This window comes from Flavobacterium sp. (assembly GCF_031409475.1).
Classification (GTDB): domain Bacteria; phylum Bacteroidota; class Bacteroidia; order Flavobacteriales; family Flavobacteriaceae; genus Flavobacterium.
In genome coordinates this window covers 1-57,671 of the sequence record NZ_JANNXH010000072.1, presented here as the reverse complement: position 1 = coordinate 57,671, position 57,671 = coordinate 1, and the positions used below count along the sequence as shown (strand labels likewise).

The following is a 57,671-nucleotide window of genomic DNA, read 5'->3' as shown; positions in this document are numbered from 1 at the left end:
TCAATTCTATCAATTTCTTGTTTGGTATGCGTTCTCCAAAAATAATCTAAAACATATTTTTCATTATAATCAAGCATTTTTATTCGTTCTGAATTCAAATAATTCTCCCACAATTTACCAACATCTTCTCTCATATTTAGCGGATTGAATGAATTGATTATTGCGTTTCGAATACCATTATCGACAAAATACCATTTTTTCATTTTCGTTATTTCGTTATCTCGATTTCTGCTCAATCCAGAAACGCTATAAATAATAAAGACTTTGCTAAATAAATCTAAATATTTTTCTACCGTGTTTTTACTGATTTGCAATTCTCTACCAATACTTTCTAATGAAATTTCACTTCCTGCTCTAAAAGCTATAATTTGAAGCAAAGCTATAATTTTGTCTCTTTTTTTAATACCTTCAAAAGCCAGAATATCTCTTAATAAATGATTATTTACAATTTCTTTGAGATACCTTATTTTGTCTTCCCGATTAGTAAACTTTGTCAATTCTGGGTAACTCCCAAAAATTAATCTTTCTTCTAGATTGTTTTTAGTGTCTAAATAACTTTCTTGTTTAGAAAACTCTAACTGTGCAATTGGGTAAAGATTCAGCGTTTTCATTCTGCCTACAAGTGGCTCTCCAATTTGATTGTTAATTTCAAACGCAGAAGAACCAGTAATTAAAACCTTCAAATCTGGAATGGTGTCAACCATCAGTTTTAGTTTTTTTCCAATATTTGGAACCTCTTGCGCTTCATCTATTACCAAGAGTTTTATGTCTCCTAAAACTCTTCTAAAATTTGCTGTGCTTTGAATTTCTAATAAATTATGGGTTTCTATATCGTCACCATTTAAAAAAAGAACTTTTTCATTGGCGTTTTTTATAATATTTTTAATCAATTGTGTTTTTCCAACACGTCTTGCGCCTAGCAAAACTAATACTTTATTAGGCTGTAGTTTTGCAGGAATTAGGTTTTCGTATATTCTATTTACTTCCATAACACATTTTATTAGAAGACAAATATACTGAATTATATTAATTACCGTCATTTAATTGACGGAAATCAATTAAATACCGTCAATAAAAAGACTGTATCTATGTATTAGAGATAAAAAAAACGGTTGCAAAATAATGAAATTTCACCATTTGCAGCCGCTCAATTTATATTAGAAAAGTATTTTAAAAGGTAAAATTACTACCCTAATTTTTCACTTTGTACCTACTTTCATTGAAATAAAAATCATAAAAATATTTAATTAAAAATAACCCTAAAAAAATTCTAGCTATTTTTCCTAAAACATAGCCACAATTATAGGCAAAATTAGTTTCAAAAATTGATATTAAATATAAAGAATAAATTCCATAGAAACTCTCTAAAATCCAATTTATTCCAATAATTAAAACAAAAAAATAATACACTTTTTTCATAAAATATAATTCTACTATTTACTCTTTTTCGTAACGTTCCATTTCTCTGTCGTAGAAATCATTAGCAAGAACAATAAGTCCTTCCATTTCGGCATTGAGTTCGCCTTCATCAAGATCTTCGGCTTCTTCCATAAACTCAACTTCATCGTCTTTGAGATTGATAATAAAACGGGGATAATCCAAGTGAACGATAAAAATATCTTCAGGAAAATCAGTATTGTCACCTAGTAAAAATTTTGGTAATTCCATGTTTGTTGTTGATTTGATTATTCGTTGTTTTGTTTATTTGAAATACGAATTAACGAATAACCAAATCAACTTTTAATAAAATTATTTATCAGACAAAATTATTGGCGCACTACCTTTTCCCATAAAAATAATTTTGGTGTTGGGCGATGTTGCTATTTCTTTTTGTGCTTTTATTTGCTCGTATTGCAGTTGTTTATCGGTTAGTCCTGACGAAATAATTCGCTGATAATCAGCAATACCTTGTGCTTCTACTCTTTTTCGTTCTGCTTCTTGCTTTTCTTTTTGCAAAACAAAAGTCATTTTTTGAGCATCTTGTTCGGCATTAATTTTACTTTCTATTGTTCTTTTTACTGATGAAGGTAAATTAATATTTCGAATTAATAATTGCTCCAAAACCAAACCTCTAGTTTTAAAATCAGCCTCGATACTTTTGAAAATTCGTTGTTGAAATTCCCCTCTTTTGGTAGAGTACAAAGCAACTGCATCATAATAAACAGCGTTGTCTCGAATGCGCGTTCTGGTTACAGGACGCACAATTTTATCGGTGTAATTTACTCCAATTCCTTTGAAAATTTTTGGAGCATCAACCGGTGAAATTCGATATAAAACCGTTAAGTCAATAACAACTTCCAATCCATCATTAGACAAAACACGAATAGCATCATCACCTTCTTGTGCACCTTCGCCATGAATGGCTGACATGGTGTAGTTTTGCGTTTGAATATCATAATTTGTAATGTCTAAAAGCGGGTTAATTATATGTAAACCACTCTCAAGAATATCTGGTTTCACGCTACCATAAAGCGATTGTACTCCTACTTTTCCAGCATCAATTTGTTTAAACATTGACGAAAAAATCCCCAAAGCTATTACTAATAGTCCTATGATTTTTAGTGTACCAGAAAATTTTGACAACGGGTTGTTTATATTGGTCTTTAATCCAAAACTCACAATGAGTAAAATAACTCCGATAATAATAAATAGTATCATTTTTTTGAAAATTAAATTGTTCGATTATTATACGAGAAAATAGATTGGAAGTTACAATTTTTTAAGAAAAACTTTATAATTCTGTGTTTTCCAAAAGTAATTTTCTGGTCATTCTTGCAAAACGAATATACAAAAATAATGCGGCTGCAGACAAACCAGCTAATAAACCAATCCAAACACCTACTGCTTTTAACTCGGTGTACTTTCCTAAATAAAACGAAGTGGGAAAACCTATAACCCAATAGGCAACGAAAGTAATATACATAGGGATTTTTACGTCTTGCAAACCGCGCAAAGCCCCAAGAACTACCACTTGGATTCCGTCCGAAATTTGAAAAACAGCTGCAACCAAAAGTAATTTGGCTGCAATTATTATTATTTCCTTGTTGTCTAAAGCTTGACTCGCATCAGACATATTCAAAAACAAATGCGGCAAATAATTATGCAATATTATGAATACAAGCGCAAAAATGGTTTCTAAAATTACGGTTAGTAAAAAAATGGAACGCGCTATAATTATCAATTGTGTAAAATCTTTAATCCCTTTGGCGTGACTCACTCTTATCATTGCTGCCACACTAATTCCCATAGCAATCATAAATGTTGAAGAGGACAGTGTTAATGCAATTTGATTTGCTGCTTGACTATTTTTTCCAAGAGTTCCTGACAACCATATTGCCGCTGTGAACAATGCTACTTCAAATAACATTTGCATAGCCGAAGGAAAACCCAGATTAATAATTCTTTTTAAGATTGATTTTCTTATTTCATCAAAACTAAAATTCTTAAAATAACACTGCAAAGCTTCCTGTTTTTGCAAAATATAATGCAGGAAAATCACCATCATTATTCTCGAAATCACCGTTCCTAATGCTGCACCAACAATTCCTAATTTAGGAAAACCCCAAACTCCATAAATCAAAACATAATTAAAAAAAATGTGAACCACATTAGCTAAATATATGGCGTACATGGAGTATTTTGTATGTGACAATCCATCAGCAAACTGTTTATATCCTTGAAAAATAATAACCGGAATTAGCGAAAAAGCAACCCAATCAATATAAGGCCCAGCTAATTCAACAACGGCTGTTGGCTGATTCATCAACCGCATTATGGGTTTTGATAAAATAATTAAAAGGCAAACAATTATGCCTAAAATGGTACAAAGTAACAAGCCATGATGAAATAGAGTTCGAATTTTATTTTCATCTTTCTCGGCATCAGCTTCTGCAACTAATGGAGTAATAGCAGTTGAAAATCCAATTCCTAATGACATTCCTATAAATATAAAACTATTACCTAGAGATACTGCTGCCAACTCGGTTGACCCAAGATTTCCAACCATGAAATTATCTACAATTCCTATTAAAGTATGACCAAGCATTCCTAAAATTACAGGATAAGCTAGCTTTAAATTATAGGAAAACTCTTTTGTATATATTGAAAAATTCAATTTCTAGTATTTTAAGATTGCAAATGTAATTAAAAATAACCCTTTCAGGGTTTAAAACCCTGAAAGGGTTAAGAATAAAATACACCAAAAATAGAATGAAATTTATCCTTCCAATTCCTTTCGATAAACATCAAAATTATCTTTTACCTTCTGGTCCAATTCTGGCTCTTTTATATCCGTAAGTTTTTGCATTTCTGCCCAAATAATTTCAGCAACAATATAACGAGCCATCTCTTTATCATCTGCTGGAATGATATACCATGGTGCAATTGCGGTCGAAGTTTTATTAATAGCATCCTGATAATAGTTCATATAATCATCCCAATAAGCACGTTCTTTTAAATCTCCAGGCGAAAACTTCCAATGATGCTCTTCATTTTCAAGTCGTCGCAACAAACGGATTCGCTGTTCCTCTTTGCTCATGTGAAAATAAAATTTAAGAACAATTGTGCCATTTTGTGAAATATGCTTCTCAAAATTATTGATTTGTTCCATTCTATTTTCCCAAAATTCAGGTGTAATATCCTCAACTTTTTCAATTCCAGGTAAATTTTCATTCAATATATATTCAGGATGCACTCGAGTAACCAGCACATTTTCATAATGCGTTCTATTAAAAACTGCAAATTTCCCTTTCTCCGGCAAAGCCAAATAATGCCGCCACAAATAATCGTGTTCCAGTTCCGTCGAATTGGGCGTTTTAAAACTATGAACCACCACACCGCGCGGATTAAATTCCTTAAAAACTTCGCGAATCAAACTGTCTTTCCCAGACGTATCCATGCCTTGTAAACAAATCAAAACGCCATATTTATTATGCGCATACATCACATCTTGCAACTCACTCAACTTGGCTTGTACTTTGTCTAATTTGGCCTCTTTTTCCTCCTCATCAGAGGCATTAAACAAATTCGTTGGTATTTTAGACAACTCCATTTTGCCTACCACTTTAAAATCATCAGGGTTTATAGATTTCATAAGAAATAATTTATATTTACAACTTCAAATATAACAAAAATTAGGAGCTTTTTCCTGCTATCGCCTTTATCTCGTTCCGTTTTACTCCACGAGGATATCGGCTCTATCAGGGCTAGGTAATTGGTTTACGAAACACATATATGCAAAATTTTACACTCGACACATTTTGTCAAATCTCCGGAATAGGCGCTGCCTCTGGACTTATTTTCAATTACGACAAGCTGTTTATCATTTCCGACAACAGTACATTTCTGTACCAATACGAGCTGTTGGATCAAAAACTAACTAAAATAAAACTACTTGAAAACAGTCAAGATAATATTCTCAAAAAAAACAAACCCGATTTCGAATCCATCACTCTCAAAGATAACAAACTCTATCTTTTTGGTTCCGGTTCAACGTCCAAAAGAGAAAAACGCCTCTCTTACAATCGAGAAACCAAAGAGATTAAAGAAAAAAGTCTCGAAAAAATATATCAAAAACTAAAAACCACAACGGCTATTTCTGATGAAGAGTTGAATATTGAAGGTGCTTTTTACAGCAACCAAAAATGGTTTTTTTTTCAACGAGGCAATGGTTCCGAATCTAAAAACGGGGTTTTTACTGTTGATGCTCAAAAAAATGCAACCTTCATTTCCATTCGGTTACCAAAAATCGATACTATCGAAGCCACATTTACAGATGCTATTTTAGTCGAAGATAAAATTTACTTCTTGGCAGCAGCCGAAAACACAACCTCAACTTATGACGATGGTGAAATTCTGGGAAGCATTATTGGTCAATTAAACATAACAACAATGGAGGTTAATTTTACACAAATAATATCTACAAAACATAAGTTCGAAGGATTAACTTTGTATAAAAAAACCCAAGACAAAATCGAATTTTTACTTTGCGAAGACAATGATACTCAGGTTTTAGAAACTATAATTTACAAACTCACATTAAACACTAACCATTAATAATTCACAATGAACCCAATATTAAATAAAAATATTTTTCTTATAAAAGAGCAAATCGGAATTTTCAAAGCCTCAAATAATTATGACGTTTATGATCCTCAAAACAATCAAATAATTCTAAATTGTAGAGAAATAAATCTTGGCTTTTTCGCTAAAATATTTCGTTTTACAGATTATAAACGCAGACACCTTTTGATATCGAAATCAAAACACCAAATGGCGAAAAAATACTTAGTGTAAAACGGGGCGTAACTTTTTTCCGTTCGGATGTAGAAGTATTCGATGAAAAGGATAGACTTATTGGACTTTTTAAACAAAAATTTTGGTCTTTTGGTGGCAAATTCGAAATCGACGACAAAAACGGAAACTCAATTTGCACCCTACAAGGCAAGTGGACTGGGTGGGATTTTAAATTCATGAAAGCCGAAAAAGAAATCGCGCATGTAAGTAAAAAATGGACTGGAATTGGCAAAGAATTTTTTACCAGCGCAGACAATTATGTACTTGAAATTGACAACAGCGTTCCTCAAGATGATGTGGTTAGACCACTCATTATGGCAGCCATAATGTGTATCGACATGGTTTTGAAAGAATAAAAACGGACAAAATTTTCAGATTTACTAAAGCTTCCAGCCTTTAAAAGGCTGTAAGCTTTAAAGACTGGAAACTTTAGTTTTTATAAAGATTCTTTTACACTTCAACATTCAAACCCGAGACCGCAGGTCGAACAGACGAAGTAAACTCCAGTCTCACGCTTCCTTCTTCATCAATTTTAGTCAAATTGATTTCTTGTAAAGTATTTGCTAATTCTGGATTCCAAGGTGTTTTTACTCGAACGTAATTCTCTGTAAAACCGTGAATGTAACCTTCTTTATTTTCAGTTTCAAACAAAACGGTTCTGTTAGTTCCAATCTGGCTTTCATAAAAAGCACGGCGTTTTTTTACAGATAATCCACGCAACATTTTGCTTCTTTTCGCTCGAACATTTGCAGGAACAACACCGTCCATTTTGGCAGCTTGGGTATTATCACGTTCTGAATAGGTAAAAACATGCAAATACGAAATGTCCATTTCATTAATAAAATTGTAGGTGTCGAGGAAATACGCATCGGTTTCTCCAGGGAAACCTACAATCACATCCACGCCAATACAAGCGTGTGGCATGACTTCTCGGATTTTATTTACTCGTTCGGTATAGACTTCACGTTGATAACGACGTTTCATTAACTTCAGGATTTCGTTACTTCCAGATTGTAACGGAATATGAAAATGGGGCACAAAAGTGCGACTTTGAGACACAAATTCAATAGTCTCATTTTTTAACAAATTAGGCTCGATAGATGAAATACGCAAACGTTCAATTCCTTCCACTTTGTCTAGTTCTTGAACTAATTCAAGAAAAGTATGCTCGTGTTTTTTATTTCCAAATTCCCCTTTTCCGTAATCACCAATATTCACTCCAGTAAGCACAATTTCTTTAATGCCTTGTTCCGAAATTTCTTTGGCATTTTTCAACACATTTTCTAATTCGTCACTTCTAGAAATCCCTCTTGCTAACGGAATGGTGCAATAGGTACATTTATAATCACAACCGTCTTGAACTTTCAAAAACGCTCGTGTTCTGTCTCCAATAGAATAACTTCCCACATAAAAATCAGCTTCTTCAATCTCGCAGGAATGTATTTCTCCAAAATCATTTTTGGATAAATCATTAATATAATCGGTGATTTTAAATTTTTCAGTAGCACCAAGAACTAAATCTACACCATCAACTGCAGCCAATTCTTCTGGTTTTAATTGGGCATAACAACCAACAGCAGCAACAAAAGCTTTGTCGTTGAGTTTCATCGCTTTTCGCACGACTTGCTTGAATTGTTTGTCGGCATTTTCAGTAACTGAACAGGTGTTGATGACGTAAATATCAGCTACTTCTTCAAAATCTACGCGGTCAAAACCTTCATTTGTAAAGGTTCTCGCAATGGTCGAAGTTTCGGAGAAGTTGAGTTTGCATCCTAAAGTGTAAAATGCTACTTTCTTTATATTTTCCATAAAATAGCTCGATTAAGAAACCTGCCTGCCGGCAGACAGGACATTGTCAAAGAATTGAGTGTGCAAATTTACATATAAATTGCAAGATTTAAAAATGGGTAAATTAGATAATTTTCATTTCAAAAATTCGTTCTTTAAAACATCAAATCCATCTTTTTCCACCACCAAAATTCCAAAGGAAAATCGAGATAATTTTGTGTAAATTTGTTATATTTATTGGTTTTTACTTCTTGTTCACTAAATTTTACTTCGACTGCAAAACCCTTTAAATAAGACGTTTCAATTACAAAATCAACTTCATTTCCATCAGCTGTTCGCCAATATTTAATTTGATCTTGGTCAAACCGTTCTGTAAGCAATCTAAATGCTAAATTTTCTAAAACCATTCCTTTATCAGCTCTTTGCTCGAGAGGCGAAAAATAATTAATCAATACGTTTCGCAATCCCAAATCGTTAATATAAACCTTCGGCATTTTGGTCAATTCCTTTCGCAAATTATTATAAAATGGTTTTACCAAAGTGATATGAAAACATTTCTGGAGCACATATAAATAATTTTCTGCCGTGGCATTAGTAATTCTTAAGGTATTCGAAATTTCGTTTACATTCAATAAATTACCAGATTGACTGGCGAGAAGCATCAACATTCTATAAAATTTAGTTTCATCCGTAATTCCAGATTCTAGAATGTCACGTTTAATAAATGAATCCCGAATGTCCTTGAGCAGCTCTATTTTTTGGGATATGTCATTTTCTAAAACCACCGCAGGATAACCGCCATAATTTACAAATTCGTCCATATATCCCCAAAGCACATTTTCATGAATAGATTTTGTTTTTTTCTTGTTTTTGAGTTTTAAAACCTCATCTACTAAATCATTTCTTCCTTTAAATAGTAAAAACTCTTCAAAATCAAGCGTTCCCATAAGGAATATTTTCTTTCTTCCTACAAGTGAATCATTAAACTGCTTGTCGATATAAAAAGCAGAACTTCCTGTGGCAACAATCTTCAATCGATCTGAATATTCATCGAAAAGTAATTTTATAAAAGTAGTCGCGTCGTTGAGATATTGAATTTCATCAATAAAAACAATAATTTTTTTATCCTGTTGCAACGGACAAATTTTGAACAAATTTTCGGGACTTTCATTGAGTTCGCCTAAAATTTCTTTCCGGTCTAAATTTAAGAAATAGACAGTTTCTCCCTTCTGATTCAAATCTTCAAACAATTGTTTCAAGAGCGTTGACTTCCCTATTTGCCTAGCACCAATAAGGATTGTAAACTCTTTTTTTGAAAGATGTTTGGCAATTATAGACTGTTTTTTTCGCTGTATCATCTTGCAAAGATACTAAAAATTATAAAATATCGAATATTTTTAAAATATTTTTTAAAAAAATCCGATATTTTATATTATGTAGTATTTAAAATATACGATAATTTACATTGTAGTATATGTAAAATATCAGATATTAATTTTAATTACCACTAAATATAGGCATTTAAGATTTATTCTTTTCGCCACTTTTTAGTCAACTCAAAAACATGTTCTAAAATTCTAGCTTCGGTTTCATCGAAATCAACATTCCTGCGACTCATTACCAATCGAGCGGTCTCAAAAGCCTTGGAAGTTAAATAGGTAGTAAAACCAGAATTTCCTCCCCAAGAAAAACTAGGAACAAAATTGCGAGGAAAACCACTTCCGAAAATATTAGCACTCACTCCTACTACTGTTCCGGTATTGAACATCGTGTTGATTCCGCATTTACTGTGATCACCCATCATTAATCCGCAAAATTGCAATCCTGTTTTGGCAAAACCTTCGGTTTCATAACTCCATAATTTTACTTCGTCATAATTATTTTTAAGGTTAGAAGTATTCGTGTCCGCACCAATATTACACCATTCGCCCAGAACTGAATTCCCTAAAAACCCGTCGTGTCCTTTGTTTGAATAACCAAATAATACGGCATTGTTCACTTCTCCACCAATTACAGAATGTGGTCCAACTGTAGTTGCACCGTATACTTTAGAAGCTAGTTTAACTCTACCCGATTCGCACAAAGCAAACGGTCCACGAATCACAGTGCCTTCCATTATTTCAGAATTTTTTCCAATGTAAATCGGTCCAGTTGAAGCATTAAGCGTCACAAAATTGAGCGTTGCGCCTTCTTCAATAAAAATATTTTGGGGTGAAATTACATTGACACTTTTAGGAATAGGTTGCGATTTTCTGTCTTCGGTTATCAATTCAAAATCTTCTCGAATTGCAGCGTCGTTATTAGCAAAAATATCCCAAGTGTGCTCAACTCTTAAACATTCCCCTTCAAATTCTATGATTTCATAGGTTTCAAAATCTACTTCTTCCTGATTTTCTTGAGTATAAAACCCGATAACATCGTCTCCTTTGAAAATAGCTTGATTCTTTTGAAGATTACCAATCCTTTCAGCCAAAATAGCATTAGGAAGAAATGAAGCATTTATCATTACGTTTTCTTCCATCTCCACCATAGGGAATTTCTCTGACAAATAATCCTCCGTTACCGTTGTGGTAGTAGAACCCAATCGCATTTCCCATTTTTCACGAATGGTTAAAATCCCGATTCGAATATCTGCAACAGGTCGTGTGAATGTAAATGGTAATAACGCAATTCTTGCTGGACCGTCGAAAAGTATGTAGTTCATTTTGATTTTATTTATTTTGTTAGAGACGTTGCAATGCAACGTCAGTACTTTAGAAATTCAAAGTTACAAAGTTTTGAACGCAATAAAAATAAAAAAAGCCCCACAAAATGTGAGGCTTCCTATATTATTAAACTGATAAATATTATTTACCGTGTTTAGCGTATTTCGTTTTAAATTTATCGATACGACCCGCAGTATCAATAAGTTTAGATTTACCTGTGTAAAAAGGGTGAGAAGTTCTGGAAATCTCCATTTTTACAACTGGATATTCAACACCGTCAACTGTTATTGTTTCTCTTGTATCTGCTGTAGATTTAGTAATAAAAACATCTTCGTTTGACATGTCTTTAAAGGCAACTAATCTGTAATTTTCTGGGTGAATTCCTGTTTTCATCTTTATTTTATTTATTTTTTTGAGTGTTTTGATTTTGAAGCTTCCTCTTTTTGAGAAAGGTATAAATGCAACTACTCTTTTTGTTAATTACTCTTTAATTATTTAGAGTGTGCAAATTTACACTTATTTTTTAATAATCAAATCTTTGTGTGGCTTTTTTTATATAATCGTAAAAACTGATTTTTGTCCCTGAATATATTGGGAATTGTTATATTTGTAGATTAATATTAAAACTAACTTACAATGATCAATGAAATTATAAAAAGAAACGCAGTTACATTTGGAGTTATAACAGGGATAGTTTCCTCATTAATCACGGCAACAATTTATGCAATTGATTTAAGTTTATTTACGGAATGGTGGGTTGGAATACTGAGCATTTCAGCTTATCTTGCTATTGGGATAATTCTACTTTCAAAAACAAAAAAAGAATTACAAGGTGTTTTCCCATTTAAGGATGCATTTACAACTTACTTTATTTCGGCAGTAATCGGAATATTAATTTCAGTAGTTTTTAACATTATTTTATTCAATTTTATTGATCCCGCTGCTAAAGAAACTTTAAAAGAATTAACTATTAAGTATACCGTTGGAATGATGGAAAAATTTGGCGCACCTGCCAGTGGTATAAATGAAGCTATAGCAAAACTGAAAGAAAACGATCCATATTCCATAATTGAATTACTAAAAGGTTCTGCTTTTAGTATAGTGTTTAGTAGTGTTTTTGGTTTAATTATGGCGGCATTTTTCAAAAGTAAAACTACCCAAGAATAAATAATTTAATGAATTTATCCCTACTTATCCCGCTTCTTAACGAAGAGGAATCACTGAAAGAACTTTATACTTGGATTATTTCAGTAATGAAATCCAACAATTATTCCTATGAAATCATATTTCTGGATGATGGCAGCACGGATCAGTCGTGGGCTATCATTGAAGGCTTTGCTACAGGAAATTCAAATGTGAAAGGGATTCGCTTTATGAAAAATTTTGGTAAATCTCAAGCTTTACATGCTGGTTTTGCTAAAGCTCAAGGTGATGTTATTATCACTATGGATGCCGATTTACAAGACAGTCCAGAAGAGATTCCTGGTTTGTACGAAATGATTACGAGTCAAAATTTTGATTTGGTTTCTGGTTGGAAAAAGAAACGTTACGATTCTGTAGTTTCGAAAAACTTACCTTCTAAGCTATTTAATTGGGCAGCCCGAAAAACATCTGGTGTTACGCTGAATGATTTTAATTGCGGACTCAAAGCATACAAAAATGTAGTTGTAAAAAACATAGAAGTTTCGGGCGAAATGCATCGATACATTCCTGTTCTTGCAAAAAATGCAGGTTTCAATAAAATTGGAGAAAGAATTGTACAACACCAAGCTCGTAAATATGGCGAAACTAAATTTGGAATGGAACGATTTATCAATGGTTTCTTAGATTTAATCACCATTTGGTTTCTTTCCCGTTTTGGAAAAAGACCCATGCACTTGTTTGGCGCACTTGGTTCAATGATGTTTATAATTGGATTTATTTCGGCAGGATTTATTGGGATTTCAAAACTTTATAATCTATACAGTGATTTACCTTATACTTTGGTCACTAACAATCCTTGGTTTTATATTGCGCTAACCACAATGGTATTGGGAACACAATTGTTTCTTGCTGGATTTCTAGGAGAGATTATTTTGAGATCCAAAAACAACGAAGAACGTTATAAAGTTTCAAGTGAGGTAAATTTTTAATATATTTATTGTTAGCATCACAAATTGTGATCTCAAAGTAGATTAAACTCATTAAACACATAAATTTCTAAAAACATATAAAAATGGAAATCAAACCAAACATTTTAGACGCCCTGAACGAATGGCTAACTCCTACTTTTGACAACCAAACGCAAGAAGCAGTCAAAGCTATGATGACAACTTCGCCAAAAGATCTTGAAGAAAGTTTTTATAAAAATTTAGAATTTGGAACTGGCGGAATGCGTGGAATTATGGGTGCAGGAAACAATCGCATCAACAAATATACCCTTGGAAAAAGCACACAAGGACTTTCTGACTATATGCACAGTTCATTTCCAAACCAGCAATTAAAAGCAGTTATTGCTTATGATTGTCGAAAAAACAGTGACACTTTAGCAAAAACAGTTGCAAATGTTTTCTCTGCGAATGGAATTCAAGTGTATTTATTTTCGGATTTACGACCAACGCCAGAATTGTCATTTGCGCTCAAATATTTGGGTTGCCAATGCGGAATAGTACTTACCGCATCTCACAATCCACCAGAATATAATGGTTATAAAGTGTACTGGGAAGATGGTGGACAAATTGTGCCTCCGCAAGATGAAGGAATTATCAACACGATTGAAAATTTAAACTACAACCAAATCAAGTTTGACGCAAACGAAGATTTGATTCATTATATCGACACCGAAATTGACCAAGCTTTTATAAAATCGACTATCGAGAATGCTAGTTTTGGAACTTCGGCTGAAGCCAAAAAAAATCTAAATGTTGTTTTCACCTCTTTGCACGGAACTTCAATTACATTAGTTCCTGATACTTTTGCGCAAGCAGGTTACACAAATGTGCATATTGTTGAGGAGCAAAGAGTTCCAAACGGAGATTTCCCAACGGTAAAATCTCCAAATCCCGAAGAACCAGAAGCCTTAACTATGGCACTAGAATTAGCAGATAAAACGAAATCGGATATAGTTATTGGGACTGATCCTGATTGCGATCGCCTTGGCGTTGCAGTTCGAAATAATGAAGGCAATATGACGCTGCTCAACGGAAACCAAACTATGATTTTGATGACCGCATTTTTATTGGAACAATGGAAAAAAGCTGGGAAAATCAATGGAAACCAATTTGTAGGTTCAACCATAGTTTCGACTCCTATGATGATGGAACTCGCCACAAATTATGGAGTGGAATGCAAAATTGGACTAACCGGTTTTAAATGGATTGCCAAAATGATCAAGGATTTCCCAGAATTAGAATTCATAGGTGGTGGAGAAGAAAGTTTTGGATTTATGGTGGGCGATGCGGTTCGTGATAAGGATGCCGTTGCTGCAACATTGTTAGTTTGTGAATTAGCGGCACAAGCCAAAGCGCAAGGAAGTACAGTTTACAAAAAATTATTACAATTGTATGTAGAAAACGGATTTTACAAAGAGCATCTTATTTCTTTAACCAAAAAAGGAATGGATGGTTTACAAGAAATAAACCAAATGATGATCGATATGCGAGAAAATCCTTTGAAAGAAATCAACGGGCAACGTGTGATTTTGCGAGAGGATTACCAATCATCGATAGCCAAAAATTTACTCTCAGGAGAAGAAACCGTGATGAATATTCCAAAATCGAATGTGCTTATTTATTATACCGAAGACGGTTCTAAAATTTGTGCCAGACCAAGTGGAACCGAACCAAAAATTAAATTTTACATCAGCGTAAATACTGAATTGGAAAGCGTAGAAAATTTCACGAAAGTAGAAGCTGTGCTTAATGACAAAATTAAAAATATAATTATTGCAATGCGATTGAACTAATGGACAAAAATTTATTAAAACTAATTCCTTATACAAAACCATATAAATCTCACATCATTTGGAATGTGACCTACAACATCTTGTACGCCTTATTTAGTACCATTTCTATGTTAACCCTGCTTCCGGTTTTGCAAGTACTTTTTGGTAAAGTCAAAACAATTGAAAAAGCCCCGTTGTATAGTGGAATTGGGAATATAAAAGATTTTGCTACTGATTTTTTATATTATAAAATTTCAGAATTAACAAAAGAAAGTGGCCCTCAATTTGCACTTTTATTGGTAGTTTCTTTGGTTATTACCACTTTTTTGTTCAAAAATTTATTTAATTATTTGGCATCTCATCATATTATGCACCTCAAAAATGGCGTTTTACGAGATTTACGAAAATCGATGTATGATAAAATCGTTGAATTACCCATTTCTTTTTATTCCGAAAAAAGAAAAGGTGACATTATGGCTCGAATGCTTGGTGATGTCAACGAAGTTCAAAATTCCTTTTTTTCGGTGTTGGAACTTGTGGTCAAAGAACCTTTAACGATTGTTTTTGCAATTGTTACAATGTTTTTCATAAGTGTGAAACTGACGCTTTTCGTTTTAATTTTCATTCCTCTATCGGGTTTAATTATTTCAAAAATCGCCAAAAATTTGAGAGCACAATCACTACAAGCACAAAAGGAAAGCGGTTTCCTTATTTCTATAGTAGATGAAAGTTTAGGTGGTTTAAAAGTGATTAAAAGTTATAATGCCGAAGCTAATTTCAAAAGTAGATTTAACGATTCCGTAACTCGATTATTAAATTTATCAAACAGTATTGGAGACAAAAATAATTTGGCAACACCATTGAGTGAATTTTTAGGAATAACAACAATAGCGGCATTGCTCTGGTATGGTGGGAATTTAGTTTTAATAGACAAAACCCTTGATGGTGCTGCTTTCATTGTTTATCTCACTTTGGCCTTCAATATTTTGACACCTGCAAAAGCCATTTCAAAAGCATCCTACGCCGTAAAAAATGGGTTGGCTGCTGCAGAACGGGTTTTTGAAGTTCTCGAAGTCGAAAACGAAATCACTTCTAAAGAAAATGCTGTTGATAAAAACACTTTTGAAAACACAATAATTCTAAAAAATATTAACTTTAGTTACGAAGAAGAAATCGTTTTAAAAGACTTTTCACTCGAAGTTAAAAAAGGACAAACCGTTGCACTCGTTGGTCAATCTGGAAGCGGAAAAAGCACCATTGCCAATTTACTGACTCGTTTTTATGATGTAAACGAAGGAACAATTGAAATTGATTCAGTCAATATTAAAGATATAAATTTGCAATCGCTGCGGGGTTTGATGGGATTAGTAACACAAGATAGTATTTTGTTTAATGACACTATAAAAGCCAATATTGCACTTGGAAAATTGGACGCTACTGATGATGAAATTATTGAAGCCTTGAAAATAGCTAATGCGTTTGAATTCGTTTCTGAATTACCAAATGGAATATACACCAACATTGGGGACAGTGGCAACAAACTTTCTGGTGGACAAAAACAACGGTTATCCATTGCTCGTGCGGTTCTCAAAAATCCACCAATTATGATTCTAGACGAAGCTACATCAGCATTGGATACCGAAAGCGAAAAATTTGTGCAAGTTGCCTTAGAAAATATGATGCAAAATAGAACTTCGATTGTTATTGCGCACCGACTTTCGACTATTCAAAAAGCAGATAAGATTGTGGTGATGCAAAAAGGAGAAATCGTTGAGCAAGGAACCCACGAAGAACTAATTACAATGAATGGAACGTATAACAAATTGGTAACGATGCAATCGTTTGAATAATATAGTAATCAATTGGTACACGGATAAAACGGATTTGCTAAAGCAAAAACACGGATTTTTAATTTAAAAAAAATGTACCTCAACAATCCCAATATAAAGCTTCCAGAAGATCCAGACACTATTGTTTGGAAATATCTTGATTTATCAAAATTTCTTGATTTGTTGATGTCACAGAAGTTATTTATGTCGCGTTCGGATAAATTCGAGGATCAATATGAAGGTACTTTTAGCGAACCTACTTATGAGGAAATAAAAAAAATTGCAGAAAATAACCCCGCATTTTTAAACTATTACAAATCACATCGCGAGAAAGTCGCAATCAGTAGTTGGCACATTAACGAATACGAATCGTTTGCGATGTGGCAAATTTTCACTCAAAACAGCGAAGGTTTGGCAATACAATCTACTGTAAAACGGTTGAAAAACGCTTTGAGTTCTGAAAAAAAATACGAGCAATACATTGGCGAAGTCAATTACATCGACTACAAGAAAGAGTACATTCCGTTTGACGATCTATTTTTTCCTTTTTTGTTCAAGCGTAAAAGCTTTCAGTACGAAAGAGAAGTTCGTATCATTTCGGATGTTACCAAAAGCAATATTAAATTGAATGATGGACTAAAAATAAATGTAGACATTAATCAATTAATCGAAAAAATCTACATTCATCCGAAATCTGAAAACTGGTACAAAAACCTTGTTATCGAATTGGTTTCAAAATTAGGTTTTGATTTCACGATAGAAAAATCAGATTTGGAGAGCGATATTTTGATATAAGTCTTTATTCGGATTTATTCGGATTTATCAAATATCCCAAATTAGTTGATGCTGTGATTAGGTTTTCCCTCTGTTTGTTCAATTATCTTCATTAATAAATTGTCAATATGTCGAGTTGATAAACTTCTGCCATATTCGTTTTCTAATTTATTTTTTTGAGCAAAACATTTATAAAAAAACGAAGCATATTCTTTATCAATTCCTTTCGCATCGATTTGCTCTTTGTAATTATGTTGAAATTTAGTTTTTAAAAGTCCAATTGCTTTAACTGCTCTAGTGTCATAAATAAAAAACAAGTGTGGAAAATGAAAATGTAAATATTTTGAACTGAAAGACCTTTTATTTTGTTCCGTCAAATCTTTAATCAAATCAGTTAAATAAAAATGAACTTTTAGGATTTCTGGAATATTTTTTTCTGTCAATTCCGTATGAGATTTTAGTTTGTTTAGATGAAAATCTAATTCTGATTTTTTAAATTTTGGTGCAACTTTGTCAATATAAAAATTATCATTTTGTTCCGTTTTATTTTTTCGTCTTTCGATTGCTGCAGCATATGCTCGACCAATTAAAATTACTTTCCCAACAACCTTATCAGTCTGTTCGTGAGTAAAATTTTCTTTGCACATATTATAAAGAATTTCATTTACAAAATCCCATTCGGTTTGTTCGGTTTGTTTGATTAATTCCTTATTTATCATTTAATTTCTATAAATTTATTAACCGCAATTTTTTTCTGCTTATACACATCTTACGATTCTTAATATCCTTTCCCATCACAACCTCGCATTCAGCTTCACGCTAAAAACTCTGGTGGTCAGGTAATTTGGAATACCGTATTGATTTTTCGAATACACATCGCGAACCCAAGTATTGGTGATGGCGTTTTGATTGTCAAAAAGATTAAAAATTTCTATACCAATAGCTAATTCCTTGAAGTTCTTTAACCAACCGATTTTGGTACTAGCTGATTTTTCATCGATTAAAACTTTAGAAAATCCTACATCTACTCTGCGGTAATCTCTCAATCTGTTTTGGTACAAATAAGGATCTGCATACGATGGCGAACCTCCAGGCAAACCAGTATTATAAACTAAGTTCAGGTAAAGTTTTACACTTGGAATATTAGGCATAAAATCTTGGAAGAGCAATCCAAATTTCAATCGTTGATCTGTTGGTCTGGCAATATAACCTTTGTTATCGCTGTTTTCTTCGGTTTTTAAGTAGCCAAAACTAAACCAAGATTCGGTTCCAGGAACAAATTCTCCGTTCAATCTAAAATCAAATCCTTGTGCGTAGGCTTTGGCAATATTAGATGCTGCATAACGTATGCGAACATTGTCTAAAGTATATGTATTAACATCAGTTAACGATTTATAATACAGTTCCGAGACCATTTTAAACGGGCGATTCCACATCGTAAAACTATAATCATTACTCAAAACGAAGTGAATGGATTGCTGTGCTTTAACATCTGGCTGCACAACTCCATCGGCATCTCTTAACTCTCGATAAAATGGCGGCTGATGATACAATCCGCCCGAAAGTCTGAAAACCATATCTTTTTCCCACAATGGTTTTATAGCAATTTGTGCTCTTGGACTAACCGTAATTTGGCTTTCGCCAATAGTATTTTCGCCATCAACTTGCCATTGATGCATTCTAATTCCGGCATTATACCAGACTTCGCTTGTGCCTAAATAGCCTTTTCTACTCCATTGTGCATAGCCCGAAAATCTATTAATTGTATTGAAATTAGTCGCTCTCACATTTTGATAGGGAACTAATGGTCCAGTATATGAATTGTAGGGTTGATCGTTTTTTGGTAAAATAACTCGTGGTGGATTTATAGAAAATCCTGCTGAATCAATCACTTCCCACTCTACAACTCGATCCCGAATGGATTCGCGAGTGTATTTCATTCCCCATTCGATTTGATTTTGTTTCCAATTATGAAAACCTTTTAACTCGGTATTTACTATTAGTGCATCTAAATCGTTCCGGGCATGGTTTATTTGAGAACCAATCCCTTTTGTATAGGAAACATCACCAAAAGTTTGTGAACCAATATTTGAATCCACTTCGCCCAAACGATACTCCGCCAAAATATCAAAATATTCTTGCTCCTGTGTATGATAAGCCGATGCAATAAACTTGTAGGTAGCGTTTTCTGAAGCTACAAAAGTTGATTTTATGGCACCAAAATAAGTGTTGTATTTATCTTTTTCTTGGCCTTCATAGAAAACTAATAATGCTATTGGATTATCAATTGTTCCAAAATTTGTTTGGCGTGTCAAGGGTTGATAATTGTATTTATTTTGCGAAATGTTTCCCAGAAAACTCCATTGCCATTTTGTAGAAGCATTAAAATTGACATTAGTTTGAATATCCGCAAATGTGGGTGTAAAATTAGTTTGTGTTTCTTGGCTGTTTACCAAAAGGCTGTTGTTTCGATAGCGCAGACCCGTAATTGCAGACCATTTATTATCCTTTGATATTGCATCAAATGCAACGCTTGCACCAAGAAAACTGGCTTCGGCTACGGCTCCAAATTTTGTTGGTTTCCGATACGTTATATCTAAAACCGAAGATAATTTATCTCCAAATTTAGCCTGAAAACCACCTGCCGAAAAATCAATGTTTTGAACCAAATCCGTATTGGTAAAACTCAATCCTTCTTGTTGACCTGAACGAATTAAGAACGGGCGATAGACTTCGATTTCATTTACATAAACTAAATTCTCATCATAATTTCCACCACGAACGGCATATTGCGTACTCAATTCATTATTAGAGTTTACGCCTGGCAAGGATTTCAAAATGTTTTCGACACCCGCATTTGCTCCTGGTATTTTTCTAATAACACTAGGTTCAATAGTAACAATGCCTTGAATACGTTTTTTGTTATTAGCCGTTACGACAACTTCGCCCATTTGTTCCGCTTCATCACTCATAACCAAGTTGAGTTCTTGATCCTCGTTTGGTTTTAATGTAACGGTTACAGTCGCTTTTTTTAGTGAAACATGTGTAAAAACAACAACAACTTTTTGATTTGCAGGAATATTAATTTCGAAAAAACCATTATTGTTTGTTTGCGTTCCATTTCCTGAAGTGGACACATTTACATTGACTACAGGTTGATTGTTTTTGTCTAAAATAATTCCTTTTAATCGTGCTGTTTGAGCTGTAGCTATAAATCCAGTTAGGGAAAAAAGAAAAATCAGTATAATTTTAGTTACTCTCAAAAGTTTATTTTTTAATTATTTGACTTCTAAAAAAATGTGTTTCAAAGATAGTAGAATTCCCAACATTATCAATCACTACCACTTTTAATTCATTTTTTCCTTCGGCAACAATTCCATCGCTGAAATTGTGTGTGATTTTTTTTGTTTTGTTATCATATTCAAATAAAATCCAATTCCCGTTCAAATAACCAGTATAGGATTTGATACCTGACAATAAATCACTAATTGTAAGTTGAATGTTTTTTTGAAGGCTCAATAATTTTCCTTCAATGGGTTTTGCAATTGTAATTCTGGGAGCAATTGTATCTAAAATTAGGGCGAACTTCCCTAAAGTTTTTGTGCTTGCTGTAAAAACATTTTCTTTTCTGAAAGTAGAAATGTATCCAATTTTTTTATTGTTAATTGCAGCAATAAATAATTTTCCTTTTTGGACTTCGTTGTGTTTAATGTCTTCAATTGAAATTGTAAAATTTGAATGCGCAGGAACAGTATCGTCATGCAAGTATAAAGTATCTTTTTTTACATCAAAATTGAAATTAAAATCTTCATAAAAAGTGCCCGCTGGAAAAAACACAGCCCTATTGTCTTTTTCAAAACTGGAATCTTTAGTTGCTTTTACTACATATTTAGAAGGTATTGGTTCCTTAACAACAACTGTTGTTACTGCTGAATCATACTTAATTGGAATTGTGACTGTGCTTTGATTTCCATAAAAATCTGAAACTTCAATGCGATATACCGACGCTAGATTTGGAATTGCTGCAATAACACCGTTTTTTTCAACAGTTTTAATTATACTATGTTTATAAGGGTTTTTCATGAATAATTTTTGAACCCGTTGTTGTGTTTTTTTATATTTTGAATAATCAATAAATGCATTTATATAGCGCATTTCATCAAATGAATAGGTATCAAATTGGTACCCAAAATTAGGTACTCCGTTATAGAAAGTATGCACTTTATAAACCCCATTTCGATTGAAGGAAACATTGTCAAAATCATAAGTATTTATTCCAAATCCAATTGTGCCATTTGCAAGTACTTTGTCCGCGAGATACGTTCCGTCTTTTTGCAAAACTAAGTTGAGCGCTAATGGACGCTTTGATTGATTAACAACTGTTTCATCATTTAAAGGATAAACATACACACTCGAAATTATAGGTTTTTTAGTGTCTTGTAACATTTTATCAAAACCAAAAAGCATTGGATTTATAATATTTTCGGTGGTATTGTCTCTAAATTCAAAATGCAAATGTGGTCCTTCAGAAGCTCCAGTATTTCCAGAAAGCGCAATAATTTGTCCTTTCTTTACAATTAATTCGTTCGGCTTTAAATACACTTCAATTTCAAATGATTGTGCTGCATAATGAGCTTTCTTGATGAAATCTTCAATCGAGTCTGTAGCTTTTTGCAAATGACCATAAACCGAAGTATAACCGTTAGGATGAGTTATATATATGGTTTTTCCGTTTCCAAAAGTGGAGATTTTTAATCTTGACACATAACCGTCTGCAACTACATGAACTTCTAAGCCTTCTTTTTGCATGGTTTTTAAATCAAATCCAGCATGAAAATGATTGGGTCTTAATTCTCCAAAGTTTCCTGACAATTGCATAGGAATAGAAAGTGGCGGACTAAAATAATCCTTTGGGTAATTCATTTGGGCAGAAAGCATGCCAAAATAAAATATAAAAACCAGTACTAATCGCATAAAATAGATTTTTGCTAAGATAAAAAAAAGTAGTTAAAAAATTACATTTTGAGTCAAAACCATAATGAACTGTTTTACAGATAATTGATTTTTTTAAGATAAAAAATGCAATAAAATAGTGTAATAATAAAAAGGAATACTAACTTTGTAAGATTAAGTAATGAATAGGATTTATAATGAGTGTAATTGCAGAAATAATTGATACTCTTGAAAATAAGATTGAAAAACTTTTTGGTAAAATAAACAGTTTACAGAAAAATACTCAAGATTTAAAAATAGAATTATCAAAGGCTACTCAAATCATACAAACCCAATCTCATGAGATTGAAGCTTTAAAAAAACAGTATGAAACACTTAAAATTACCAACGCATTATTGGGCAGTGAAGATAATAAAAGAGATACAAAGCTTAAAATAAATTCATTAATTCGTGAAATAGATTACTGTATAGCACAACTATCAGATTAATAATAGATATGGACGAAAAGCTTAAAATTAAAATATCAATAGCAGACAGAGTGTATCCGTTAACGGTTGAACTCTCTCAAGAAGAAGGACTTAGAAGTGCTTCAAAAAAAATTGATGTGATGATAAAGCAATTTGAAGAAAATTATGCTGTACGAGATAAGCAAGATGTATTGGCCATGTGTGCCTTACAATTTGCTTCTAAATCAGAACAAAAACAAATTGATAATGCTATCGATGGAGTAGAAACTATGGATAGAATAAAAAAAATCAACGCGCTTTTAGATCAATATCTCAACGATTAAATACGTTCTTTACAAAGACTAAGATACTGCCTACATTAGTTCCTATTTGGTAAACTCAACACTAACAATTTAGAATGAGCGAATCTTCGTTACTATAGCACGTCCGCCTTCGGCGGAAAGCTTGAACAACGAGTAAGCTCAAAACTTGTATTTCCGAGTTTATTCAAGCAATCTAATGTAGGCTTTTTTATATAATAAATTCAGATAACTATGGACATTTTAACAATAATTATTTCGGGAATTGGAGGCATTGCAGGAGGTTTTGGTATCGCCAAAACTATTGAGAAAAGCAATATTTCTAATTTGATCAAAAGCGCAAAAAAAGAAGCTTCTTCCATTTTAAGAGACGCTAATCTTGAAGCAGAAAATATTAAAAAAGATAAAATTCTTCAAGCAAAAGAAAAATTTATCGAACTCAAATCAGAACACGAACAAGTAATACTAACTCGTGATCAAAAAATGGCCGAAGTAGAAAAAAGAGTTCGCGATAAAGAATCTCAAATTTCTAATGAATTATCAAAAGCCAAGAAAGTCAATGATGATTTTGAATCTAAAACTATTGAATACAATTCTAAAATTGAAGTTTTAGATAAAAAACAGACCGAAGTCGACAAGTTGCACAAAAGTCAACTACAACAACTCGAAGTCATTTCTGGCTTATCTACAGAAGATGCCAAAAATCAATTAATAGAAGGATTAAAGAATGAGGCAAAATCGCAAGCAATGTCGCACATTCAAGATACCATTGAAGAAGCAAAATTAACAGCACAACAAGAAGCCAAAAAAATCATTATCAATACCATTCAACGTGTTGGAACAGAAGAAGCTGTAGAAAACTGCGTATCCGTTTTTAATATTGAATCTGATGATGTTAAAGGTAGAATCATTGGTCGTGAAGGTAGAAATATTAGAGCGATTGAAGCTGCAACTGGAGTTGAAATCATTGTAGACGACACACCAGAAGCTATCATTCTTTCTTGTTTTGATCCCGTTCGTAGAGAAATCGCACGATTATCATTACATAAATTAGTTACTGATGGACGTATTCACCCAGCGCGTATCGAAGAAGTTGTTGCTAAAACTACCAAACAAATTGACGACGAAATCATAGAAGTTGGTAAGCGTACCGTTATTGATTTAGGTATTCATGGATTGCATCCAGAGTTAATAAAAGTGGTAGGTCGAATGAAATATCGTTCGTCTTACGGACAAAACTTGTTGCAACACTCCCGCGAAGTTTCTAAACTTTGTGGCATTATGGCAGCTGAACTTGGCTTGAATGTAAAACTGGCCAAAAGAGCTGGATTATTACACGATATTGGTAAAGTTCCAGATGCAGAGAGTGATTTACCGCATGCTTTATTAGGAATGCAATGGGCCGAGAAGTATGGTGAGAAAGAAGAAGTTTGTAATGCCATTGGAGCGCATCACGATGAAATCGAAATGAAATCATTACTATCGCCAATCGTTCAAGTTTGTGATGCTATTTCAGGTGCAAGACCTGGAGCAAGACGTCAAGTTCTTGATTCTTATATTCAACGATTAAAAGACCTTGAAGAAGTGGCTTATGGATTTAACGGGGTGAAAAATGCTTATGCAATTCAAGCAGGTAGAGAACTTCGTGTTATAGTAGAAAGTGAAAAAGTTTCTGATGATAATGCAGCTACTTTATCATTTGAAATATCCCAAAAAATACAAACCGAAATGACGTATCCAGGTCAGGTGAAAGTAACTGTAATAAGAGAAACTAGAGCGGTAAATATTGCTAAATAATCCTCTTATATTTCATAAAAAAACTTCTCAATTGAGAAGTTTTTTTGCTTTAATTATATCTTGCAAGCTCCAAAAAATAAATTTATTTATAATAAGTTCAACTAAATTTAATCGCTAAAAATAATTTTAAAAGTTGTTCCAACACCCATTTCGCTCTCGACTGTAATGTTGCCTTTCATGGCTTCAATTTGATTTTTGGTTATATATAGTCCAATTCCTTGTGCGTCTTCGTGGTTATGAAACGTTTTGTACATTCCAAATAACTGTTCGCCATACTTCATTAAATCCAGCCCTAAACCATTATCAGTAATAGACAAAACCGACGAATTATTTTGGGTTGAAAATGAAAATTTTATAATTGGAAAACGACTTGGATGAGAATATTTTAATGCATTTGTAGTAAAATTCAATAAAACACTTTCGAGATAGGCGGGATTAAAATTAACCAAAACTTCATCAGAAACTTCATTAATAACAGTAATTTTTTTATCATTTAGGTTAACAATTTCAGCCGTTCTATTGATGTAAAAATGCAACTGTAGTGGTACTTTATAACTATCCAAATCATTTTGAATAGCTACAATTTCGGTTAAATTTACAATTGTTTTGTTTAAATCATTCGATACTGTTCGCAAATGCGAGAGCATAGTTTGTTTATCATCAGCATCATTTTCATCATCAATAAAGTCGAGGATTGATTTAATATTCCCCGCATGAGTATTTAAATTATGGGAAACAATGTGGGAAAAATTGAGTAGTCTGCTGTTTTGTTCTCTAAATAATTGCATCGTTTTTACCAAATCTAATTCTTTCTCTTTCTGTGCAGAAATATCAGTATGAGTTCCAATGACTCTCAAAGGCTTTCCGTTTGCATCTCTCTCTATTACTTTTCCTCTATCGAGAATCCACTTGTATTTTCCGCTTGAAGTCATGACACGATGGTAATTTTCATAAAATGGAATCTTATTCTCAAAATGCTCGTGGATGTCTGAATAATATTTTGCCAAATCATCTGGATGCACAATTTCGTCCCATCGTTCTGGCGAATCAAAAATATCCATGGACTCTAAATCAAGTATTTTCATGGATTGTGAGGAGTAAAAAACATTATTAGTTCTCATATCCCAATCCCATACACCTTCGGTGCTGGCTTCTAATGCAAATTGATACCTAGCTTCGGAAATTTTAAGTTTGAGCTCCTGATTTTTTATATCAGTAATGTCTGATATTCTGCCATAAAAAGCTACATTCCCATCTGATTCCGCTTCTGGTTTTGATGAAATCTTGAGCCATCTTTCCCCTTTTTTGGGCAAACTAACTCTGAACTCTAAATCCCAACGTTGTAGATTTTTTTTGGCAACAATAAATGATTCGAAAAAAGTTGCTTTATCTTTATCCAGAATTCTATTAAAAATTGCTTTTTCTGAATGTGTTTCAATATCATCAAAAGTTAATTCAAAAATATCTGAAATTGATGAACTTACAATTGGAAATACGTAGTAATTATCTGGAGTAATTATAAATTGAAATATTAAATCAGGAATCTCTTCAAATATTTTTTTACAAACCTTATTTGAACCGGTGTAATTTACTTTTTTGTGGAAATCAAAAACCATAACTTATTTATTGTATTATTATTTTAACTTTTTTGAGCCGAAATAAACAGTTATAAATGTGTATAAAGCAATACTGTGTATTAACTTATGACAATATATAAAATTGTTTTAACAGTTCAACCCTATTAAACAAAAATAAAGCCAAAATTTATTTTCTTGGATGGAAAGTATGGATAACTTGTGTCAAAAATTTCCGGTCTAAATGCACATAAATCTCTGTAGTTGTAATGGATTCATGGCCTAACATTAATTGAATGGATCGTAAATCTGCTCCGTTCTCTAAAAGATGTGTCGCAAAAGAATGGCGCAAAGTATGTGGACTTATGTTTTTGTTTAACTCTATCTTAGCAGCCAAATCTTTGATTATTGTAAATAACATCGCTCTCGTAAGTTGTTTTCCTCTCCTATTTAAGAACAAAGTGTCCTCAAATCCTTTTTGAATATATAATAGATTTCGCTTGGTTTCCTTATAAATTTGAATGTACTTCTGGGTTAAATTTCCTACGGGAACAAAGCGTTGTTTGTTGCCTTTACCTGTGATTTTGATAAATCCTTCATCAAAAAATAAATCGGATATTTTTAATGCAATTAACTCCGAAACTCGAAGTCCACAACCATACAAAGTTTCTAACATGGCACGATTGCGCTCTCCTTCGTTAATGCTCAAATCTATGGCTGCAATAAGTGCGTCTATTTCTTCAATGGCTAAAGTGTCTGGAAGTTTCCTTCCTGTTTTGGGGGTTTCTATTAACTCCAAAGGATTGTCTTGGCGATAATCTTCGAAAATCAAATAGCTAAAAAAACTTTTTAAACCTGATATTATTCGGGCTTGGGATCGCGGATTTACTTCTTTTGAAACACTGTAAATAAACTGCTGAACGGTTTCTTCGGTTATTTTTATTGGCGAAACTACAATTTCATTTTCTGTGAGAAAAAGACACAAGCGTTCTAAATCAAAGGTATAATTCTCGATAGTGTTTTTAGACAAACCTCTTTCAATTTTAAGATACGATTGATAACTTTTGATATAACTGCTCCAATTCATGTTACAAAGTAAAGCTATTTTTTAGGCATAAAAAAACCATCCGCCGTGGCGGATGGTTTGAAATATAATAATTCTAAAATTATTAAAATTTGTAGCCTAATGATAATGAAAATACACTGTTCTTAATTTTCGAATCATCTCCAGATTCAGTTTTCTCTATATTTGACAACCCAACATTATAACGAACTCCCGCAGAAATCTTTTTAGTGAAATCATATCCTGCTCCTAAATTTAAACCAAAATCAACAGACTCAAATATGTCTTTAGCATCTTCTTCTCCTTCATTACCATTTACTTTAGCAACAATTTTCGCAGCAGTCAAAAATCCTATTTGTGGACCAACTTCTAAATTAAATTTTTCAGCAGCATAATATTTCAACATTACTGGAATGTTAATGTAAGATAAATTGAAATTAACGTCAGCCGAATAAAGAGTATTATTTAATTCCACTTCAAAATCCTTTACACTTGCTCCTTGGGTTGAGTATAATAGTTCTGGTTGAATCGATATTTTATCAGATACTTTTATATCAACAAAACCCCCAACATGATAACCTGCTTTTGATTGAAAATCTACACCATCCGTGTCTCCAAGAATTACAGCTAGATTCAATCCTCCTTTAACTCCAAATTGTGCTTTTTGAGCATTTACAAATCCAATTGTAAAAATGGCAATTGCCGATAAAATAATTTTTTTCATGTTTGTTTTGTTTTAATTATTAATTTTTGTTGGGGACAAAACTATACTATTTTTCTTATTATTCCAAATCATGAAATTATCAAACAGTTTTTTTATTGTAAATTTATTCTTGTAGAAAATTTAAAAATCAGGTCAAATTAACTAAACCATTATAGACATGAAGACCATAGATTTGATTAGCAGACTGAAAGTCTGCCAGATTAAAATAAAGTCAAAAATACTAACCGCAGATTCGCAGATTTTAAATATGGAGGCAAAAATTAATCTGCGAATCTGCGGTAAAAATTTTTTAGAACCTGAAAGAGAAATGCACTAAATTTTATAGTTTTAACTATTTTTGAGATCCTAAATTAGGGCACTATTTTTGAGAAACAAAAAAAGTCTGATACAATATTTTTATTATTAAAGAGTTCTATATTGCAATTACATTAACTTAAAAAAAATAAATTTTAAAATTATGAAAAAAATCATTTTTGCTTCCATTTTCTTACTTGCTTTGTCAACTAGTGTACATGCTCAATTAGTAAAATTTGGACTTAAAGCTGGATTAAACTACGCGAATGTTACGGGTGCAACTTTGCAAACTGATGCCATAACCAGCTATCACGCTGGGCTTGTTACTGAAATTAAACTTGGAGAAACATTTGCTCTCCAACCAGAATTAGTATACTCAACACAAGGCGCAACATATAAAACAGCCCTTGAGGACTTTAAAAATGAATTGGGCTATTTGTCAATTCCTGTCATGGTAAAAATATATTTGGGCAAAACCGTTAGTCTAGAATTAGGTCCGCAAGCTTCATTCTTATTGAGCGAAAAAAAGGAATTTGATATCGAAAATTCTAACACCTTTGATTTTGCTGCAACCGGTGGATTAGGTTTTAAAATCTCCAAAAATATTTTCATACAAGGTCGTTATGTTTTAGGGTTAACCGAAATCTCTAAAAATGCCGATGCCAAAAACGCCGTAGTGCAAGTTTCGGCAGGAATAATGTTTTAGAAAAAAATAAAAAAATAAATTTACTAAAACCGTTCTCTTTATAGAACGGTTTTTTTATTTTTACAAAAAAAGGAATTATGCAAATCATCATTATCAACGGTCCAAATCTCAATCTACTCGGAAAACGAGAACCCGAAGTGTATGGAAATCAAACTTTTGAAGATTATTTCGATACTTTAAAATCAAAATTTCCTGCGATAGCATTGACGTATTATCAAAGTAATGTTGAGGGCGAATTGATTTCTAAAATTCAGGAATATGGATTTACTGCTGATGGAATTATTTTAAATGCTGGAGCTTATACCCATACTTCAATAGGTATTGGCGATGCTGTAAAAGCAATTTCAACTCCAGTGATTGAGGTTCATATTTCTAATACTTTTTCTCGTGAAACTTTTAGACATCAATCCTATATTTCTGGGAATGCCAGCGGTGTTGTACTTGGTTTTGGTCTTAAAAGTTATGAACTTGCGGTTCGATCTTTTTTGTAGTTTTCTAAAATCTTAGACCATTTTGGGTTAAATTAAAATAACAAAAATTTATGAGTGTAAATTATTTCTACGAGTATATTTGTAGGAAAAAATACTTCATGAAAAAATTTTACTTGCTTTTTTTACTTTTAGTTTCATTTTTTTCCTTTGCACAAATTAGAGGAACAATTACAGACAACAAAGGAATTCCGCTTTCGCTAGTTACAGTTTTAGAAGAAAACACCTATAACGGAACTTCATCAAACGAGCTAGGAAACTACGAGTTGAATATTAAAAAAACGGGCAAACACACTATTGTTTTTCAATATTTAGGATTCAAAACCCAGAAAATAACAATCTCGATTGATAAATTTCCGTACAAACAAAATATTAAATTAGTCGAAGAAAGTTTATCTCTGTCTGAAGTCATAATCAACACAAAAGAAAATCCGGCCAATACTGTAATCAGAAACGCAATTGCTAACAAAAAAGAAAACGCTGAGAAAACAGCTCGTTTCAAAGCGGATTTTTATTCTCGTGGAATTTTTAAAGTCAAAGATTTACCCAAAAAAATATTAGGGCAAAAAATAGGTGATTTAGATGGCGCTGTTGATTCAACGGGAACAGGAATTATCTATTTATCTGAAACCGTTTCGAAAATCATTTTCGAAAAGCCCAACAATTTGAAAGAACGAATTATTGCTTCAAAAGTTAGCGGAGACAATAAAGGTTTTAGCTACAACACAGCCAGATCTACGATTTATGATTTCTATGACAACACTTTATCCTTTAACAGCAAGATGATTTCACCCATTGCTGACAATGCCTTCAACTATTACAAATACAAATTAGAAGGTACTTTTCAGGACGATAATAATTTGATGATCAACAAAATAAAAGTCATTGCAAAACGAGATGCCGAACCCGTTTTTGAAGGTTACATCTACATTGTCGAGGATTCGTGGGCAATTTACGCGGTGGATTTAGACATCAAAGGCTATCGAATGCATCAAGAATTTGTGGATACAATGAAGTTAAAACAAAATTTTAGCTACAATAAAAACAATCAAGTTTGGGCAAAAAACACCCAAAGTCTAGAATTTTCAGCAGGTGTTTTTGGAATAAAATTCAACGGAAAATTCTCTTACGTTTACAGTAATTATGAATTCGAAAAAGCGTTTGCCAAGAAAACTTTTACCAATGAAATAGTAAGTTTTGAAAACAACTCAAATAAAAAAGACACGCTTTTTTGGAATAAAATCAGACCCATTCCTCTCACCATCGAAGAGAATACTGATTATGTAAAAAAAGATAGCGTTCATCAAGTTAGAAACTCGAAAACCTATTTGGATTCTATAGATAAAAAGGGAAACAAATTCAAATTTCACAGTCCTATTACAGGATATCGTTGGAAAAACAGTACAAAAAAACAGTCTTTTTCTTATGATGGTTTGCTCAATATATCATCATTGAGTTTCAACACGGTTCAGGGTTGGAATCTGGATTCAGGATTTTCTTTCAGGAATTGGGCAGCACAAGAGGAAAAAGGCAAATCTACTTCAATAAGAACCAAATTCAACTACGGTTTTTCAGACGATAGATTGCGTGTCACGGTTGATTATTACCATCGATTTAACAACCAGAATTATGCAACCCTTACTGTTTTTGGCGGAAGCAAAGTAAACCAGTTCAATCCCGAAGAACCTATTTCAAAATTTATCAACTCAGTGAGTTCCGTATTTTTTGTAGATAATTATATGAAATTGTACAATAAGGAATTTGCTGGCGCTACTTATGGTCAAGACATTGGAAATAATTTGTATCTGAAAGGCACACTTGAATACCAGCAACGAAAGCCTTTGTTTAACACGACTGATTATACATTTATAAAAAGTGATGCCCTTTACAGTTCCAATAATCCTTTGTTGCCAGACGATAATTTGAACCCCGCATTTGAACAACACCATCTCACAAAGGCTTCATTTTTGGCAAGAATAAATTTTGGAAATAAATACATTTCAAGACCAGACGGAAAAATAAATATCAGAAATGAAGACTATCCAACGCTGTATTTTGGCTACGAAAATGCTTTTGGATCTAATGAAAAAAAGAATGAATACCAATTGATTTCTAGCCAAATCAGATATGATTTTAATGCTGGAAATAAGGGAACATTAGGCATTAACTTAAAGGCAGGAACTTTCATTCACGGTGAAAACATCTCGTTTATAGACTATAAACATTTCAATGGAAACCGAACTCACGTGGGAACAAGCGATCGTTATTTGAATGTTTTTAATTTAATGCCGTATTATTCAAACAGTACAAATGATGCCTTTTTCGAAGCCCATTTAGAACATAATGACAAAGGTTATATTATGAATAAAATTCCTTTGTTGAATAAATTAAACTCCACTTTGGTTCTAGGATTTCATGCTCTTTCCGTTCCAGATAAAAAACCTTATACGGAAGTTACGGTTGGGCTGGACAATCTTGGTTTTGGTAAATTTAAGGTATTTCGTTTGGATTATGTACATTCGTTCCAAAACGGGATTCAAGAGAATGGAGTCGTTTTTGGTTTGAAAATTTTAAATATTTTAGAATAATCTTTGTCAAAGTTTTTAACTTTGACAAAGATGCTGAAAATCAAATACTGCTTTTCTAAGAAATATTCCAGCAAAAAAAAGCGGATTCTATTTATGAAAATAGAATCCGCTTTTTAATTTTTATGATGCAAATTACGCTCTAACTATTTTAGCACCAATGGCTCTCAATCGCTCGTCTATTCGTTCGTAACCCCGATCGATCTGTTCAATATTTTGAATAGTACTCGTTCCTTTTGCCGAAAGTGCTGCGATTAACAACGAAATTCCTGCACGAATATCTGGTGATGACATGGTAGTTGCTTTGAGTTGTGATTTGAAATCATGTCCCATAACTACTGCTCTGTGCGGATCACAAAGCATGATTTTTGCTCCCATATCAATTAATTTATCCACGAAAAACAATCGGCTTTCAAACATTTTTTGATGAATCAAAACATCGCCTCTTGCTTGTGTTGCTACTACAAGAACAATACTCAATAAATCGGGTGTAAATCCTGGCCATGGCGCATCAGATATCGTAAGAATTGAACCATCGATATCGGTTTTTACTTCATACCCATCAACGTGAGCAGGAATATAAATATCGTCGCCTTTGCGTTCTAAAGTGATTCCTAGTTTTCTAAACGTGTTGGGAATAATTCCTAAATTGTCCCAACTTACATTTTTTATGGTAATTTCGGATTTTGTCATGGCTGCTAATCCTATCCATGAACCAATTTCAATCATATCAGGAAGAATACGATGCACACAACCGCCAAGAATTTCAACTCCTTCAATAGTCAATAAATTAGAGCCAACACCTGTTATTTTTGCTCCCATCGAGTTCAGCATTTTACACAATTGCTGTAAATACGGTTCACAAGCTGCGTTGTAAATGGTTGTTGTTCCTTTTGCTAAAACGGCTGCCATTACAATATTTGCAGTTCCTGTAACCGATGCTTCGTCGAGCAACATATCGGCACCAACTAATCCATCGCCTGCTTCAACACCATAAAAATGGTCTTCTTTATTGTAACGAAATTTAGCTCCAAGATTTATAAATCCTTCAAAATGGGTATCAAGTCTTCTTCTACCTATTTTGTCTCCGCCAGGTTTTGGTATGTATCCTTTTCCGAAGCGGGCCAAAAGTGGACCAACAATCATTATAGAACCTCTGAGCGCACCACCTTCTTTTTTGAAAGCTTCGGTTTCAAGATATCCAATATTTACTTCATCGGCTTGAAAAGTATAAGAACCCGAACCTATTTTTTGAATTTTCACTCCAAGATTTCCTAAAAGTGTAATCAATTTATTAATATCTATAATATCAGGAATGTTATTGATTGTGATTTTATCAGCAGTCAATAATACAGCACATAAAATTTGTAACGCTTCGTTTTTAGCACCTTGTGGTGTGATTTCTCCTTTTAGAGAAATACCTCCTTCTATTTTGAATATTTCCATTTTATTTGAATTAAAAATTAAAAATTACGAATTAAAAATTAAAAACAGCTATAGCAAATTTTTAATTTTTAATTCGTAATTTTTAATTAGTTGGTTTTCTGTTTTGGTTTTTGTGTATCGGATTTGGTTTTCCAGTTTTACTATTCTTGTTGCTTTGAATTTTTGGTTGACCTGCTGGAGTTATTTTATTAGACACTCTCTTATTTGTTCGCAACAAATCTGTGGTTGTCAAAAGTTCTTCGGTACTTTGAAGCATATTGAGTTTACCGTCTGACAATTCGTATAAATGTTCAAAAATAACGTCGTCCTTTACCGTGTCTTTGTTCCAACTTAAATAAGACTTTTTCATGTGATTGGCAATTACCTTTACCAATGCATTTTTCATTTCGCCCTCGTCCCATTTATTTGCAACATCTATCATGTATTTTATATTGTTTCCGTAATACCTGTATTTTGGAAAATTTTGAGGGTATTTTAAAACATCGGGCTTTAATACCAAAACTTCTCTTGAAGGAATAGGATATGGGGATTCTGCCACCAATTTAAAATCAGACATTATAAAGATTTGATCCCATAATTTATGTTGAAAATCAGGCACATCTCTCAAGTGAGGATTCAAACTTCCCATGACTTGAATGATGTATTTTGCAGCTTTATTTCGCTCTTCGGCATCTTCAATTACGGTAGCTTGATCAATCAATTTTTGTAAATGACGCCCGTATTCTGGAATAATAAGGTGCGATCTCTCGGCATTATATTCTAAATGATGGACCACATCATTGGCTACTTCTTTTATATATTTTGTGTTCATACTACAGGGAAACGATACCTTTTATCGTTGCTAATTCTTGGTATTTATCTATTATTTCTTGAGCGTCTTTCATGGTAACATCAACAGATATACTCGTGAATTTACCGGTCTTGGATTTTGTTGTTTTTATAACTGCTCCCATACAATTGAAGGCATCTTCGACCTTCAAAACATTATCATTAATTGAAGGGACAATAAATTTAAATAAATATTCTGCTGGCCATGTATTACTCCTATCCAACTCCGTTTTCAGCCTCTCGTAGAATTCTGCTGTTTCTTTTTCTTTCTCTTTATCCATTTTAAAAATAAAATAAAAGCAAATATAGGGTTTCAATTGCAAATTATGAATTATGAATTATGAATTTTTGATAAATACTAAATTTTAACTGAATTCATTTTTCGAAATTCAAATAAGTTTAGGTAAGTTTGCGCATTATTTATAAAAAGTGTCTAAAGAAATTGTTGTTATAATCGGTGGACCTGGAACGGGCAAAAGCACTATCATAGATGCTTTAGTAGCCAAAGGATTTTGTTGTTATCCTGAAATTTCCCGACAAGTAACATTAGAAGCTCAAAAACAAGGTATTGAACAATTATTTCTTGAAAATCCCATTTTATTTAGCGAATTATTACTTGAGGGAAGAAAGAAACAATACCAAAATGCTTTAAACGAAACACACAATATAGTTTTTCTTGACCGAGGAATTCCTGACGTTTTAGCCTATATGCATTACATTGGAGATGCCTATCCTGAATCATTTGAACAAGCTTGCATTGAACATAAATATACAAAAATCTTTATTCTGCCGCCATGGCAAGAAATTTTTGTAAGCGACAAAGAACGTTACGAGAACTTTGAACAGGCAAAAAAAATAAACCTGCATCTTATTGAAACGTATCAAAAATACGGCTATCAACTTATAGAAGTAGCAAAAGATACGGTTGATAAAAGAATTCTTTTTATATTAGATGAAATTTCTAAATAATGTAGCGATTGGGATTTAGGATTTTTATAAAAATCTAAAATCTTTACCAAGCAATTGCAAACAGGCAAAGCAAATCTGAAATCTATGCAAACAGCAATACAAATTCTTCAAAAATATTGGAAACACGATTCTTTTAGATCGCCGCAAGAAGAAATTATTAATTCGGTTTTGAATGGTCATGACACTTTTGCATTGATGCCTACAGGTGGCGGAAAATCAATCTGTTTTCAAATTCCTGCATTAATGAAAGAGGGAATTTGCTTAGTCGTTTCGCCATTAGTTGCTTTAATGAAAGACCAAGTACAGCAGTTACAAAATATTGATATTAAATCTATTTGCCTTACTGGCGGCATTCGCTCGGATGAAATAATTACACTTTTAGACAATTGTGAGTTTGGCAATTATAAGTTTTTATACCTATCGCCTGAACGCTTACAAAGCGATTGGATTTTAGAGCGCATAAAAAATTTACCAATCAATTTAATTGCAATAGACGAGGCACATTGTGTCTCGCAATGGGGACACGATTTTCGTCCCGCTTATTTAAAAATAGCGAATCTAAAAACCCATTTTCCAAAAATCCCTTTTCTGGCTTTAACAGCTTCAGCAACAAAAACTATTCTTGAGGATGTGATTATCCAATTAGGATTAGAAAAACCGGTAATCTTTCAAAAATCTTTTGAACGAAAAAACATTGCCTACATGGTTTTTGAAGTAGAAGACAAATTCTATAAAATAGAACAAATTTTAAAGAAAAACCCACAACAATCCATAATATATGTTCGGAATAGAAAATCGTGTCTCGATATTACGAATCAATTACAAGCTCTTGGACTAAAAGCAACGTATTATCACGGCGGACTTTCTACAAAAGATAAAGATAAAAATATGCAATTCTGGATGAAGGAAGAAGTTCAGGTAATGGTTGCAACCAATGCATTTGGTATGGGCATAGACAAGGCTAATGTAAAAACGGTAATTCATATTCAACTTCCTGAAAACCTAGAAAGTTATTACCAAGAAGCTGGTAGAGCCGGCAGAAATGGTGAAAAAGCATTTGCCATTATTCTAACCAGTCCGTCTGATTATGTTCAGGCTCAAAGCCAGTTTATTGCTGTATTACCCGACAAAAAAATCCTTACTAATATCTATATCAAACTTTGTAACTATTTTCAGATAGCCTACGGCGAAGGAATTAATGAACAGTTTTCGTTTAACTTGAATCATTTTTGTCAAAAATATGGATTTCCAATCTTGAAAACTTTTAATGCCATTCAATTTTTAGACCGTCAAGGAATTTTGAGTTTATCGCAAGAATACACCGAAAAAATAACAATGCAATTCCTGATTTCGTCAAAAGAAGTGATTCGGTATATAAGTTTAAATCCCAGAGACGAGGAGATTATTGTAACTATTCTTAGAACTTATCCAGGAATATATGATATGCTAACCGCATTTAATTTACAATTAATTGCAAAAAAATCAAACCATTCTGAATCCGAAGTGCAAGCTGTATTACTAAAATTAAAGGAAAAAGAAATCATAGCCTATTATTTTAAAAACAACGATGCCACTTTAATTTTTAATGAAGTTCGAGAAGATGAAAGAACCATTAACCGAGTTTCAAAATATTTAGAAAGCCAAAACCAATTAAAAAAAGAACAATTTAATTCAGTTCTACATTATATCAATGAAAAAAAAGTATGCAAGAGTAAACTAATTCTAAACTATTTTGGAGAAATCGCAACTACTGATTGCGGTATTTGTTCGTATTGTATTTCTAAAGAAAAGAGACCAAATGACATCACACTAATTACAGAAAAAATCATAAGCCTTTTAAAAACTCAAGAAATGAGTTCAAGAGAAATCCAAAAACTTACAAAAAACATCGAAGAGGATGTTATCTTTGCCATTCAACAATTACTTGAAAATGAAACAATCGTTATTAAACCTAATAACAAATATTCACTAACATAATAATGAGATGGCGTAGTGCCTGGCAATGACTATGGAAAAATTACGAATTGTATTTATGGGAACACCAGAATTTGCTGTTGGAATCCTAGACACCATACTCCAAAATAAGTATCAAGTTGTAGGAGTAATTACAGCCGCGGATAAACCCGCAGGTCGAGGTCAAAAAATAAAATATTCAGCCGTTAAAGAATATGCCTTACAAAACAACTTACCATTGTTGCAGCCTGTAAATTTAAAAGACGAAACTTTTTTGTCAGCATTAAAAGCATGGAACGCCAATTTACAAATCGTTGTAGCATTTAGAATGCTTCCCGAAGTAGTTTGGAAAATGCCAGCATTTGGCACCTTTAATTTACATGCCTCTTTATTACCAAAATACCGTGGTGCAGCTCCAATAAATTGGGCAATTATAAATGATGAGACAAAAACTGGTGTTACAACGTTTTTTATTGATGATAAAATAGATACCGGAGCTATGATATTAAGTTCTGAAATTACAATTAATCCTCTTGAAAACGCAGGTGAATTACACGATCGATTAATGCATTTAGGAAGTGGAACTGTGATTGCAACTTTGGATTTAATCCAAAAAGGAAATGTAACAACACATTTACAGAATGATAATTCTGAACTGAAAACTGCCTTCAAACTTAATAAGGAAAATTGTAAAATAGATTGGACAAAATCCGGAAAGGCAATTCACAATCACATTAGAGGATTGTCCCCTTATCCTGCAGCATGGTGTTTTATAAAAGATAAAAATCAAGAATGGATTGTAAAAATATACGAATGTAAATTCACGGTAGAATCCCATAATAACCCAATAGGAATGATTATATCTTCTAAAAAAGAGATGAAAATAGCGGTTCAAAATGGGTATATCACCGTTTTGAGCATACAATTTCCGGGTAAAAAGCGGATGAATATCACCGAATTACTTAATGGAACCACCTTTACAGAACATGCAATTGCCGTTTAGCCACTATAAACATTAGGATTTATTGCTTTTTTTGGGCTGGTTATCAACAAAAAAAACAAGTTATCAACAAAACCAACTAAAATAAATCAAAACACTTGTAAGGGAAGTATTTCCTACTAATTTTGTTAGTATAAATAAAGTTTTTTTAACCAACAATTAATAACTAAATATTATGAACAAATCAGAATTAATCGACGCTATCGCTGCTGATGCAGGAATTACAAAAGCTGCTGCAAAATTAGCTTTAGAATCGTTTTTAGGAAACGTAGGTGGTACTTTGAAAAAAGGTGGAAGAGTATCTTTAGTAGGTTTTGGATCTTGGTCAGTTTCTGCTAGAGCTGCAAGAGATGGAAGAAATCCTCAAACTGGAAAAACTATAAAAATTGCTGCAAAAAATGTAGTGAAATTTAAAGCTGGTGCAGATTTAGATGGTGCTGTAAACTAATTTAAGATTTCTTAAATATAATTAAAACCTTCCTTTGGAAGGTTTTTTTATGTTTTATAACGATTTTTTTTGGTAGTCATTTATTAATAGTATTAAATTTAATAAAAATTCAGAAAAGATGATTTCAGAAAAACTAGAAAAAGGCCGTTTACTCATATCAGAGCCATCGGTAATAGGAGATATATCATTCAATAGGTCAGTAATATTATTAGCAGATCACAATAAAGGTGGTTCTGTAGGTTTTATCATAAATAAACCCTTAAAATATACTATAAATGATTTAATCCCAGACATTGAAGCCTCTTTTAAAATCTACAATGGTGGTCCAGTTGAGCAAGACAATCTCTATTTTATCCATAATATCCCTGAACTTATTCCAAATAGTGTAGAAATTTCTAACGGAATATATTGGGGCGGTGATTATGAATCGACAAAAGACCTAATCAATAACGGCAAAATCAATAAGAATAACATTCGTTTCTTTCTAGGCTACACAGGTTGGAGTGAAAACCAGTTAGAATCTGAAATGAAAGAAAACTCCTGGATAATAACGGCTAATAACTATAAAAATAAAATTATAGAAAAAGCAGCAACTTCCTTTTGGAGAGATCAACTTATTGAACTCGGTGGAGAATATCTTATATGGTCAAACGCACCTGAAAATCCTTACTTAAATTAATTTTGAATTATAAAATCGTTGAGTTTTTGCACTAAAATGGTAGCGAAAGTAGTTGCAAATACTTTTTTTCGATAAATTGTTATAGGTTGAACCCCTTTTATCACATTTGTAATAAATAACTCATCGGCTTTTTGAAGATCAAAAGGAGAGATTACTTCTTCGACAACCACTAGATTTTCAATTTTTTTAGCTATTTCTATTATTTGCTTTCTCATTACTCCATTCAAACAACCCTCAGAAACTGGTGGTGTAATAAGTAAATTACCTTTAAGCATAAAAATATTTCCTTGTAAGGCTTCGATAACATTTTTGCTATCGTTTAAAAGTAAACAATTGTCTAATCCATTCTCGTTTGCATAAATACTACCTGTAATATTTATGATTTTATTGGATGATTTTATCGATGACAATAATTGTTTTGTTACATAAAAATCTTTAAATAAATCAACTTCATATTCAACCTGATTAATCAAATACAAAGTGTCCAATAGTATTTCTGCATGAATCAAAAAAGAAACAGTATTCGTTTTTGGCAAATAATAGCCTCCATCATTTCTATAAAAAGTAATTCTAGCGCGAGCAGAATTTTCTAAATTTTTGTTTTTTACTAATGTAAGAATTTGATCTTCAAAATACTCCATTGTAAATTCCATTGGAATTTCCATTCTAAGTACACGCATCGAAGACATTAGTCTAAAATAATGATCTTCCAAAAAAAGTATTTTGGAGTCCAAGATTTTAACTGTTTCAAAAACAGCATCACCGTATAAAAATCCGCGATTTTGTGCCAATAAATTAGAGTCACTTGCTACTAAAGAACCATTAAAATTAATCATATTATTAAATAAAAAGTCACGCTATTAAGCGTGACAAATATAAGTTATAAAAAACAATTTTACTAAACAGATCCTATTACATGTTTAAGATCTGACACTTGATTTTCCCACAATTGTGTTGCTTCTTTTATTTCGGCTTCTATAGCAAAATCAATCACCATTAACGAAACGTCTTTTGTGATTTCATCGACTAAAATATTCAATTCAAAAAAATAATCGGTATCAAGGTTTTGATCATCAACCCATTTAAATTTCACTCTCTCACCTGTTTTTTTAGAAGCAAGCCTTGCCTTTTCTTCTGAATCATTCCATATAAAAGTAAAAAATTCTCCTCTAGAATTTACATTATCGGCAAACCATTCTGACAAGCCTGAAGGAGTTGAAATGTATTGATATAATAATTGAGGTGAGGAATTTATAGGAAACTCTATTTCGTAACGTATTTTTTGATCCATGAGCACATCTTAATTTTTTGGAAATATAGAATATAATTCCGAAAAAAAAGCCTTTTTAAAAATATTTTTTTAATTAAAAAATATACTTGCAACCTCTAATTTAATTTTTATATTTGCACCCGCATTGAAAGTTGATTTCAATACTACAATTTGGCGAGATAGCTCAGTTGGTTAGAGCGCAGGATTCATATCCGCCGCGGCGGACTAGAGTTCAAAATACATAATGGCGAGATAGCTCAGTTGGTTAGAGCGCAGGATTCATATCCGCCGCGGCGGACTGGAGTTCAAAATACATAAAGGCGAGATAGCTCAGTTGGTTAGAGCGCAGGATTCATAACCCTGAGGTCCCGAGTTCAAATCTCGGTCTCGCTACAAATTAAAACAACACTTAAACCCACTCCCAACAAGGGTTTAAGTGTTTTAATAAAAAATCTTACGGCTTGTAATTACTTAAATCGGCAACCCTACCGACAACCCTAAAGTAATTACATTATGGCAACAAATTTATTATTCGATTGTGCGTACTCCGACCTATGGGTACATCCAGAGAACTGGAAAACATTGACATCTCAAAAATCTTTGAAACTTGATTGGCGTATAGAATGCAAATTCTACGATCCATTGTTCAAAGAGAAATACCCAAAAGGGTTTCTTTTCAGAAGAAAATTAAACCGGTTCCGAACTTTGGAAGATCGTAAAGCCGTGATTGAAACATGGCTAAAAGAGATACCTAAACTATTTGAAGAGAAAGGTTATAACCCGATTACTAAAAAATATGTAGTAAAACCAATTCCAGAACCGGAACCGGAAGCAGAAAAGCTACATCCAAAATTAAACTTTGTTAAAGCTCTCAAAATTGCATATCCTTTATTAACGGTTTCTCCTGGTGTAATAAAAGAGATTAGAAGAATTGTTGCCAAGGTGGATAAATCGGCTATTGCATTAAAACTTGATTTTCCCATCTGTGAAATTCACAGTGGCTACATTCGTGATTTGTTGGATCCTTTGGATTTGACACCAAATGAATATAATAAGTACCTCACTCATTTATCAATCGTACTTTCAGACTTAGTAGAAAAAAGGATGGTTTTTCACAATCCTATTAAGGACATCAAAAAGAAAAAAACAGTCAAGAAAATTCGTGAAACTATGGAGGTTTCAGAACTTCAAAAAGTATTTAAAATTCTAAAAACTGACTACTATACATTTTTTAGGTATGGAATGATATTCTTTCACTCCGGAGCAAGAAGTGCTGAATTGTTTCGAGTTCAAAAGAAAGATGTTAATCTGGCCAAGCAGGAATATAAAGTCACTATTTTGAAAGGTAGCGTTAGCAAGGAAGTAATCAAGGTTATTTTGCCAAACGTTTTAAAATTTTGGACTGAAATAATAGGAGAATGTACCAATGAGGATGATTATTTGTTTACAAGAGGATTGCAACCATCATTAACTCCAACACAGCCACGACAAATTGGCTTACGTTGGAAGCGATTGGTAAAAGATAAATATAATGTGACTGCTGATTTCTATGCTTTGAAACATTTGTTTCTGGATGAACTAGACAGAGCATCAGATGCTGCATTGAATTTATCAAAAGGAATGGCATCACATGAAACTGATGTTACAGAAACAGTATATTTGGTTGGTAGAAATAAACGAAAAAATGAAGCTTTGAAAAAAATAAACATTCAATTTTTAAATTTATAAATTTGCACACATGACAATACTAGACATCATAATTTCGGCAGCGGCTTTTATTTTTGTTGGGAGATTGCTTTGGTTTAAATTCAAAAGTAAACCAAGTGATAAGTATCACAATGATAGCTGGCCAAACAGGAATAAATAAAGAAAGCAGTCCATTTCTGAACTGCTCACTCCAACTAACCAAAAAACCCAAATTTTTATTTGTTTAAAAATTGTGTGACTACTGCCGTATTCTTTTTTATGTACAAGAACATTAGAAATAAAGCGAACATTCCCAGAACCACAACCCCTCCAATGATGTATAAAATAAATGTACTATCGAACTCTTCCTTTTTAGTGGATTGTTTTTCTTTTAAGGACTGGTCTAATGCTATATTTCTTCGAGTTAATTCTTCTATTTTGTCTGTATAACAATTAATATCCCGGATGTTTCCATTTGAATCATATACTGTCTCCAGGCGAGTGTTATTTTTTGTTATACGATAGATGGTTGTATCTTTAAACACCGTTTTTCCCGGGCGAAAAGAAACACTGTCTCCTTTCCTGAAGCTTCTTTGTTCAAAGCTATCCTTTAAAGAAGTATCTGATTTTGATTTTTCAGATGTTTTCATAACATCACAGGAATTCAATAAAAGCCCGATGGCAATGGCGAAAAGCCAAAGCAGGATGTGGTTTAGGTTTTGATTTTTCATACTGGTATATTTACAAAAATTACATTTTTCTTGTTTCTTTTTCGAACCATAACATTACCGCCGTTGCTGTCATTGCCAACTGCCGTATTACCTTCGATGGATTCAAATGTGTTTTCGTCTATCCATTTTACAAATAATCCGGTGTGGTCATATCGGCCATCGGCGTTCCAGTCGAAGAAAACAATATCACCTTCTTTTGGATCTGTCGTGGTTTGGTTGTTTTTCTTGAAATAAGCAACAGCTGTTTGGCAGCCGGCATATCCTTTTGAAAAACCTATTTTAGGCAATGGGAAACCTGCCTGAGCATAACACCAACTTACAAACATTCCGCACCAAGCCACGCCATCAAAACCAAACCATTTTCCGTATTTGGTTTTGTTGCTGTTTAGTGGTTTTTCTCCTGTGCCAATTTCTTTTTCAGCTATTTCAATTAATTTTTTCATAATTTCTCTTTTTTTTCATCATTAATTTCAAGTCCAGTACTTTCTTTTACTTTATCATTCAGCAATTTTCCAAGTTTTGGAAAAATTGACCACTTCGTTATTTGATAGCCATTGTCGGCAATTGAGCAAAGGAGCACACCCGAAATAAACCATCCAATTATTTTATATGTCGATATGAAATCCTGTTCATAGACTTTATCCCAAGTGAATGCTCCCGTAATCAAAACCACCGACACAAGCATTCTAGGAATGGTATGCTCCCAAATTATCTTTACGGAAAAACGCTCTTTTCGTAGTTTTTTGGCAGCCCAATAACCAAATATTACATCGACTATAAAAAATCCGATCAATAAATTAACGATGTCTCTTACGGGCAATAAATAACCAATAAAGCTTACTACAGCTCCAACACTTACCGTATAAGTGTCTCTAAAAATATATAGCAATGCTTTTCCAATGATGGATAATAACGACTCGTGCTCTTTGATGTGGTTCATATGTTATTTTATTTATTAATTTTTTCATCCACTATTCCAAAATGCTCTTTCGCTTCAGCTTCGCTTTCAAAATAGTACCAACCGTCAATTGGATATGTAAAATCATCTTTTGTTTCTTTACTTAAATACAAATCTTTTGAGGAAACCCATTCCCCATATATTAATTGTTTTCCCGATAATTTATAAAAACCTTTTTCCATAATTTTTAATTTATCCTGTTACTGTAAAACCGTGCAAAACTGGCAAACTTGTATCGAGTATTCTATTTGCCAATGTCACACTTCCTGTTGCCGATGCCGGCTTGTCTATTGTGTACGAAACATTTGTGTTAATTGATTGGATATAGCTTGCATACAGAATTGTTCCAGTTCCATCCGTTGTCAATGCGACAACACTTCCTCCCAAAGTCAAGGAAAGCTGAAAAGTATTTGCAGTTGCATTAATGACAAAATATGTGGTTCTAACGGCAATGCCTGTTGTGCTAACTATAGTAACAAAAGCGATTTTTGTTCCATTGGCTAATCCATGAGCATTTAGCGTAACTGTATCGCCTGAATCTTGCATTGTAACCGGAACAGAGCTACTTATTCCTGTTCCTATTACCAACATTCCCACTTGCAAAGACGAAGTATTAGACTGAGTGATAACTGTACTGCCTGCAATAGTTCCACATCCTGTTTTAGAAACAGGTGTATCAGCTCCATAACAATTAGTTATTTGTACTACTTTAGTCGTGTCTGCCGGTACACCACAATTATTCATAATAATCTGCAATTCACTTCTTGATAATTTAGCACTAGTAAATGTCAATGTATCTCTATAACCATACGCTCTAAATTTCGACAAAGAGCGCACAGCAAATCCATTAATCGATAAAGTAGCATAATAATAATCTATATTAGGAACCTCGATTAACGCGCCAGAGCCTAAGAAAAGATTGTTTGTATTTGTAGCTCTTGTAAAAATAAATGGAGGCATTTTTTTTACTCCTGAAGCATAAAACATCGAACTAATATCACTGCATACAGCTAAATTATATGTTGGACAATAATTCAAGTTTATACAACTACTATACATTGATGATAGAGTTGTTGCTTTTATTGTGTCATAAAAAGGAGCGGTCAATAGACGTGTATTAACATTGTGCATTCCTGAAAAATTAGTACAATTAGCCAAATTATAGAGTGGATATGTTTCAACTTTACTACATCCATAAAACATATTAGAAGCGTTTGTTACTTTTATTAAATTGAAAAAAGGAAATGATTCGACTGAATAACACCCTTGAAACATATTAGCAGTATTCAACGCATTCGACAAATCATAAAGAGGGAAACTTTTAATTTTTACGCAATTAATAAACATATTATAACATTGCTGAATCAATGACATATTCCAGGCAGGAGCTTCTCTAAGATTGATACAACCAGAAACAAACGTGTGGCAATTAGTCATTAATGCAAAATTGAACAACGGAAGTGTTTGTATTCTTGCACAACCTTCGAACATTTGAACACAATACCATACTTTTTCAAGATTAAAAAAAGGAACTTTAATTAATGAAATGCAATTTTGAAATGTTCCTTGAGAAATAGTAACATTACCAAAATCAAAAAACGGACATGTTTCTAACAAATAGCAATTACCTAACATAAATGAAACATCAGTTGCGCTAGATGTGTTGAATAGGTTTATTTTTTCTAAAGCATAGCAATTTTGAAACATTCCACCACAATTTGTAAAAGCTACTGTACCTATTACTTCAACTTCCCTAAGTAAATAACTTGTAACTACAGTTTTGCCACAGTCAAATGTTGTTAAATAAGAACCGGCTAATTTTATATCTAACCATCCATAATCAATTCCAGCAGGTAAACCGGCTTGGTTATGTTTAAAAGCCAAAGAAACTTTCGTTAAATTAAATGTGGCTTGCGGAGTTATTGTAATCAATGTTTGTCTATAACCTTGCGAGGTTTCAGTACCAACGAATCCTGCATAGTTATAATCGAATATATGATAAGCTGTGATGTTTGCATTAAAATTTTCAACCGTTCCATCGCCCCAATCCACTGTGTAATTGGATGCACACTGAAAAGAACAGAAATTCGAATCATTGTTGAAAACCGCAAACAATCCCACAAACTTTTGGTCACCGGCCACTACTGACGGCATTGCAAGCCAATCAGCCGTTCTTATATATGGTCTAGCTACTGGCAAAACATCATCTACTCCTGATGTACCTGATGCCATTGTGTTTCTGAAACTTCCAATCATTATTTCCAGATATTTAAGGTTATTGTAATAGTAGAAGTAGGCAAGTTTTCACAGTAAAACTTCACCGTTCCCGCACCTGATAAAGTTGTTGGCATAATTTGAGCTGCTTTTACAACATCGATTGATGAGTTGTTAGGTATTGCATCCACAATCGAAACTGCTGTTATGTTTGCATTTGCCAAATTATATTCATAATAACCGCCAACAAGTGTCCATCCCGCTATTGCTAATACTTGCGCTGGAACTTGGATAGGTTTTAATGACAATCCACTTAAATCTTGGTCTCCTGAATTCGTTCCACTTGTGTTACCAAGTTTTGTGATTTCACCACTCGTGATAAGTCTGGAACCAGTTGCCATTAATGCAGCATATCCCGTAACAACACCATCGTAAGACGATTTCAAGGCGGTCGTGAATATTTCTGTAATGGAATCTAATTTTGCTTTTAAGGCATTCGTGAAAGCGTTGGTATCAGCGTTGCTTTCATATTTCGTTTTGATACTTGCTGCCGTTTCACCGCCCACGGCTACTTTTCGCCAAAATCCAATTCCTCCAACTTGGTCATTTGGTGCAATGTCTCCACTAGATGCCGTTGCATCATAGAAATAATCCGCTAAATCATTTTCGACATATACCCTCGCTTTGTCGGAAATAGTTGCTTGTGGCAAAGCTGATAACTGCACTGTCGTTTGAAGTGGCGGCAAATAATGCGTGGCATCGATGCTGGCCAGTTTGTTTTTTTCGGAATCGGTGTAGTTATTGTCTGAAAGAACTTTGGTGCCGTCTTTATCAACTTTTAAATCCAAAGCGGCCTGTGTGTCATTAGAAATAACTTTGTCTAAATCGCTGGTATTTTCAGCGTATGTTAAACCAACATCTTGTTTTGTTAATATTACATCTCCTTTTCGCGAATTAACCGAAGTAACGTAACCTTTCGGTTTGGGAATGACAGGAACTCCAACGACACCATCAGTAACCGTAAAAAAAGTAGCTTCGATCGTGTTTTCTGGCAACAAAGGGGCAGCTGGAGTAAATAAACTTTCTGTTCCGGGAACTCTTGTAAATCCATTCAACGCATTGCAAACGATTAAATCAATTCTTGAATATCCTGAAGATGCCAAAGGAATGTTTATAACAACATTAGCAGGATTAGAATATTCAATTCCGTTTATTACCCATTTCCAATCTGCAAACATTGTCAAGTCCTGACCAAATAAATAAAATCCAGTGTCTGACTCTAAATAATCTTTATTGTCTAACCTATCTTCAATCTTTTTAAATTCGTCAAAAACTATGTTTTGGCTTGGAGCAATGGTAGTAACGCCATTGACGATTCTATCCTCAACCGCTGCAATTACACCTCCTAAAGAATTCCTTGTATAGATAACCGGCAACAAAGCTTCTTGTGCCTCTGATATTGTGGCATAGACAATTCCATCTATTGACAATTCACTAGCGCTTTTAAATGGTACAAGCTCAAATTTCGTGTCATAAACATTTACAATTCTTAATTTCCCGGAAACATAATGAGGCATGAAATTCTTTAAGTATGGAATTCCATTTAATAAAAATTTTTGTGAATCTATGTTTTGAATTACTATCATTGGATCACTTTAGTTTTAAAACCATTACTTGTAACTGAATTGCAATTTTGAGAAGCGTTCCAACTCGGATAATCTGTTATGTTTCTTTGAATAAATTTCACTACATCTTCCATCATCAAATTAGCCTGTCTTTGCTTTTCGTAATAATCATTTTTTCTTTCTGCCAAACTTAAAGGCTCTGAATTTGGTGTTGTTTTTACCACAAATCCGTGAGAGGTTGATACGGCACTAGAATTCAATTTGAATCTTGCGAAAGCAAAATAAGAAAGCACTGTTGCGATTCCTTGAAAATTGTAAGTGCGCCCTTTGTAATCATAATTTCCACCATCTATTAATTCTACATACGGCGCATCTGCTTTTTTTGCCAATAAATCAAAGTAAAAATCTTCTTGAACCAATGGTTTAAAATCAAACTCCTGTGCTTCATTTATGAATGCGTTGAATTCCATATCGGAATATCCAATAGCTACTTGCAACTTTTCGGCAACTTTTGCTTTATTAATTAATAGGATTGGCATTTGGAATAGGGTTTTGGATTGGTTCTGGATTTCCTAACATTCTTTTGGCTACATCAGTTGGGTATCCAAAGATGTTTTCTAACATTGCTACTCCAGCATCGTAAGTTGTTGTTTTCAAAGCTACCGATGTTTGAATCTGTAAAACTGCTGTTACACCTCCAACACTTCCACGCAAAGTAGCTTGTGCTGTTCTTATTTCTTTTTTAGATAAGTCTTCTTCTGTTTCTGTTGGAACTTCATCATAATTTACGGTACCATCATCCAACAATGAATATTGTTTGATTGTCCAATTGTTCGCGACATTTATATCATTTTTATAGTTCCGGAACAATTCTTTGAAAAGCATTTCTACTTTCTCCTGGTCTTTTGAAATGGATGAGTTATAAATCGATTGAGCTGCTATCAAATCTTTACCCGAAGTATTACCCAGTTTCCCAGCAATGAAATCAATCAGCTGTGGTGGAATGTTCTTAAATGCTTTTCGGATGTAGTTAGATGATGATGTTTCAAAATGCAAATACTTTTCTGCTTTAACTTCATTTTTGATTGTATCAAATTTGAAGTTGCCCGATGTGTCTCTCTCATCATCCCAATCATCTTCGATTACTAATTTCGAACTTGCGTTTTCTACTCCAGAAAGTGATTTTATGTTTTCGTGAAATTGGTCCTCGTCAGTTTTGTTTGGAAACTTTCTATGTCTGATATAGGTAATGTTTTCAAAACTTCTTTTTACGGTACCATTGTAGTACAAACCCAATTGGTTTTCCACGTCCGCAAAAGTGTACGCTCTTTCAATCAATGATTTTGGATAAGTATTTTTTCTGGAAAGTTTGAAAAAGAAAATCTGACCTTTATAATTTTCCCAACCTCCAGCTGCTTCAACTTGCGCCTGAATAACATCCGGGCGTGGATTGTAAACATCGAAAATATCAATCTCTTCTTTCTTCAAAGATTTACCCCAACCTTTAGCTGAAACCAAAATCTTTCCTGAATATTCGTTGCTGTCTTTTTTACCTACTTTGCAAAGTGTGTAAGGAATAATTTTGAAACTATCTTTTTCAAAGTTGGCATTATAACCCACATTGATAAATACACCCTGATGTCTTGAGATAACTTCACAAGCATCGAAAAGTAAGTTGTTTGGGTTTTGCTTGTCAAATTCATCATCGGACAAATTCACTTCAGATAAATCAATTTCAAAACCAGCGCCTCCAAGAAAGCTCTCATAAAGCCATGCACATTGAAAAGCAGTTGGCGAACTATCAATTAGGTTTTCTACAATAAGCGATTTGAGGTTATCCTCACCGTGGAAGATAACCCCTAATCTTTTATTGAAAACCTCAAGTTTCTCCTCTTTGTATGACTCTACAATTTTAGATTTCATTGTTATTTAGTTTACGCTACAAAGTCATTTACTAAAGTTTGAAAATCTATTTTTTGCTCAGCTGTAAGCGAGTCTATTTTTTTCAAAACGCCAGTTACAGTTGTAGCTTTTGAAATCACATTAATTTTCTCAAGTAGCGATAAAGCTTCTTCAATGGTCAACGTTTTTTCTCCAAAAGTCAATACTTCAGGATCTAAATTCACTTCGACACCTTCATCGATTAAATCATCTAGGTTCTCTGGTAATTTTTCAAACAGTATTTTTCTGTTTGGATTGTCAGACAATAATTTCAAAGCAATTTCATCAGTAAGATTAGCATTGCTATAAGCATCAGAAGTACCAGCAACTGGAATTATAACTCCTTCTTTTAATTGGAATGTTTTTGTAGTTTCCATTTTTTTGATTGGATTAAAGTTTTTTAATTTTTGAATGTATCCTGATATTTTATCAGGACAATTGGAACACGTTTCTCCGAAAATCTTGTAGTGCAGTTCGAAAATGTGTTTTAAAAAAGGGATGCCTTTTTCGTCTTTTCCTCTCGTCAAAGTTTCATAAGTTGCATCCCTAATTTGTTCTAGAATTTCTTTTTCGTTAAGGGATAACTGGCGCGACATAAGTATTGGCTATTATGTAAGCTTCGGTAGCAACAACTCCAGCAGCTAATAAAAATAATTTTTTACCAGTTGCCTCTTCCTCTCCTTTTTCTGTTGCTACAGCTATTGCCACAGTTCCTGAATTAGCATTAGAATCATAGTTATCTTCGATGATTGTCATTCCACTTTCATAACCGAAAACTTCAAAAGATAACTCGCCATTAATACCAGTATCAACTTTTTGAACAATGGTTCCAACTCTACCACCTTCTACTAACTCCTGAACTCTTTCTCTTTCATTTTCTCCATGATAAAGAATTGTGAAATTGTCAGTGTGGGTGTATCCATTTCCAAAGTCTAAAACAGAAAGGGCGTGTTTGCCTTTGCTTGTTTTATTATTTCCTTGTGCAGCGTATAATTTGGCACCAATTTTTAAAACTAGTACTGTTATTTTTGTGCCTTTGTTGGCTAATTGAGTGCCAACTCTGTCGACATCCTCCCAATTGAAGTACCATTTTTTAGCAATCCCTTGTTTCGGTCTGTATCCGCATTTTTTTACGAATTCACCCGCTAATTTTCCATCGCAATCTGCCATAATTTCTATATTTTAAAGGGAGTTTTTACACTCCCTTGATTATTTAAAGAGCCGCTTTTAAGGCATAAGGATTTGTCATTTTGAAATCAACCATATAATTGGCTTTAATCCAAAATTTCTCTTCAGAACCCCCGATGTATTCAAGGGTTAAATCTTGAAGAGAGGCAGTGTCGTCAATACCAATTTGCAAGTATTCTTTTTTAGTGAACAATGCAACGTGTGGCAAGTGAATTGTAGCTGGAGCACCAGTTGTAAAATCTGTTTTTTTCCAACGATCATAATTTTTCATTGCAGTAACTGCTTGCCCTGCAACTTTTGCGCCCGCAACTCCATTTTGAGTAGCATCCAAGTTCCCTTGAATGTTGTACCCGTTTCCTCTTCTCAAGAATGCATCATAGTTCAATGCTAATCTGTTAGAAGAAAGTAAGATGTCACCATCAAAATCATACGATTCAAGAATCAATGACTCATACAATTTCACTGCGTAGTCATCGGCCAAAGCCAATTGAACAGCTGCGGTTCCAGTGTTTTTGTCTAATGCTACGAAGTTACTAGCGAACTCAGGCAGCGTTTTCAAGTACTGGAGCGTTGGAATCAATCCTTTGTCTATAATGTTATAGAAAGGAGCTTTTACAACTTCATCAGTCAAAATGTCCTGTGCCGCAATTCCAGAATCACTTAACAAAGCGATACGTTGCAAATCCAAAGCCATTGCTTTAGATACCAGGTCCTGAATGAACAAAGCCATTTCAGTTCCAGTAAGGTCTTTTCTTTTGTATCCATTATTCAAACCCCATTGTAAGAATGAGTTTTCGAAATCAGCATAACAATATTCCAATTTAACCTCAGCTAATTTTGGATTCCATTTTTGTGAGAACGCTGGGAAATCAGGAGAAATACCATTACCTCCACATCCTGCTGATGCTTTAGTAATGTATTCAAATCCTTTCATTGCAGCTACTTGCTGACCTCCTTTAATACCCGGAACAATGGTAAAGAAGTTTTCAGTTGGCTCATAGAATAAATCGTTCATTACGATTTCTCTTGTGTCTTGGATAAAGCGATCACTTGTCGCTAAATCTTTAAAATCGGCTACTAATCCCATTTCTTATTTCTTTTTTTCGTTAATTTTTTTTCTTGCTTCAGCTACTGCATCTGCATCATACCCGCTAGTTTTACCTTTAGGTCTGCCTTCTTCTCCAGGAGGAACTTCGTACTTTGATTTAATGGTTTTACCCATATCGGTTACTCGCTTGTCAACTTTTGAAAATTGGTCCGCTAGTAATTCAAATGCTCCTTCGTTGTCTTTTTGTGCAGATTCAAATTTCTTTGTCATTGCAGAAAATGATTTTGTCATTGCGTTTACCGAATTCATCACTTCTTGCATGGTTGGCTCTCCTGCTGGATCTGCCGGTGCAGCTTCTTTGATTTCAGTAATTGCACCGCCAACGGTTACAATTGAGCTACCGTCTGGCAATATGTGTTCAGCGTCACCAACTGCTGCTCCAGCATCGTCGGTAACTTGGTCGCCATCTTGTGGCTGTTCAGCTTCTGTGACTACAGTAACGATAGAACCATCCGCAAGGGTTATGTCTATATCGAAAGTTTCGCCCTCTTTTTTCTCGCTGAACTTCTTTTTAAGTTTGTCTAAAAAGTTCATATTAAAATTGATTAAGGATTTACGATTTGAATAATTGGCATATCGCTCAAAGAAGTCTTGAATGATTTCCGGTTGTTTTGAAATGGTGCTGAAAATTTGAGGATTGTCATCTAGGAATTGGGTAACAACAACTCCTAAATCTTTTGTGTCTGAAAATAACGCACTGGTTGCAGCTGGTTCATCTACTAAATCACAAGCTTTGAATTTGTCTAGCTTATGAAGCATTTGCATTTTGCCATCAATTTCTTTTTCATAGCATTCAGAATAAATGTGAATTGAATTTCCGAACATATCAGGATTAGATTCTGCCATGTCTACTATGTAATCAAACATCATAATTCCCTTGCCTTCGACTTGTGTCTTTTTGGTGATTGGGTCTAAATGCAAATCGGCAAAAACATTGTTATTCTGAATACTGAAATTTTTGTAGCGGCCAATGAAACTACCAAAAGAGTTTCCACACATGTTAGGATGACCAAAGCGAGATTTAATACCATCGGCTTGGTTGCCTAATTTTACTATGTCGGCCAAAAACAATTCATCAAAAAAAGAATCGTTTTTGTTTTCTCCAAACTGCGCAATGCAGGTATTTTTTAGAATGCCATTTTCCCGATCAACATTTACAGTTGATGAGTTGAAGTTTGGAAGTGAATTAAAAAATTTTGACATTTTAGTAATATAATATATTACCACAAATTTACTTTGACACCTTAATTTTTTTAACTAACGTTTTTTAGTTATATTTGTCTAATGGTTATACTAATGATAATAGGAGGATTAATTTTAATTGCAGCTTGCTACTTGTGGGTAAAATTTGTTATTGTTATGTGCAATAAATTGCACAATTATTTAAACCGAAATAAAATTAAAGAAGATTCTAACCCATACATAATTGAACAAAAAGCAAGGATGTGGAATGATAAAAATTATGATGATTATGAAAAGTGGATGCGAACAAAAGGAGATGGGTTTCCAATTGAAAAGGTATTGACAAGAGATGAATTTGAAGCTAATAGAAAATTTAAAAGGAACTATCACTAGTTCCTTTTTTTTATTTAGACAAATCTGTAACTGCTTTTCTAACGCTTTGCCAACTTATTCCGAAATCCTCTCCGGTTAAAACATAAGCGTCTTGTTTAGTATTATCAATATCTCTATAATAATGAAACTGCTCAAACACTTCTATATTCCGAATCCAAGTTGGATTAATTAATCCAAGATTAGTAAGCTCTTTTACTTCCCTGATTTTACGTTTGATTTCGGTGTATAGCATTTTCAAATATACTAAATTTAGGTAATATATTATATTACCATTTACCTTTTACACATTTATAATTTTTGCTTCTAACTGCTGTGGATAGTGGACAACCACAACCTCCTAAATCCTTGCTGCAATACATCCCTTGAATTTCCGAAATAGAATAGTCTGGTAAAATTGCTGTATGAACTCCGTGCTTTGCAGTTCGACAATCTGAACAGATAGCTGCTCTTTCCTTTGCTAATTTTAAAGTAGTAGGATCACTTCCTTTGAGATAGTTTCCCCAGCCGTTTATGATGTCATCTACCTTACTCATTGCTTAAAAATTTGCTCCATTAACTACTTGTGCGTAATTATCTTGACCGTAATTGATATCCTCTATTGCTATTCTTGGAGCTGGTAGATTAAGATTTGCGTTAGCTACATTTACTCCAATTTTAGAAGCCAACAAATCATAATCAATACTTTGTGATGCTTGATTATTGTTGTATGTGTTTGCTACTGATGATGGATAAGGTTGAATTGAAAAATTAATACCAACTCCATCATTGATAGCAGTAAGCAATGGTTTGAATTTTGCTGTCGATTCAGCATTAATTACGCTTTCGCCTCTTGATAACAATGCAGGAATGCTGTCTGATGTTGTAGATCCTGGTCCGTCAATATCTACAGCTCCGTCTTTTAATTTTACTCCAGCTACTTTAGCCGCTTGAACCGCACCTCCTGCTATAATAATTCCGCCTTGAATGTATGCGTTTGTTGCTAAAGGTGCGGTTAATGGGTTTGCTGCAAATAAAGCCGCTTGTGCAAATGCTGCCGATGCTTTCGTGTAAGTTGTAATTCCAATTTCAGCAAGTGCTGCAGCTCTTCCCAATATTGTTTTTTCTCCGAAAAGTCCTTTGATGCCTTGAACAATTTCCAACTCTTGACTGAGTTTAAAATCTTTCATAGATTTATCTAATTGCTTTTGAAATGTCGCGTACTTTTCAGCAATTAATTTTTTATCTGCTCCACTCTTTTCTGCAGCGGCTAACTCTTGAGCTAAACTAGCATCAAGTTCAGCCTGTCTATTTGCAAATTCATTTTCAGATGCCAGTAATTTATTTTCATAATCAATAGCTTGTTTTTCTAAATCGGCCGCTATTTTAGCATCTTTAACCGCATTATTTTCTTCTTCTACTTTATCGTCAATAGCTTTTATAGCATCGGCATATTGCTGAGCATTGATTTTCCCAGTCTCCAAACGTTTGGTTTGGTAAGCTGCTTCTGCTTCTGAAACTCTGTTAATGCGATCTAATTCCTGAATTACTAATTCATCTGTTAAAAATTGATTACCGTTAAGTTTAGATTTGTTGTTATCAATAAATGACTTTAATTCTATTTCGGCATTTGCAACAGTTATATCAGCTTGTTTTTTAAGAAATTCATTTTTAATATTTAAAGACTGCAACTCAAATTCAGTTTGAGTAATCTTCTTGGAATCAAATTCTTTTTTAGCAATAGCGAGTTTCTTGTCTCGAATTTGTTCCTCTAGCTTTAAACTATCTTCTAGTGATTTGGCACGTATTCCTTGTTGAGCTATGAATAAATCTAGTTCTGTTTTGCTTTTTGCAATGCTGGCATCAACTAATTTAGCCGCTTCGTCTCTTCTTTTTTGTGCAGCTGCTTCAATTGCTTGTGCATTTGCCTCAGCTTTGGCTTGTGCTTTTTCTATTTTGTCCTGTGCGCGCTCTCTAGCTTCTGCTTCTTGATTGGTGGAATCTACTACTGAGTTAACTCCTTCTTTCAATTTGTTATAAGCATCAGTTGTGATTTTTCCGCTGTTTAATAATTGATTTGCGACAGCTAAATCGCCTAATCGAATAGAATTTTCAAGCCTTTTTTGGTCCACATTATTCAATTCCTGAGCCGTGTTTATAGCATTTTTTAAAGACAAGTCTAAAGTCTTATTATTTACTTCAGTTCTATTTGCTGATAATTTTTCAAAGTTGGAGTTAATTCTTTTTTCAATTTCAATTTCTTCTTTTGAAGTAAGGTCTTTAGATTTTAATCTGATTTTGTCAAGGTTGATTTGACTTTCAATATTTTTATTTCTAACCTCATAAATATCTTTTAAATCTCCCAGTTCCTGTTCAGCTTCTTTTAATTTTGCTGCAGCAGTTGCCGCATTACCAACCTCTTTAGTAAAGCTTTTTATACTATCAATAGGGTTTAAAATTAGATTGCCTATTTTAGAAAAGGCATCTCCAATACTAGTAATGTTTGAAACGAATTTCACTACTATTTGACTTGCTTTGTCAATTGCTCCACCAATACCAGCTGTTGCCTGTTCGATTGAATCCATGATAGGATCTAACTTTGAAAGTCCATTCACCAATAAACCAACTCCGATAATTAGCAAACCTATTCCAGTGGCAGCCAGCGCCAATTTGAAAATACGCAATGCTCCAGTTCCAGCTTCGGTAGCAACAACTCCAGCTTTTTGTGCTTTACCAAGTCCGTCTGTTTCTGCTCCAGCATTTTTAATTTGAGATATGCTGCTGGATAATTCCGCATTCATTTTAGAATATACTCCTTTGAAGTTGCTTGTGAATTGGGTTATGTTTTGAATTTGTCCGCCAAACAATCCTGTTTCTTGAAGTGCTCCAACGATGGCTGTTTTATAATCTCCTATACCTATTTTTTGCTGTTCGTATCCTGAAACATTTTCTTTGATGAATTTGTTGTTTGTGTCCAGCTTTGCGTTGATTTCATCTGCTAATGCTTTTTCTTCTTTCTTGGATAAATTCAATTCGTTTCTAATTTTCAACAACTCAATATTATTGACTCTTGCTTCGGTAATAGAATTAATTTCTTTATCCAAGCTCAATCCTACTTTTTGGTTAATCGTCAAGTATTCGCCATTGACCCGTGCAAGGTTTGACAATTGCTTTTGATTGATATTATATTCAGCGGATGTTTTGGAAATTTGAGCAGCCAATTTCACATAGGTATCTGAATTTGTATCTCCTGATTTTTTAAGAAGATCCTGTTCCACTCTCAAACTATCAAGCGTAGTTTTTAATTGTACAGATTTTGCGATGATGCTTTCTACATCAATATCGAGTTCGAGTAATTTTCTTTTGTCTGCCATTAGTAAAATTCATTAGATATTGTGAAATTCGATTGTAAATGATATGCCCATGGTCCCAGTGGAATTCCTGTAACTGTTATTGTGGTTCCGCTTGCTGTAACTTCAATTGGGAAGAAAAATGCAAACTCTGGGTATAACCTGTTTCCACTCAACTGAACTTGGAAAGGGAAAGGAATGTTTGTTGTGAACGTTATCTGCTTACTTCCTCCAACTAATTCAGTTGACGATGTTACATTGATAAAGGTTGGTATATAGCAACTGCCTTCAATAGCAATTGAGTTAATTATATTTGAAAAAACTGCACCATATTGTAAACTGAAATCATAATTTGACGTTTGTCCTGGTAACTCTGAAATTGGAAAAGTAATTGTGGGACAGAACGACACTGTGCAGGATGTTTTGATTTCTGTATTTTGTAAAGGACATTGTTTGTTAGTTGG

Annotated in this window: 57 protein-coding genes and 1 tRNA gene (1 of these 58 running past the window's edge); 22 read left to right on the top strand and 36 right to left on the bottom strand. The window is 33.4% G+C overall.

Translation table 11 applies throughout. From position 1 onward, the window contains the following. The 5 genes from RMO53_RS14115 to RMO53_RS14095 all read right to left on the bottom strand — a co-directional run. On the bottom strand, window positions 1–989 hold the 5' portion of the coding sequence (locus RMO53_RS14115) for an ATP-binding protein (protein WP_310381922.1). Its footprint begins 142 nt before the window's first position; 989 of the gene's 1,131 nt are visible here — the first part of the coding sequence; its start codon is at window positions 987–989; its stop codon lies beyond the left edge, outside the window. 448 nt (window positions 990–1,437) lie between these two features. Further along, the gene (locus tag RMO53_RS14110; protein ID WP_310381921.1) at window positions 1,438–1,668 is read right to left on the bottom strand and encodes a hypothetical protein; all 231 of its coding nucleotides are present in this window, start codon (window positions 1,666–1,668) and stop codon (window positions 1,438–1,440) included. An 81-nt stretch (window positions 1,669–1,749) separates the two neighbouring features. Next, entirely contained in the window at window positions 1,750–2,658 is a 909-nt protein-coding gene (locus tag RMO53_RS14105; RefSeq protein ID WP_310381918.1) for a prohibitin family protein, read from the bottom strand. A gap of 73 nt (window positions 2,659–2,731) precedes the next feature. Beyond that, on the bottom strand, window positions 2,732–4,114 hold the full coding sequence (locus tag RMO53_RS14100; RefSeq protein WP_310381916.1) for an MATE family efflux transporter: 1,383 nt from the start codon (window positions 4,112–4,114) through the stop codon (window positions 2,732–2,734). 102 nt (window positions 4,115–4,216) lie between these two features. Beyond that, the gene (locus tag RMO53_RS14095; protein ID WP_310381914.1) at window positions 4,217–5,092 is read right to left on the bottom strand and encodes a PPK2 family polyphosphate kinase; all 876 of its coding nucleotides are present in this window, start codon (window positions 5,090–5,092) and stop codon (window positions 4,217–4,219) included. A 140-nt stretch (window positions 5,093–5,232) separates the two neighbouring features. Between RMO53_RS14095 and RMO53_RS14090 the strand changes: the two genes are divergently transcribed. Together RMO53_RS14090 and RMO53_RS14085 are read left to right on the top strand one after the other, a co-directional pair. Then, window positions 5,233–6,054, top strand: a complete 822-nt coding sequence (locus RMO53_RS14090; RefSeq protein ID WP_310381913.1) for a DUF6929 family protein — start codon at window positions 5,233–5,235, stop codon at window positions 6,052–6,054. Between the two features lie 197 nt (window positions 6,055–6,251). After that, a complete protein-coding gene (locus RMO53_RS14085; RefSeq protein ID WP_310381929.1) occupies window positions 6,252–6,650 on the top strand; it encodes a phospholipid scramblase-related protein in 399 nt (132 codons plus the stop codon). A gap of 94 nt (window positions 6,651–6,744) precedes the next feature. Here RMO53_RS14085 and mtaB read toward each other — a convergent pair whose 3' ends face one another. From mtaB to RMO53_RS14065, 4 genes are all read right to left on the bottom strand, one after another. Continuing rightward, complete coding sequence (gene mtaB / locus RMO53_RS14080) at window positions 6,745–8,103, bottom strand: tRNA (N(6)-L-threonylcarbamoyladenosine(37)-C(2))-methylthiotransferase MtaB (RefSeq protein WP_310381911.1); 1,359 nt, start codon at window positions 8,101–8,103, stop codon at window positions 6,745–6,747. A gap of 134 nt (window positions 8,104–8,237) precedes the next feature. Continuing rightward, the gene (locus RMO53_RS14075; protein ID WP_310381909.1) at window positions 8,238–9,440 is read right to left on the bottom strand and encodes an ATP-binding protein; all 1,203 of its coding nucleotides are present in this window, start codon (window positions 9,438–9,440) and stop codon (window positions 8,238–8,240) included. A 170-nt stretch (window positions 9,441–9,610) separates the two neighbouring features. Beyond that, window positions 9,611–10,786: a GlmU family protein gene (locus tag RMO53_RS14070; RefSeq protein ID WP_310381908.1), complete on the bottom strand. Its 1,176-nt coding sequence runs from the start codon at window positions 10,784–10,786 to the stop codon at window positions 9,611–9,613. Window positions 10,787–10,928: 142 nt separating this feature from the next. Further along, the gene (locus tag RMO53_RS14065) at window positions 10,929–11,180 is read right to left on the bottom strand and encodes a type B 50S ribosomal protein L31 (protein ID WP_310381906.1); all 252 of its coding nucleotides are present in this window, start codon (window positions 11,178–11,180) and stop codon (window positions 10,929–10,931) included. Window positions 11,181–11,423: 243 nt separating this feature from the next. On the opposite strand from RMO53_RS14065, the gene RMO53_RS14060 reads away from it, so the two are divergent. The 5 genes from RMO53_RS14060 (at window position 11,424) to RMO53_RS14040 (ending at window position 17,333) form a co-directional block, all read left to right on the top strand. Continuing rightward, window positions 11,424–11,954 (top strand): DUF4199 domain-containing protein, encoded by a 531-nt coding sequence (locus tag RMO53_RS14060; protein ID WP_310381905.1) that lies wholly within the window; start codon window positions 11,424–11,426, stop codon window positions 11,952–11,954. Between the two features lie 8 nt (window positions 11,955–11,962). Then, window positions 11,963–12,919 (top strand): glycosyltransferase family 2 protein, encoded by a 957-nt coding sequence (locus RMO53_RS14055; RefSeq protein ID WP_310381903.1) that lies wholly within the window; start codon window positions 11,963–11,965, stop codon window positions 12,917–12,919. A gap of 83 nt (window positions 12,920–13,002) precedes the next feature. Then, window positions 13,003–14,730, top strand: a complete 1,728-nt coding sequence (locus RMO53_RS14050; protein WP_310381902.1) for a phospho-sugar mutase — start codon at window positions 13,003–13,005, stop codon at window positions 14,728–14,730. Continuing rightward, window positions 14,730–16,559 carry an ABC transporter ATP-binding protein gene (locus RMO53_RS14045; protein ID WP_310381900.1) on the top strand — a complete coding sequence of 610 codons (1,830 nt, stop codon included), beginning with the start codon at window positions 14,730–14,732 and terminating at the stop codon, window positions 16,557–16,559. The genes RMO53_RS14050 and RMO53_RS14045 overlap by 1 nt, the downstream gene beginning before the upstream one ends. A 72-nt stretch (window positions 16,560–16,631) precedes the next feature. Then, entirely contained in the window at window positions 16,632–17,333 is a 702-nt protein-coding gene (locus RMO53_RS14040; protein WP_310381898.1) for a DUF2971 domain-containing protein, read from the top strand. A gap of 41 nt (window positions 17,334–17,374) precedes the next feature. Here the strand turns inward: RMO53_RS14040 and RMO53_RS14035 are convergent, their stop codons facing one another. The 3 genes from RMO53_RS14035 to RMO53_RS14025 form a co-directional block, all read right to left on the bottom strand. Beyond that, window positions 17,375–18,031, bottom strand: a complete 657-nt coding sequence (locus RMO53_RS14035) for a hypothetical protein (RefSeq protein WP_310381896.1) — start codon at window positions 18,029–18,031, stop codon at window positions 17,375–17,377. Window positions 18,032–18,106: 75 nt separating this feature from the next. Beyond that, a complete protein-coding gene (locus RMO53_RS14030) occupies window positions 18,107–20,575 on the bottom strand; it encodes a carboxypeptidase-like regulatory domain-containing protein (protein ID WP_310381894.1) in 2,469 nt (822 codons plus the stop codon). Window positions 20,576–20,579: 4 nt separating this feature from the next. Beyond that, window positions 20,580–22,286 carry a M23 family metallopeptidase gene (locus RMO53_RS14025; RefSeq protein ID WP_310381891.1) on the bottom strand — a complete coding sequence of 569 codons (1,707 nt, stop codon included), beginning with the start codon at window positions 22,284–22,286 and terminating at the stop codon, window positions 20,580–20,582. Between the two features lie 176 nt (window positions 22,287–22,462). Between RMO53_RS14025 and RMO53_RS14020 the strand changes: the two genes are divergently transcribed. The 3 genes from RMO53_RS14020 (at window position 22,463) to rny (ending at window position 24,828) form a co-directional block, all read left to right on the top strand. Next, window positions 22,463–22,753 (top strand): hypothetical protein, encoded by a 291-nt coding sequence (locus RMO53_RS14020; RefSeq protein WP_310381889.1) that lies wholly within the window; start codon window positions 22,463–22,465, stop codon window positions 22,751–22,753. Between the two features lie 8 nt (window positions 22,754–22,761). Continuing rightward, window positions 22,762–23,055, top strand: coding sequence for a cell division protein ZapA (locus RMO53_RS14015; RefSeq protein ID WP_310381887.1), 294 nt, complete (start codon window positions 22,762–22,764; stop codon window positions 23,053–23,055). Between the two features lie 210 nt (window positions 23,056–23,265). Next, complete coding sequence (rny, locus tag RMO53_RS14010; protein WP_310381886.1) at window positions 23,266–24,828, top strand: ribonuclease Y; 1,563 nt, start codon at window positions 23,266–23,268, stop codon at window positions 24,826–24,828. 107 nt (window positions 24,829–24,935) lie between these two features. Here rny and RMO53_RS14005 read toward each other — a convergent pair whose 3' ends face one another. From RMO53_RS14005 to RMO53_RS13995, 3 genes are all read right to left on the bottom strand, one after another. Beyond that, window positions 24,936–26,444 (bottom strand): PAS domain-containing protein, encoded by a 1,509-nt coding sequence (locus RMO53_RS14005; RefSeq protein WP_310381885.1) that lies wholly within the window; start codon window positions 26,442–26,444, stop codon window positions 24,936–24,938. 148 nt (window positions 26,445–26,592) lie between these two features. Next, entirely contained in the window at window positions 26,593–27,489 is an 897-nt protein-coding gene (gene xerD, locus RMO53_RS14000; RefSeq protein ID WP_310381883.1) for a site-specific tyrosine recombinase XerD, read from the bottom strand. Between the two features lie 82 nt (window positions 27,490–27,571). Next, a complete protein-coding gene (locus RMO53_RS13995) occupies window positions 27,572–28,189 on the bottom strand; it encodes a porin family protein (protein ID WP_310381881.1) in 618 nt (205 codons plus the stop codon). A gap of 457 nt (window positions 28,190–28,646) precedes the next feature. Here RMO53_RS13995 and RMO53_RS13990 point away from each other — a divergent pair, with 457 nt between their 5' ends. From RMO53_RS13990 to RMO53_RS13980, 3 genes are all read left to right on the top strand, one after another. Continuing rightward, entirely contained in the window at window positions 28,647–29,189 is a 543-nt protein-coding gene (locus RMO53_RS13990) for a porin family protein (protein ID WP_310381880.1), read from the top strand. A gap of 77 nt (window positions 29,190–29,266) precedes the next feature. Further along, window positions 29,267–29,680, top strand: coding sequence for a type II 3-dehydroquinate dehydratase (locus tag RMO53_RS13985; protein WP_310381878.1), 414 nt, complete (start codon window positions 29,267–29,269; stop codon window positions 29,678–29,680). A 98-nt stretch (window positions 29,681–29,778) separates the two neighbouring features. Continuing rightward, window positions 29,779–32,265 (top strand): DUF5686 and carboxypeptidase regulatory-like domain-containing protein, encoded by a 2,487-nt coding sequence (locus RMO53_RS13980; RefSeq protein ID WP_310381876.1) that lies wholly within the window; start codon window positions 29,779–29,781, stop codon window positions 32,263–32,265. A 132-nt stretch (window positions 32,266–32,397) separates the two neighbouring features. Here the strand turns inward: RMO53_RS13980 and murA are convergent, their stop codons facing one another. The 3 genes from murA to RMO53_RS13965 all read right to left on the bottom strand — a co-directional run bounded on the left by murA (window position 32,398) and on the right by RMO53_RS13965 (window position 34,817). Then, a complete protein-coding gene (gene murA, locus RMO53_RS13975) occupies window positions 32,398–33,708 on the bottom strand; it encodes a UDP-N-acetylglucosamine 1-carboxyvinyltransferase (RefSeq protein ID WP_310381874.1) in 1,311 nt (436 codons plus the stop codon). Between the two features lie 82 nt (window positions 33,709–33,790). After that, the gene (locus tag RMO53_RS13970; protein ID WP_310381872.1) at window positions 33,791–34,519 is read right to left on the bottom strand and encodes a DUF4290 domain-containing protein; all 729 of its coding nucleotides are present in this window, start codon (window positions 34,517–34,519) and stop codon (window positions 33,791–33,793) included. Between the two features lies 1 nt (window position 34,520). Next, on the bottom strand, window positions 34,521–34,817 hold the full coding sequence (locus RMO53_RS13965; protein WP_310381927.1) for a DUF493 family protein: 297 nt from the start codon (window positions 34,815–34,817) through the stop codon (window positions 34,521–34,523). A gap of 148 nt (window positions 34,818–34,965) precedes the next feature. Between RMO53_RS13965 and RMO53_RS13960 the strand changes: the two genes are divergently transcribed. From RMO53_RS13960 to RMO53_RS13940, 5 genes are all read left to right on the top strand, one after another. After that, window positions 34,966–35,505 (top strand): ATP-binding protein, encoded by a 540-nt coding sequence (locus RMO53_RS13960; protein ID WP_310381871.1) that lies wholly within the window; start codon window positions 34,966–34,968, stop codon window positions 35,503–35,505. An 84-nt stretch (window positions 35,506–35,589) separates the two neighbouring features. Next, window positions 35,590–37,482: an ATP-dependent DNA helicase RecQ gene (locus tag RMO53_RS13955; RefSeq protein WP_310381869.1), complete on the top strand. Its 1,893-nt coding sequence runs from the start codon at window positions 35,590–35,592 to the stop codon at window positions 37,480–37,482. A 31-nt stretch (window positions 37,483–37,513) separates the two neighbouring features. Beyond that, entirely contained in the window at window positions 37,514–38,461 is a 948-nt protein-coding gene (fmt, locus tag RMO53_RS13950) for a methionyl-tRNA formyltransferase (RefSeq protein ID WP_310381868.1), read from the top strand. A 172-nt stretch (window positions 38,462–38,633) separates the two neighbouring features. Continuing rightward, complete coding sequence (locus tag RMO53_RS13945; RefSeq protein ID WP_310381866.1) at window positions 38,634–38,906, top strand: HU family DNA-binding protein; 273 nt, start codon at window positions 38,634–38,636, stop codon at window positions 38,904–38,906. Between the two features lie 118 nt (window positions 38,907–39,024). After that, the gene (locus RMO53_RS13940; protein ID WP_310381864.1) at window positions 39,025–39,585 is read left to right on the top strand and encodes a YqgE/AlgH family protein; all 561 of its coding nucleotides are present in this window, start codon (window positions 39,025–39,027) and stop codon (window positions 39,583–39,585) included. Here RMO53_RS13940 and RMO53_RS13935 read toward each other — a convergent pair. After that, entirely contained in the window at window positions 39,582–40,421 is an 840-nt protein-coding gene (locus tag RMO53_RS13935; protein ID WP_310381862.1) for an aminotransferase class IV, read from the bottom strand. The two genes, RMO53_RS13940 and RMO53_RS13935, sit on opposite strands and share 4 nt — an antisense overlap. A gap of 62 nt (window positions 40,422–40,483) precedes the next feature. Beyond that, entirely contained in the window at window positions 40,484–40,876 is a 393-nt protein-coding gene (locus RMO53_RS13930) for an START-like domain-containing protein (RefSeq protein WP_310381861.1), read from the bottom strand. Window positions 40,877–41,174: 298 nt separating this feature from the next. On the opposite strand from RMO53_RS13930, the gene RMO53_RS13925 reads away from it, so the two are divergent. The 3 genes from RMO53_RS13925 to RMO53_RS13915 all read left to right on the top strand — a co-directional run bounded on the left by RMO53_RS13925 (window position 41,175) and on the right by RMO53_RS13915 (window position 42,722). Continuing rightward, window positions 41,175–41,248, top strand: a tRNA-Met gene (locus RMO53_RS13925). 120 nt (window positions 41,249–41,368) lie between these two features. Further along, a complete protein-coding gene (locus tag RMO53_RS13920; RefSeq protein ID WP_310381859.1) occupies window positions 41,369–42,583 on the top strand; it encodes a tyrosine-type recombinase/integrase in 1,215 nt (404 codons plus the stop codon). Between the two features lie 10 nt (window positions 42,584–42,593). Next, window positions 42,594–42,722, top strand: a complete 129-nt coding sequence (locus RMO53_RS13915) for a hypothetical protein (protein ID WP_310381858.1) — start codon at window positions 42,594–42,596, stop codon at window positions 42,720–42,722. A gap of 55 nt (window positions 42,723–42,777) precedes the next feature. Here the strand turns inward: RMO53_RS13915 and RMO53_RS13910 are convergent, their stop codons facing one another. From RMO53_RS13910 to RMO53_RS13855, 12 genes are read right to left on the bottom strand one after another with little or no spacing between them, the layout of a single operon-like run. Further along, window positions 42,778–43,272: a hypothetical protein gene (locus RMO53_RS13910; protein ID WP_310381856.1), complete on the bottom strand. Its 495-nt coding sequence runs from the start codon at window positions 43,270–43,272 to the stop codon at window positions 42,778–42,780. Then, complete coding sequence (locus tag RMO53_RS13905) at window positions 43,269–43,715, bottom strand: CHAP domain-containing protein (protein WP_310381854.1); 447 nt, start codon at window positions 43,713–43,715, stop codon at window positions 43,269–43,271. The genes RMO53_RS13910 and RMO53_RS13905 overlap by 4 nt, the downstream gene beginning before the upstream one ends. Next, window positions 43,712–44,212, bottom strand: a complete 501-nt coding sequence (locus RMO53_RS13900) for a phage holin family protein (RefSeq protein ID WP_310381852.1) — start codon at window positions 44,210–44,212, stop codon at window positions 43,712–43,714. Before RMO53_RS13900 ends, RMO53_RS13905 begins: the two co-directional genes overlap by 4 nt. Before the next feature lie 8 nt (window positions 44,213–44,220). Further along, window positions 44,221–44,412, bottom strand: coding sequence for a hypothetical protein (locus RMO53_RS13895; protein WP_310381851.1), 192 nt, complete (start codon window positions 44,410–44,412; stop codon window positions 44,221–44,223). A 10-nt stretch (window positions 44,413–44,422) separates the two neighbouring features. Continuing rightward, on the bottom strand, window positions 44,423–46,486 hold the full coding sequence (locus RMO53_RS13890) for a BspA family leucine-rich repeat surface protein (RefSeq protein WP_310381849.1): 2,064 nt from the start codon (window positions 46,484–46,486) through the stop codon (window positions 44,423–44,425). Beyond that, window positions 46,486–48,090 (bottom strand): hypothetical protein, encoded by a 1,605-nt coding sequence (locus RMO53_RS13885; RefSeq protein ID WP_310381847.1) that lies wholly within the window; start codon window positions 48,088–48,090, stop codon window positions 46,486–46,488. Before RMO53_RS13885 ends, RMO53_RS13890 begins: the two co-directional genes overlap by 1 nt. Continuing rightward, a complete protein-coding gene (locus RMO53_RS13880; protein ID WP_310381845.1) occupies window positions 48,087–48,608 on the bottom strand; it encodes a hypothetical protein in 522 nt (173 codons plus the stop codon). The genes RMO53_RS13885 and RMO53_RS13880 overlap by 4 nt, the downstream gene beginning before the upstream one ends. Continuing rightward, window positions 48,589–49,992, bottom strand: a complete 1,404-nt coding sequence (locus tag RMO53_RS13875) for a hypothetical protein (RefSeq protein WP_310381843.1) — start codon at window positions 49,990–49,992, stop codon at window positions 48,589–48,591. The genes RMO53_RS13880 and RMO53_RS13875 overlap by 20 nt, the downstream gene beginning before the upstream one ends. Before the next feature lie 11 nt (window positions 49,993–50,003). Further along, complete coding sequence (locus RMO53_RS13870; protein WP_310381842.1) at window positions 50,004–50,606, bottom strand: hypothetical protein; 603 nt, start codon at window positions 50,604–50,606, stop codon at window positions 50,004–50,006. Beyond that, window positions 50,584–51,180, bottom strand: coding sequence for a hypothetical protein (locus tag RMO53_RS13865; protein ID WP_310381840.1), 597 nt, complete (start codon window positions 51,178–51,180; stop codon window positions 50,584–50,586). Before RMO53_RS13865 ends, RMO53_RS13870 begins: the two co-directional genes overlap by 23 nt. Before the next feature lie 43 nt (window positions 51,181–51,223). Further along, window positions 51,224–52,285 carry a hypothetical protein gene (locus tag RMO53_RS13860; protein ID WP_310381838.1) on the bottom strand — a complete coding sequence of 354 codons (1,062 nt, stop codon included), beginning with the start codon at window positions 52,283–52,285 and terminating at the stop codon, window positions 51,224–51,226. A 3-nt stretch (window positions 52,286–52,288) separates the two neighbouring features. Next, entirely contained in the window at window positions 52,289–53,509 is a 1,221-nt protein-coding gene (locus tag RMO53_RS13855) for a hypothetical protein (protein ID WP_310381837.1), read from the bottom strand. A 93-nt stretch (window positions 53,510–53,602) separates the two neighbouring features. Between RMO53_RS13855 and RMO53_RS13850 the strand changes: the two genes are divergently transcribed. Next, window positions 53,603–53,881 carry a hypothetical protein gene (locus tag RMO53_RS13850; protein ID WP_310381835.1) on the top strand — a complete coding sequence of 93 codons (279 nt, stop codon included), beginning with the start codon at window positions 53,603–53,605 and terminating at the stop codon, window positions 53,879–53,881. A gap of 10 nt (window positions 53,882–53,891) precedes the next feature. Here the strand turns inward: RMO53_RS13850 and RMO53_RS13845 are convergent, their stop codons facing one another. The 4 genes from RMO53_RS13845 to RMO53_RS13830 all read right to left on the bottom strand — a co-directional run. After that, entirely contained in the window at window positions 53,892–54,113 is a 222-nt protein-coding gene (locus RMO53_RS13845; RefSeq protein WP_310381833.1) for a hypothetical protein, read from the bottom strand. Between the two features lie 34 nt (window positions 54,114–54,147). Beyond that, window positions 54,148–54,414 (bottom strand): hypothetical protein, encoded by a 267-nt coding sequence (locus RMO53_RS13840; RefSeq protein WP_310381831.1) that lies wholly within the window; start codon window positions 54,412–54,414, stop codon window positions 54,148–54,150. Between the two features lie 3 nt (window positions 54,415–54,417). After that, window positions 54,418–57,231, bottom strand: coding sequence for a hypothetical protein (locus tag RMO53_RS13835; RefSeq protein WP_310381830.1), 2,814 nt, complete (start codon window positions 57,229–57,231; stop codon window positions 54,418–54,420). Then, a partial coding sequence (locus tag RMO53_RS13830) for a hypothetical protein (RefSeq protein WP_310381828.1) occupies window positions 57,231–57,671 on the bottom strand: 441 nt, incomplete at its 5' end. The genes RMO53_RS13830 and RMO53_RS13835, both read right to left, overlap by 1 nt.

Coding starts and splice junctions, on each gene's coding strand:
- RMO53_RS13880 (WP_310381845.1), bottom strand. CDS start 48,608: ATGCCAATCCTATTAATTAATAAAGCAAAAGTTGCCGAAAAGTTGCAA.
- RMO53_RS13920 (WP_310381859.1), top strand. CDS start 41,369: ATGGCAACAAATTTATTATTCGATTGTGCGTACTCCGACCTATGGGTA.
- RMO53_RS13940 (WP_310381864.1), top strand. CDS start 39,025: ATGATTTCAGAAAAACTAGAAAAAGGCCGTTTACTCATATCAGAGCCA.
- RMO53_RS14020 (WP_310381889.1), top strand. CDS start 22,463: ATGAGTGTAATTGCAGAAATAATTGATACTCTTGAAAATAAGATTGAA.
- RMO53_RS13970 (WP_310381872.1), bottom strand. CDS start 34,519: ATGAACACAAAATATATAAAAGAAGTAGCCAATGATGTGGTCCATCAT.
- RMO53_RS13955 (WP_310381869.1), top strand. CDS start 35,590: ATGCAAACAGCAATACAAATTCTTCAAAAATATTGGAAACACGATTCT.
- RMO53_RS13915 (WP_310381858.1), top strand. CDS start 42,594: ATGACAATACTAGACATCATAATTTCGGCAGCGGCTTTTATTTTTGTT.
- RMO53_RS13885 (WP_310381847.1), bottom strand. CDS start 48,090: ATGATAGTAATTCAAAACATAGATTCACAAAAATTTTTATTAAATGGA.
- RMO53_RS13865 (WP_310381840.1), bottom strand. CDS start 51,180: ATGGCAGATTGCGATGGAAAATTAGCGGGTGAATTCGTAAAAAAATGC.
- rny (WP_310381886.1), top strand. CDS start 23,266: ATGGACATTTTAACAATAATTATTTCGGGAATTGGAGGCATTGCAGGA.
- RMO53_RS14090 (WP_310381913.1), top strand. CDS start 5,233: ATGCAAAATTTTACACTCGACACATTTTGTCAAATCTCCGGAATAGGC.
- RMO53_RS13930 (WP_310381861.1), bottom strand. CDS start 40,876: ATGGATCAAAAAATACGTTACGAAATAGAGTTTCCTATAAATTCCTCA.
- RMO53_RS13905 (WP_310381854.1), bottom strand. CDS start 43,715: ATGAAAAAATTAATTGAAATAGCTGAAAAAGAAATTGGCACAGGAGAA.
- RMO53_RS14070 (WP_310381908.1), bottom strand. CDS start 10,786: ATGAACTACATACTTTTCGACGGTCCAGCAAGAATTGCGTTATTACCA.
- RMO53_RS13860 (WP_310381838.1), bottom strand. CDS start 52,285: ATGGGATTAGTAGCCGATTTTAAAGATTTAGCGACAAGTGATCGCTTT.
- RMO53_RS14110 (WP_310381921.1), bottom strand. CDS start 1,668: ATGGAATTACCAAAATTTTTACTAGGTGACAATACTGATTTTCCTGAA.
- RMO53_RS14025 (WP_310381891.1), bottom strand. CDS start 22,286: ATGCGATTAGTACTGGTTTTTATATTTTATTTTGGCATGCTTTCTGCC.
- RMO53_RS14005 (WP_310381885.1), bottom strand. CDS start 26,444: ATGGTTTTTGATTTCCACAAAAAAGTAAATTACACCGGTTCAAATAAG.
- RMO53_RS13910 (WP_310381856.1), bottom strand. CDS start 43,272: ATGAAAAATCAAAACCTAAACCACATCCTGCTTTGGCTTTTCGCCATT.
- RMO53_RS13980 (WP_310381876.1), top strand. CDS start 29,779: ATGAAAAAATTTTACTTGCTTTTTTTACTTTTAGTTTCATTTTTTTCC.
- RMO53_RS13900 (WP_310381852.1), bottom strand. CDS start 44,212: ATGAACCACATCAAAGAGCACGAGTCGTTATTATCCATCATTGGAAAA.
- RMO53_RS13870 (WP_310381842.1), bottom strand. CDS start 50,606: ATGTCGCGCCAGTTATCCCTTAACGAAAAAGAAATTCTAGAACAAATT.
- RMO53_RS14045 (WP_310381900.1), top strand. CDS start 14,730: ATGGACAAAAATTTATTAAAACTAATTCCTTATACAAAACCATATAAA.
- mtaB (WP_310381911.1), bottom strand. CDS start 8,103: ATGGAAAATATAAAGAAAGTAGCATTTTACACTTTAGGATGCAAACTC.
- RMO53_RS14040 (WP_310381898.1), top strand. CDS start 16,632: ATGTACCTCAACAATCCCAATATAAAGCTTCCAGAAGATCCAGACACT.
- RMO53_RS14060 (WP_310381905.1), top strand. CDS start 11,424: ATGATCAATGAAATTATAAAAAGAAACGCAGTTACATTTGGAGTTATA.
- RMO53_RS14075 (WP_310381909.1), bottom strand. CDS start 9,440: ATGATACAGCGAAAAAAACAGTCTATAATTGCCAAACATCTTTCAAAA.
- RMO53_RS13855 (WP_310381837.1), bottom strand. CDS start 53,509: ATGTCAAAATTTTTTAATTCACTTCCAAACTTCAACTCATCAACTGTA.
- xerD (WP_310381883.1), bottom strand. CDS start 27,489: ATGAATTGGAGCAGTTATATCAAAAGTTATCAATCGTATCTTAAAATT.
- RMO53_RS13850 (WP_310381835.1), top strand. CDS start 53,603: ATGATAATAGGAGGATTAATTTTAATTGCAGCTTGCTACTTGTGGGTA.
- RMO53_RS13995 (WP_310381881.1), bottom strand. CDS start 28,189: ATGAAAAAAATTATTTTATCGGCAATTGCCATTTTTACAATTGGATTT.
- RMO53_RS13935 (WP_310381862.1), bottom strand. CDS start 40,421: ATGATTAATTTTAATGGTTCTTTAGTAGCAAGTGACTCTAATTTATTG.
- RMO53_RS13965 (WP_310381927.1), bottom strand. CDS start 34,817: ATGGATAAAGAGAAAGAAAAAGAAACAGCAGAATTCTACGAGAGGCTG.
- RMO53_RS14095 (WP_310381914.1), bottom strand. CDS start 5,092: ATGAAATCTATAAACCCTGATGATTTTAAAGTGGTAGGCAAAATGGAG.
- RMO53_RS14050 (WP_310381902.1), top strand. CDS start 13,003: ATGGAAATCAAACCAAACATTTTAGACGCCCTGAACGAATGGCTAACT.
- RMO53_RS14065 (WP_310381906.1), bottom strand. CDS start 11,180: ATGAAAACAGGAATTCACCCAGAAAATTACAGATTAGTTGCCTTTAAA.
- RMO53_RS13875 (WP_310381843.1), bottom strand. CDS start 49,992: ATGAAATCTAAAATTGTAGAGTCATACAAAGAGGAGAAACTTGAGGTT.
- murA (WP_310381874.1), bottom strand. CDS start 33,708: ATGGAAATATTCAAAATAGAAGGAGGTATTTCTCTAAAAGGAGAAATC.
- RMO53_RS13945 (WP_310381866.1), top strand. CDS start 38,634: ATGAACAAATCAGAATTAATCGACGCTATCGCTGCTGATGCAGGAATT.
- RMO53_RS13835 (WP_310381830.1), bottom strand. CDS start 57,231: ATGGCAGACAAAAGAAAATTACTCGAACTCGATATTGATGTAGAAAGC.
- RMO53_RS13840 (WP_310381831.1), bottom strand. CDS start 54,414: ATGAGTAAGGTAGATGACATCATAAACGGCTGGGGAAACTATCTCAAA.
- RMO53_RS14055 (WP_310381903.1), top strand. CDS start 11,963: ATGAATTTATCCCTACTTATCCCGCTTCTTAACGAAGAGGAATCACTG.
- RMO53_RS13895 (WP_310381851.1), bottom strand. CDS start 44,412: ATGGAAAAAGGTTTTTATAAATTATCGGGAAAACAATTAATATATGGG.
- RMO53_RS14035 (WP_310381896.1), bottom strand. CDS start 18,031: ATGATAAATAAGGAATTAATCAAACAAACCGAACAAACCGAATGGGAT.
- fmt (WP_310381868.1), top strand. CDS start 37,514: ATGGAAAAATTACGAATTGTATTTATGGGAACACCAGAATTTGCTGTT.
- RMO53_RS13890 (WP_310381849.1), bottom strand. CDS start 46,486: ATGATTGGAAGTTTCAGAAACACAATGGCATCAGGTACATCAGGAGTA.
- RMO53_RS13985 (WP_310381878.1), top strand. CDS start 29,267: ATGCAAATCATCATTATCAACGGTCCAAATCTCAATCTACTCGGAAAA.
- RMO53_RS13990 (WP_310381880.1), top strand. CDS start 28,647: ATGAAAAAAATCATTTTTGCTTCCATTTTCTTACTTGCTTTGTCAACT.
- RMO53_RS14105 (WP_310381918.1), bottom strand. CDS start 2,658: ATGATACTATTTATTATTATCGGAGTTATTTTACTCATTGTGAGTTTT.
- RMO53_RS13845 (WP_310381833.1), bottom strand. CDS start 54,113: ATGCTATACACCGAAATCAAACGTAAAATCAGGGAAGTAAAAGAGCTT.
- RMO53_RS14015 (WP_310381887.1), top strand. CDS start 22,762: ATGGACGAAAAGCTTAAAATTAAAATATCAATAGCAGACAGAGTGTAT.